The 57,416-nt window shown below is 72.1% G+C and carries 37 protein-coding genes and 2 pseudogenes (1 of these 39 only partly in view); 13 read left to right on the top strand and 26 right to left on the bottom strand.

Annotated features, from left to right (window positions below; genetic code table 11):
- The 9 genes from LQ51_RS16235 to LQ51_RS16195 form a co-directional block, all read right to left on the bottom strand.
- On the bottom strand, positions 1-1,072 hold a 1,072-nt coding region (locus tag LQ51_RS16235), incomplete at its 3' end, for a hypothetical protein (RefSeq protein ID WP_046566637.1).
- Positions 1,073-1,288: 216 nt separating this feature from the next.
- Positions 1,289-2,095 (bottom strand): T4 family baseplate hub assembly chaperone, encoded by an 807-nt coding sequence (locus LQ51_RS16230; protein ID WP_156313109.1) that lies wholly within the window; start codon positions 2,093-2,095, stop codon positions 1,289-1,291.
- Positions 2,092-2,553: a phage tail protein gene (locus LQ51_RS16225; protein ID WP_046566633.1), complete on the bottom strand. Its 462-nt coding sequence runs from the start codon at positions 2,551-2,553 to the stop codon at positions 2,092-2,094. The genes LQ51_RS16230 and LQ51_RS16225 overlap by 4 nt, the downstream gene beginning before the upstream one ends.
- 28 nt (positions 2,554-2,581) lie before the next feature.
- On the bottom strand, positions 2,582-4,963 hold the full coding sequence (locus tag LQ51_RS16220; RefSeq protein WP_046566631.1) for a phage tail sheath family protein: 2,382 nt from the start codon (positions 4,961-4,963) through the stop codon (positions 2,582-2,584).
- Positions 4,964-4,972: 9 nt separating this feature from the next.
- Entirely contained in the window at positions 4,973-6,790 is a 1,818-nt protein-coding gene (locus tag LQ51_RS16215) for a phage tail sheath family protein (protein ID WP_082159461.1), read from the bottom strand.
- 2 nt (positions 6,791-6,792) lie between these two features.
- Positions 6,793-7,665 carry a hypothetical protein gene (locus LQ51_RS16210; protein WP_046566627.1) on the bottom strand — a complete coding sequence of 291 codons (873 nt, stop codon included), beginning with the start codon at positions 7,663-7,665 and terminating at the stop codon, positions 6,793-6,795.
- Entirely contained in the window at positions 7,662-8,951 is a 1,290-nt protein-coding gene (locus LQ51_RS16205; protein ID WP_046566625.1) for a hypothetical protein, read from the bottom strand. The genes LQ51_RS16210 and LQ51_RS16205 overlap by 4 nt, the downstream gene beginning before the upstream one ends.
- 32 nt (positions 8,952-8,983) lie before the next feature.
- The gene (locus LQ51_RS16200; RefSeq protein WP_156313108.1) at positions 8,984-9,343 is read right to left on the bottom strand and encodes a hypothetical protein; all 360 of its coding nucleotides are present in this window, start codon (positions 9,341-9,343) and stop codon (positions 8,984-8,986) included.
- Positions 9,344-9,654: 311 nt separating this feature from the next.
- Positions 9,655-10,293 carry a LuxR C-terminal-related transcriptional regulator gene (locus LQ51_RS16195; RefSeq protein ID WP_197087775.1) on the bottom strand — a complete coding sequence of 213 codons (639 nt, stop codon included), beginning with the start codon at positions 10,291-10,293 and terminating at the stop codon, positions 9,655-9,657.
- A gap of 341 nt (positions 10,294-10,634) precedes the next feature.
- Between LQ51_RS16195 and LQ51_RS32790 the strand changes: the two genes are divergently transcribed.
- Together LQ51_RS32790 and LQ51_RS31300 are read left to right on the top strand one after the other, a co-directional pair.
- A complete protein-coding gene (locus LQ51_RS32790) occupies positions 10,635-10,931 on the top strand; it encodes a hypothetical protein (RefSeq protein WP_156313106.1) in 297 nt (98 codons plus the stop codon).
- Positions 10,928-11,194: a hypothetical protein gene (locus LQ51_RS31300; RefSeq protein WP_052744903.1), complete on the top strand. Its 267-nt coding sequence runs from the start codon at positions 10,928-10,930 to the stop codon at positions 11,192-11,194. The genes LQ51_RS32790 and LQ51_RS31300 overlap by 4 nt, the downstream gene beginning before the upstream one ends.
- Positions 11,195-11,318: 124 nt before the next feature.
- On the opposite strand, the gene LQ51_RS16185 is transcribed toward LQ51_RS31300, so the two are convergent.
- The 3 genes from LQ51_RS16185 to LQ51_RS16180 form a co-directional block, all read right to left on the bottom strand.
- Positions 11,319-11,684 carry a hypothetical protein gene (locus LQ51_RS16185; protein WP_156313105.1) on the bottom strand — a complete coding sequence of 122 codons (366 nt, stop codon included), beginning with the start codon at positions 11,682-11,684 and terminating at the stop codon, positions 11,319-11,321.
- Positions 11,685-11,940: 256 nt separating this feature from the next.
- Positions 11,941-12,153, bottom strand: coding sequence for a hypothetical protein (locus LQ51_RS32785; protein ID WP_156313104.1), 213 nt, complete (start codon positions 12,151-12,153; stop codon positions 11,941-11,943).
- Positions 12,154-12,658: 505 nt separating this feature from the next.
- Positions 12,659-13,609 carry an NAD(P)H-binding protein gene (locus LQ51_RS16180; protein WP_082159459.1) on the bottom strand — a complete coding sequence of 317 codons (951 nt, stop codon included), beginning with the start codon at positions 13,607-13,609 and terminating at the stop codon, positions 12,659-12,661.
- A 107-nt stretch (positions 13,610-13,716) separates the two neighbouring features.
- Between LQ51_RS16180 and LQ51_RS16175 the strand changes: the two genes are divergently transcribed.
- Positions 13,717-14,130: a winged helix-turn-helix transcriptional regulator gene (locus tag LQ51_RS16175; RefSeq protein WP_046566617.1), complete on the top strand. Its 414-nt coding sequence runs from the start codon at positions 13,717-13,719 to the stop codon at positions 14,128-14,130.
- A gap of 482 nt (positions 14,131-14,612) precedes the next feature.
- Positions 14,613-14,828: pseudogene (locus LQ51_RS32780) on the top strand (IS5/IS1182 family transposase); the annotation flags it as partial.
- Between the two features lie 39 nt (positions 14,829-14,867).
- Here LQ51_RS32780 and LQ51_RS16170 read toward each other — a convergent pair.
- From LQ51_RS16170 to LQ51_RS16135, 7 genes are all read right to left on the bottom strand, one after another.
- Positions 14,868-15,503 carry a hypothetical protein gene (locus LQ51_RS16170; protein WP_046566616.1) on the bottom strand — a complete coding sequence of 212 codons (636 nt, stop codon included), beginning with the start codon at positions 15,501-15,503 and terminating at the stop codon, positions 14,868-14,870.
- A gap of 139 nt (positions 15,504-15,642) precedes the next feature.
- Positions 15,643-19,020 carry a hypothetical protein gene (locus LQ51_RS16165; protein ID WP_046566614.1) on the bottom strand — a complete coding sequence of 1,126 codons (3,378 nt, stop codon included), beginning with the start codon at positions 19,018-19,020 and terminating at the stop codon, positions 15,643-15,645.
- Positions 19,017-19,997, bottom strand: coding sequence for a hypothetical protein (locus LQ51_RS16160; protein WP_046566613.1), 981 nt, complete (start codon positions 19,995-19,997; stop codon positions 19,017-19,019). Before LQ51_RS16160 ends, LQ51_RS16165 begins: the two co-directional genes overlap by 4 nt.
- Positions 19,994-21,142, bottom strand: coding sequence for a hypothetical protein (locus LQ51_RS31295; RefSeq protein WP_052744902.1), 1,149 nt, complete (start codon positions 21,140-21,142; stop codon positions 19,994-19,996). The genes LQ51_RS16160 and LQ51_RS31295 overlap by 4 nt, the downstream gene beginning before the upstream one ends.
- The gene (locus LQ51_RS16145) at positions 21,139-30,345 is read right to left on the bottom strand and encodes a DUF6603 domain-containing protein (protein ID WP_156313103.1); all 9,207 of its coding nucleotides are present in this window, start codon (positions 30,343-30,345) and stop codon (positions 21,139-21,141) included. The genes LQ51_RS31295 and LQ51_RS16145 overlap by 4 nt, the downstream gene beginning before the upstream one ends.
- 18 nt (positions 30,346-30,363) lie before the next feature.
- The gene (locus LQ51_RS16140; RefSeq protein WP_046566605.1) at positions 30,364-32,676 is read right to left on the bottom strand and encodes a hypothetical protein; all 2,313 of its coding nucleotides are present in this window, start codon (positions 32,674-32,676) and stop codon (positions 30,364-30,366) included.
- A gap of 190 nt (positions 32,677-32,866) precedes the next feature.
- Positions 32,867-33,247, bottom strand: a complete 381-nt coding sequence (locus LQ51_RS16135) for a YccF domain-containing protein (protein WP_156313111.1) — start codon at positions 33,245-33,247, stop codon at positions 32,867-32,869.
- Positions 33,248-33,681: 434 nt separating this feature from the next.
- On the opposite strand from LQ51_RS16135, the gene LQ51_RS16130 reads away from it, so the two are divergent.
- Together LQ51_RS16130 and LQ51_RS16125 are read left to right on the top strand one after the other, a co-directional pair.
- On the top strand, positions 33,682-34,209 hold the full coding sequence (locus tag LQ51_RS16130) for a hypothetical protein (protein WP_046566604.1): 528 nt from the start codon (positions 33,682-33,684) through the stop codon (positions 34,207-34,209).
- Positions 34,206-37,103, top strand: a complete 2,898-nt coding sequence (locus LQ51_RS16125; RefSeq protein WP_046566603.1) for a M48 family metalloprotease — start codon at positions 34,206-34,208, stop codon at positions 37,101-37,103. Before LQ51_RS16130 ends, LQ51_RS16125 begins: the two co-directional genes overlap by 4 nt.
- A gap of 42 nt (positions 37,104-37,145) precedes the next feature.
- Here the strand turns inward: LQ51_RS16125 and LQ51_RS16120 are convergent, their stop codons facing one another.
- On the bottom strand, positions 37,146-38,090 hold the full coding sequence (locus LQ51_RS16120) for an acyl-coenzyme A--6-aminopenicillanic acid acyl-transferase (protein ID WP_046566601.1): 945 nt from the start codon (positions 38,088-38,090) through the stop codon (positions 37,146-37,148).
- A 222-nt stretch (positions 38,091-38,312) separates the two neighbouring features.
- On the opposite strand from LQ51_RS16120, the pseudogene LQ51_RS33970 reads away from it, so the two are divergent.
- Together LQ51_RS33970 and LQ51_RS16110 are read left to right on the top strand one after the other, a co-directional pair.
- Positions 38,313-38,843, top strand: a pseudogene (locus LQ51_RS33970) (SigE family RNA polymerase sigma factor); the annotation flags it as partial.
- A gap of 1,248 nt (positions 38,844-40,091) precedes the next feature.
- The gene (locus LQ51_RS16110) at positions 40,092-41,036 is read left to right on the top strand and encodes a hypothetical protein (protein ID WP_156313101.1); all 945 of its coding nucleotides are present in this window, start codon (positions 40,092-40,094) and stop codon (positions 41,034-41,036) included.
- 84 nt (positions 41,037-41,120) lie between these two features.
- Here the strand turns inward: LQ51_RS16110 and LQ51_RS16105 are convergent, their stop codons facing one another.
- A complete protein-coding gene (locus tag LQ51_RS16105) occupies positions 41,121-42,860 on the bottom strand; it encodes a PQQ-dependent sugar dehydrogenase (RefSeq protein WP_231605763.1) in 1,740 nt (579 codons plus the stop codon).
- 26 nt (positions 42,861-42,886) lie between these two features.
- On the bottom strand, positions 42,887-43,840 hold the full coding sequence (locus tag LQ51_RS16100) for an SMP-30/gluconolactonase/LRE family protein (protein ID WP_082159457.1): 954 nt from the start codon (positions 43,838-43,840) through the stop codon (positions 42,887-42,889).
- Between the two features lie 507 nt (positions 43,841-44,347).
- Here LQ51_RS16100 and LQ51_RS16095 point away from each other — a divergent pair.
- From LQ51_RS16095 to LQ51_RS16085, 3 genes are all read left to right on the top strand, one after another.
- On the top strand, positions 44,348-44,551 hold the full coding sequence (locus LQ51_RS16095) for a hypothetical protein (RefSeq protein WP_046566594.1): 204 nt from the start codon (positions 44,348-44,350) through the stop codon (positions 44,549-44,551).
- A 155-nt stretch (positions 44,552-44,706) separates the two neighbouring features.
- Positions 44,707-45,351, top strand: a complete 645-nt coding sequence (locus LQ51_RS16090; RefSeq protein ID WP_046566593.1) for a hypothetical protein — start codon at positions 44,707-44,709, stop codon at positions 45,349-45,351.
- A 413-nt stretch (positions 45,352-45,764) separates the two neighbouring features.
- The gene (locus tag LQ51_RS16085; protein ID WP_369799865.1) at positions 45,765-48,041 is read left to right on the top strand and encodes a beta-L-arabinofuranosidase domain-containing protein; all 2,277 of its coding nucleotides are present in this window, start codon (positions 45,765-45,767) and stop codon (positions 48,039-48,041) included.
- Positions 48,042-48,128: 87 nt separating this feature from the next.
- Here LQ51_RS16085 and LQ51_RS16080 read toward each other — a convergent pair whose 3' ends face one another.
- Positions 48,129-50,120: an acyl-CoA dehydrogenase family protein gene (locus LQ51_RS16080; protein WP_046566667.1), complete on the bottom strand. Its 1,992-nt coding sequence runs from the start codon at positions 50,118-50,120 to the stop codon at positions 48,129-48,131.
- A 557-nt stretch (positions 50,121-50,677) separates the two neighbouring features.
- Here LQ51_RS16080 and LQ51_RS16075 point away from each other — a divergent pair.
- Complete coding sequence (locus LQ51_RS16075; RefSeq protein ID WP_046566587.1) at positions 50,678-52,660, top strand: alpha-L-fucosidase; 1,983 nt, start codon at positions 50,678-50,680, stop codon at positions 52,658-52,660.
- Between the two features lie 160 nt (positions 52,661-52,820).
- Positions 52,821-55,256, top strand: a complete 2,436-nt coding sequence (locus tag LQ51_RS16070) for an RICIN domain-containing protein (protein WP_197087773.1) — start codon at positions 52,821-52,823, stop codon at positions 55,254-55,256.
- 58 nt (positions 55,257-55,314) lie between these two features.
- On the opposite strand, the gene LQ51_RS16065 is transcribed toward LQ51_RS16070, so the two are convergent.
- The 3 genes in view from LQ51_RS16065 to LQ51_RS16055 are tightly spaced (at most 22 nt apart) and all read right to left on the bottom strand, a layout consistent with a single transcriptional unit that may run on beyond the window.
- Positions 55,315-56,367 (bottom strand): aldo/keto reductase, encoded by a 1,053-nt coding sequence (locus LQ51_RS16065; RefSeq protein ID WP_231605762.1) that lies wholly within the window; start codon positions 56,365-56,367, stop codon positions 55,315-55,317.
- Between the two features lie 22 nt (positions 56,368-56,389).
- The gene (locus LQ51_RS16060) at positions 56,390-57,151 is read right to left on the bottom strand and encodes an SDR family oxidoreductase (RefSeq protein WP_046566583.1); all 762 of its coding nucleotides are present in this window, start codon (positions 57,149-57,151) and stop codon (positions 56,390-56,392) included.
- Positions 57,148-57,416 carry the final stretch of a (R,R)-butanediol dehydrogenase gene (locus LQ51_RS16055; protein WP_046566582.1) on the bottom strand. The gene runs 760 nt beyond the window's last position, so the window shows 269 of its 1,029 coding nt (coding positions 761-1,029); its start codon lies off the right edge, out of view; the stop codon is at positions 57,148-57,150. The genes LQ51_RS16060 and LQ51_RS16055 overlap by 4 nt, the downstream gene beginning before the upstream one ends.

The raw sequence follows: 57,416 nt of genomic DNA, 5'->3' as shown, positions 1-57,416 counted from the left end.
CGCCGACGTCGAACTTCGACAGGGTGGTCATGAGTTTGGCGATGGAGTCGAAGAAGGTGTTGAGGTGCGGGATCACCTTCTCCAGGTCGGTGGTGAACTGCTGGAAGGCCTTGCCGAGCAGGGCGACGAAGCCGGCGATGGCGGCGAACCCGGCGGCGATGGTGATCATTTCGCCGACGTCGAACTTCGACAGCGTGCCCATCAGCTTCGCGATCGCCTCGAAGAACGAGTTGAGCTGCGGGACCACCTTCTCCAGATCCGTGGTGAACTGCTGGAACGCCTTGCCCAGCGCGGCCACGAAGAGCGCGATGGCCGCGAAACCCGCCGCGATCATCAGCATCTCGCCGAGGCTGAACTTGGCCAGCGCGTTGATCAACGGGATCAGCCCGGCCGCCAGCAGCACCACCGCGGCGGCCGCCTTCAGTGCCCCCGCGCCGAAGGTGGCCAGCGCCGCGCTCACCCCGAACAGGAACGCCACGATGACCGCCAGGCCCAGCGCCAGCAGGCCGATCAGCCCCAGCAGCTTCAACAGGTCGATGTTCGCCAGCGGATCGGCGCCGGTCACGACGATCTGGATCGTCCCGGTCAGCCCGATGCCCTGGTTGAGCTTGTCCAGGATCGCCTGGAGCAGCCCGATGATCACCGAACCGATCCCGCTGACCTCGGTGGCGAAGGCCGCCACCAGGCTCTCGATCCGGGCCAGCCCTTCGATGATCTGGTGCAGGTGCAGGTGCGAGCGCCCGTCCAGCCAGCGCATGTAGGCGATGTGGTCGAGCAGTTCGAGGAACTTGTTGTAACTGAGGTAGGCCACCGCCCACCGGGTGGCCTCGATGTGGTCGAGCAGCGCCTCGTTCATGATCTGGACCTTGAGCCGCCGGTCGGCGACGCCGTTGAACACGTCGACCACGTCGATGCTCAACATCCGCAGCCCGTCCTGCAGCGCCAGCAGGGCCGTCTCGATCCGGTCCAGCGGCGGGCGGACCACGTCGACCAGGCCGCTGCGCACGTACGCGCCGATCAGGCGGGCACTGTTGTCGCTCAGCGACAGCGAGATGGGCAGCACCCCGTCCACCGCGGTTCACCGTCCTTTCCTGGTCTGCGTCGCCCCGTCAGTGCCGCGACTGGGCCTTCGCCCGGTCCATCTCGGCCTTCTGCTCGGCGAGCACGTCGGCCAGCAGCCGCACGTACGCCCGCCGCTCGTCGATCTCCAGTCCCATCGCCTCCGACCAGCTCCAGTGCAGGTGGTAGCCGAGCGCGAAGACCTCCTGCCGGAGCCGGTCGGCGTCGGTCAGCTCGGGGTAAAAAAACTGGTCAGGTCCAACGAGGTGCGCATCGGCCGGCCGCAGGTGCCGCAGTCGAACTCGCGGCTGAGGTCGACGCCGGGCATCTCGTCGCGGAACGCCCGCTCGATCCGGCCCCGGTCGCTCATCGTCAGGTCGGACAGGATCTTCGTGCCGAGCGCCTCGCGGCGGTTGTCGGGCATCTCCTCCCCGTCGCCGCTGACGCTGACCAGGCAGCGGGCCAGCAGCGCGTTGGTGCCCTTGGCCGCGTTGTCCCGGGCGACCAGCGACACCCGCTCCTCGTCGGCACCGACCGGCAGGCGGAAGCGCAGCACGTCGTACCAGGCGTCCTTGGCCCGGTCCTCGAAGCCGTCCTCCAGCTCCACCACGATCTCCGGGATCCCCAGCCCGTCGCTGTGGCGCACCGGGAAGGTGTCCAGGTCCTCCACCACCACGGTGGTCTCCCGGCACGACGGGCAGGTGTAGTGCGCCTCCAGCTCGGTGCCGAAGGTGAGCTTGCGCAGCTCCAGCAGCAGGAAGTTGCGGTCCGGTGAGGTCAGCGCGCCGATCACCGAGCGGTTCACCTGGCTGATCTCGCCGATGCCGCGCACACAGCCGTTGAGCAGCTCGGTGACCATCTTGCCGCCGTTGGCGCGCAGCTTGCGGTCGGCGAGCAGCGCCTCCTCGTGCCCGGTCATCTTGCGCAGCAGGGCGGTACGGTGCAGCCGCCCGTCCAGGTCGAGGTGGCCGACGGGCAGCCGTACCTCGTGCTCGCGGGGCCGGCGGGGCCGGACCTCGATCTCGGTCATCGTCACGAGACACGCTCCAGGCCCTCGTGCTCCAGCTCCAGGGTCTGCTTGAACAGCCCGGAGCTGCCCGCCTCCAGATCGGACAGCTTGGAGGACTTCACCCAGGCGCCGTAGAAGGCGAACCGGAGCACCTCCTGGCCGTTCTCCAGCTTGATCACCGCGCCGTTGCGCCGCACCGACGAGGTGTTGGTGTTCCCGTTGAGCTGGAACATCTCGGCGAACCAGTCCTTGAAGAAGCCGTCGAACCGGCTGCCGTCCATGTTGCGCTCGATGACCAGCGTGTCGAACTTGATGATGCCGCTGGAGATCTTGTGCACCGTGGGGGAGCCGCCGTCGGGCTGCTCGATCGTCTCGGTCATGCCCTCGTTCAACCCGGTGACCTTGGTGACGGGGCACTGGGTGCCCTCGATCTCCACCAGGAAGCCGTGCGTTCGGTACGACTCCTGGAACGTCAGCTCTGCCATCTGTCTCGCCTTTCCCGTGTGCCGCTGATCAGCCGTCGGTCGCGGTCGCGCCGCTGTCCTGCTGGCCGACGACGATGAGGATCGCCTCGGCCGGTTTGGCCGGATAGAAATAGACCTCGAGGGTGAAGACCCCGTTCGCCACGTCCGCCGGCGCGTTGTTCTCGGCGTCGCACTTGACCGTGAAGACCTGCTCGGCCGGGTCGGAGCCGAATGCGCCCTGCCGCCACAGGCCCAGCAGGAACGGGGTGACCACGTTGAACCGCACCATCCGGCGCAGCGCCTCGTCGTGCGGCTCCTGCGCCACCCAGGTGAGGCCGTCGCGCAGCGAGGACTTGACGAAGTTGAACAAGCGGCGGACGTTGACGAACAGCCAGCGGGTGTCGGTGGAGAGCGTCCGGGACGCGTCGACGACGATGCCCGCGCCGGGCAGCGCCCGGATGCCGTTGACCCCGCCGTTGCGGACCAGGTCGGTGTGGTCGGCGTCGGTCATGTCGTACTCCACGCCGAGGGCGTCGGACAGGCGCGCCTCGTCCCCGGCGGGCGCCTTCCACACGCCCCGGGCGTCGGCGATGCGCGCGTACGTGCCGAGCACCTGCCCGACCGGCGGGATCCACACCAGCGGCTGCGCCGCCGCCGTGGCCACGTCGGGGTTGACCACCTGGATCCATGGCCCGTACAGCGCGCCGAACACCTTCCGGCCGCGCAGCCCCGCCGCGTACGCCTTGGCGCCCTCGCGGTCGAAGCCGTACGGCACCGCGCCGACGAACATCGCGTCGCCGCGCCGCTCGCAGTAGCCGATCGCCCCGGCGGCCACCCCGATCGAGGTGGACTCCGGGCAGGCCAGCAGCTGGATCGCCACCTCGTTGAACGCCTCCAGGCCGGTGCGCTGGGCCGGGTCGCCCAGGTAGGCGGTGTCCGCCGGGTCGGCCCCGTCGTCGCCCCCGGTGAGCGGGTACACGCCCGGGGCGGGGGCGTCCAGGCCGACGCCGGAGGCGCTGTCCAGGTCGGTGACGACCAGGTACGCCGAGCCGCCCCGGGGGTCGTTGACCACCGCCTCCACGTACGAGTCGTGGTTGTCGACCATGCTGACCGGGCCGAAGCGTTCCACCTCGGCGCCGTCGCGGCGCACCACCAGGTCGAACTCGACGGTCGAGACCCGCACCGCGGCGGCCGGCAGCGCCGGGAACGCCGGGCTCGACCCCCACCCGATCAGCCGGTACGTCTCGGACGCGGCGGTGAGCTGCCGGAACGTCTGCGAACCGGCGACCGGGGTGGCGGCGGCCAGCCCCAGCGCGGTGCGCGCGTCGGTGCCGCCGCCCGGCGCGGCCAGCGCGATCGTGGAGCCCGCCCCGTCCCGGTTCGACAGCAGCGCCAGCCGGTTGTTGTGGGTCACCTCGGCGCTGAACGCGACGGCCTGCCGGTTGATCGCCGCGACGACCTCGGCCACGGTGACCGCCGCCGGGTTGGCGAAGTCGGCGTTGTGGAAGACGATCGTCTCCCCGGGCCCGCCGTCGGTGGTGACCAGCAGGCCCGCGCCGTCGGCGACCGTGGCGGCCACCGCGGCGGTGCCGATCGCGTGCCCGCGTACCGCGAAGCGCACCGCCGAGCCGATCCGGAAGCCGCTCGCCGACGACAGCGCCGCCACCGTCCGACCCGCCGCCAGGGAGCCGTCGCTGTTGGCGTTGCCGCCGGTGAAGCCGAGCGCGGCCGGTGCGGCCACCGCGAGCCGGGCCCAGACCCGGGGGTCGGTGGTGACCGCGGCGACCGCGACGGTGCCGTCCGGGGTGACCGCGGCCCGGACCGCCGTGGTCTGCCGGTTGATCGCCGCGGCCACCTCCTGCGCCGACGCCGCGCCGATGGTGGCGAAGTCGGCGGCGTGGAAGGTGACGGTGCCGACCTGGTCCACGCCCCGGGTGGTGACCGTGAACTGGGCGGTGGCCCCGTCGGTCAGCGCGAACGGCTCGGCGGTGCCGCCGACCACCTGGGCGGGCACCGAGGCGACACCGAGCGGGTGCGGCTCGACGGCCACGCTCAGCGCGTCGCCCCAGCCGCCCGGCTCGGCAACGCCCCGCGCGCCGGCCCGCAGCCGCAACGTCGGCACCGGGGTGCCGGCCTGGTCGTTCACCACCACCGTGGACGACGCGGCGCCCGCGCCGACGACCCGCACCACGTACGCGTCCGCGCCGCCGTTGTCGAAGAAGCCCCGGACCGCGTACGCGCCGAACGCGTCGGCGGTGTAGCCGCCGAAGGTGGACACGAAGTCGCCGAAGCCGCGGACCCGGACCGCCCGGTCGGGCGCGCCGCGGGCGCTGCGGACGAGGAACCCTGCGGTCGAGGTGGGCGCGGAGACGATCGCGGGGGACGACTTGCCGTCGACCTCCACGACGGTCACGCCGAGGTTGATGGTCATCAGCTACTCCTAGGCTTCGGCGGCGGTGCCGCCGCCGGGCTGCTGGCCGACGATGAGGTGCACGGTCTCGGCCGGGCGGACCGGGTAGAAATAGACCTCCACCCGGAACAGCCCGAGGTCCACGTCGGCGGGCGGGTTGTTCTCCGCGTCGCACTTGACGGTGAAGACCTGCTCGGCCGGGTCGGAGCCGAAGGCGCCCTGCTGCCACAGGCCCAGCAGGAACGGGGTGATCACGTTGAACCGGACCATCCGGCGCAGCGCCTCGGTGTGCGGCTCCTGCCGCACGAAGCGCAGCCCGTCGCGCAGCGAGGACTTGACGAAGTTGAACAGCAGCCGGACGTTGACGTACTGCCAGCGGGTGTCGGTGGAAAGCGTCCGGGAGCCGGCCACCACCGGCGTCCGGCCGCCGGGTGACAGCAGCCCGTTGGTACGCCCGTTGCGGACCAGGTCGTCGTGCTCCCCGGCGCTGAACGCGGCGGCCAGCGACAGCGCGCCGCGTACGGCGGCGGCGTCCCCGGCCGGTGCCTTGTGGATGCCGCGCTCCTGCTCGGTGCGGGCGTAGACACCCATCACGTGCCCCTCGGGCGGGACGAACCGCACCGGCGCCGGCCCCACCCCGGCGGGATCGGCGACCTGGACCCACGGCGCGTACAGCGCCCCGTAGACCTTCGCGCCCTGGAACTGGGCCGCGTACTCCTTGACCGCCTGGGTGTAGTGCGCGACGGTCTCGGTGTAGTCCGCGGCGGAGCGGGGGACCGTGCCGGCCGGGTGGCCCCGGTCCGGGGCCGAGCCGACGTACACGCAGTCGCCGCGCCCGGCGACGTAGTCCAGCGCGCCCCGCACCACCAGCGCCTCGCCCACCGCCGGGAGCAGGTGCGCGTCGGGTACCGCCAGCAGTTGGACGGCGGCGGTGTCCAGCGCGTGCAGGCCGGTGTGCGCGGCGGCGTCGCCGACCAGGTCGCCGGCCCCGGCGGCGGTCTCGCTGCCGCCGGTGAGCGCGACGCCGCTGACCACGGCGGGCAGGTCGACGCCGGGCGCGGCGCTGCTCAGGTCCGCGACCGTGACGTAGCGGGAGCCGGTGACCGGGTGGTTGAGCCGGTCCGACACGTAGTCGGCGGAGCCGGCCTGCATGGACAGGTTCGACCAGGTCTCGACGACCGGGAACGCGCCGGTGGCGGGATCCTGCTGCCGGACGACGAGGCGGAACTCGGCGCTGCTGACGGCCACTCCGGCGGCCACCGCCTCACCGGTGGCGGCGCCCAGGGTGACCGTACGGGTGGCCCGGTCGACGGCCGTGACCACTCGCAGCAGCGTGGTGGTGGAGGCGATCCGCAGCACCGTGCCGACCTCGACGCCGGCCAGCGAGGCGAGCTGCACGGTGGTGGCGGCGGCGGTCGCGGCGGCCCCGACGGTGGTGACGGCCCGGGGATCGTCGCGGACGTCGAGCCGCAGCGCGTGCGCCCAGACGCCCGGGTCGGCCACGCCCCGGTAGCCGGCGCTGACCCGCAGGCTGGCGGCCGGGGTGCCCTGCCGGTCGTTGAGGGTGGCCCGGGCGGCCTGGCTGCCGGCGCCGGCGACCCGCACCACGTACGCCTCGCGGCCGCCGTTGAGGAAGAACCCGGTGACCGCGTGCGGCAGGTACCCGTCGGCGTGGTGGCCGCCGAAGCGGGCGGTGAACTGGTCCAGGCTGCTGACCCGGACGGCCTGGTCGGGCACGCCCCGGCGGGTACGCCCGACGAACGCGCCGACGGAGGTGGGCGCGGCCGCCAGCGCGGGGCTGGCCCGTCCGTCGACCTCGGTGACGTTCACCCCTACCTGAAGTGCCATCGCTACGAGTTCCTTTCTGGCGACATCCGGACCGTCCCTTGCGCGACGAGGCGGCGGAGCAGGCCGTCGGCGGCGGTGCCGGAGGCGACGACGAGACGTCCGCGGGCCGGCAGCACCTGCCGGCCGGTGGGCAGCTGTAGTTCGACGGGGGCCGAGGTGAGGTTCTCCAGGACCGTGGTGCCGGCGGCCGGCCGGCAGACCAGCCGCGCCGGAGCGGTGGGGTACGGGTCGCTGAGCGCGGTGTCGCCGGTGAAGCCGAGGACGGCGGCGGCGTCCGGCGCGTCCGCCGCCGGTGGGGTCACCGCGAGCCGGGACCCGACGCCCTGGGTGGGGGAGGTGAGGCGGACGTGCGCGTCGCCGGTGGGCCGGGCCACCGCGCGGCGCAGCTGCCGGTTGATCCGCGCCGCGACGTCCTCGGCGCTCCACTGGCCGTCCTGGTCGTCGAAGGTGACCTTGCGCCGCGACCGGTCGTCCACCTGCACGCTCATCGCGGCTCCCGGCGGCAGCGCGTACGGCCCGGCGGCGGCGCCGGTGAGCACGGCCGAGCCGGGTCCGTGGCCGGACACCGTGACCGGGCCGCCCGCGCCCAGCCCGAGGGCGGCGGCCGCGGTGGAGGCGGTGGGGTCCACCTCCAGCACGGTGCTCTCGCCGGTGCCCTCGGTGGCGAGCACCAGCGCGCCGTCGGGGTCCACGTCGGCGGTGACCCCGTCGACGCCGTCAACCGCCGCGGCGAGCTGCTCGCCCGTCGCGTGCAGCTCGCCGTCCTCGGCGGTGGCGTCCGGCACGGTGTCCTGGTCGAAGGTCAGGGTCTGCCACGGTCCGTCGTCGACCCGCAGCACGAGGGTGGCTCCCTCGCGGAGCCGGTAGCTGGTCATATCCGGAGCACGATTCCTTCCTGGTCCTCGGGCCCGGGCGTCGGCGGCGGCGCGGACCCGCTCGGGTCCCAGGGGGTGTCCAGCGGGCCGGAGCGCAGCTGCGCCTGGCGCACCCACGGCGCCTCGGTCCGCGCCCCCTGCTCGACGCGGGTGCCGACGTGCAGGTAGACGGGGGCCGGCACCGCGCGGGCGCGGATGTCCAGCGGTGGGGGCAGCAGCGTCTGCACCGGCAGCACGGTGCCGTTGACGCGCAGCCCGGTGTCGACGCCGACCCGCCGCAGGATCTCGGTGCGCAGCGCCAGCGAGTGCGACCGGTGCCGGGCGGCGGGCAGCAGCTGGTACTCGGCGAGGACGGGTCGCGGGGGCGGGCGCAGGCTGCACACGGTCAGCCCGCCCCGGACCCGGAACGAGTCGCGCTGCGGGATGTTCCAGCCCCGCTCGGGCTCCTCGCGCTGGTCGGTCAGGGTGACCAGCACCACCGGGTCGGGCAGCCCGTCGACGGCGGTCACGTCGGTGAACGGGGGCTCCTCGACGACCACCGGGGCGGTGACGCTCAGGCCCGCCCCGGGGCCGGTGGCGGAGGCCAGGGCGGGGGTGACGGTCAGCGTCGTGGTGCCGGCCACCTCGTCGTGCGCCGCCGCGGTCACCGCGTACCGCCCCGCCGTGCCGTCCAGGGTGATCCGGTTGCCCGGGTGCAGCGCCCGGTTGAGGCCGACGACGAGGGTGGTCGCGCCGGCCGCGGCGGGCTGCACCGGCAGTGCGGTCACGCCGGGCAGCGACAGCCCGGTGAGCAGGTCCACCAGCGCCGTCTCCACGTCGAGCAGCGCCTCGTCGCGTACCGCCAGCAGCTCGTCGAGGTGGATCTCGAAGGGCACGCCGGTCAGCACCCGGAGGGTGAAGCCGGTGACCTGGCCGCGCCGGTCGCCGACGATGCCGAACCGGTGCTGCTCCCAGGTGCGCCGCCGGTTGACCGGGATCAGCCAGCGGTGCTCCTCGCCGGGTGCGTCGGCCGCGTCCGAGTAGGAGAGCTCCAGCAGGAAGGGCGCGGCCGCGGTGCCGTCGCCGGCGCGCGAGGCGTACGTCCAGAGTCGCAGCTCGTCGTAGCCGCTCAGGTCCAGCGGGGCCGGTGGGGTGAGCTGCGCGGTGACGCCGGTAGCGCCGGCGTGCGCGGTGAGCCGCAGCGCGCCGGTGCCCTGCACCCGGAACGCGGTGACGGCGCTGTCGAGCAGGGCGGGGTTCGCCGAGGTCCAGGGCTGCTCGAAGCCGTGCACCAGTTCGCTGGCCATGTCGTTCCCCCCTCACCCTCGTCCGGTCCTGCTCACCGGTCCGCCTCGTCGTCCGCCCGGATGGCCGCGGCCAGCTCGGCCGGGGTCGCCCAGGCGACCTCGACGAGCTGCGGGCGCAACCGGTAGCTCACCGCCGTCCCCGCTCCGGTGACCGCCAGGACCCGGATGCCCGGGTACTGGTCCAGCAGGTGCGTGGCGACCCCGGGCAGCCCGCCGGCCGGAGCCGGCACCACGACCACGTCCGCCGCCAGCGCGCCGGCGGCCTGCAACAGCTCCCAGGGGTCGGCGGCGACCCCGACCACCTCCAGGTCCACCTGTTCCTTGACGGCCCGCAGAACCGCGTCCCGCACCGTCGTCGCCACGCCGCCGAGAAGTATGCGAATTGCTGGCACCATCGGCCTCCTCCGTGCGGCACCTATCACGGTACGAATGGGGGCGGCGGTCGAGAATGGAGCCTTGTGCCCAATTAGGGACCAGGGTGCGGACTGGTCCTTTGGTACCAGGACCGGTGGTACCCCATTGATCTGCCCGGCCGTCGGTATGCATTTCCTGTCCGCTGTGCGACACCAATTCGATCGATCAGCAGAATGAGGTAGGCCGTTCGGCCGAAACGGGCGGACGATCGGTTTCCGGGCCGGACCTGAACGTGGTCCGCCCGGCGTCGCCGGCCTCTTTCCCGGGGGCGGCGATCACCCGATCGACGTCACCAGCCGGGCGCCCGGGCGGGCCCGCGGGCGCCGCGCACCAGGGCCGCCGCCTCGCCGCGACGGCTCACCTCGAGCTTCTCCAGCAGATTGTGTACGTGGTTCTTGACGGTCCGGATCTCGATGTTGAGCTTGCGGGCGATCTCCTTGTTGGACAGGCCCTCGTCGATGAGGCCCAGGACCTCGCGCTCCCGGGTGGTCAGCCGGCTCTCCCCGGCGGGACCGCCCGGGCCCCGCCCGCGCTGCCCCATCCGGCGCATCAGCGCCGCCGCCACCGGCGGTGGGCAGGTCACCTCGCCCCGTCCGGCGGCGGCGACGACCCGCAGCAGCCCGTCGCTCGTCTCGTCGCGCAGCAGGTAGCCGCTCACCCCTGCCTCGGCGCAGGCCACCACCTCGTCGTCGCTGCCGGAGACGCCCAGCGCGATTACCCGGGTGTCGGCCGCGGCGGCGACCAGCTGCCGGCAGATGGCGAGGCTGTCCCGCGTCGCCAGGCTCACCAGCACCACCGCGAAGCCGTAATCGGCGACCGCGCGCAGGGCCTCGTCGGCGTCGGCCGCCCCGGCCGCCCGTTCCACGAACGGTTGTGCGCCGAGGACATCGAGCACGTGATCGCGGAAGAGCCGTATGTCGTCAACCACGAGGACACGCACCGATGTCCCCTCGAATTCATTCATCACTGTGCGTCTCCCGGCCCGGACGCAGCATGACCGCCGCCCCGTACACAGGAGATAACTCGGCGGCCCGCGCGCACAAGTCCTGTGACACCTAGTCGACATGGTCGTGCCGTGCGGGTCATCCCCGGTGGCTTTATCATCCGCCGACTTTGTCGCGGTGGTGGACAATGTGTCATTTCGTCGAACCGTTGGCCGAATCGTCCATTCCTGAATTGCAGTGCATGCCGGGCGGCAAACATCGACCGGGAACGACCGACGACCGTGTTGCGGGCGCGCACCGACGCCGAGCAGGTCCAGGCCCCCCGGTGCTGGCCCGCGCCCAGCAGGACTTCGTCTGGGACCGCACCCCCCTGCTGCTGCGGCTGCGTAGCCCGCTACGCGAGTACTACCCGGCGATGTTGGCCGCGGCCGCCGGCTTCGAGGACGGACTCGCCTCGCCGACAGTCCGCGCGCTGCTCCCGATCCCACCACCGCCGCCGGCCTGGCGGTCGAGCAACTCCGCGACCTGCTCCTCCAAGCCGGCCGCCGTCGTTACATCACCGCGGCCACGACCCGGCTGCACGCCATCTTCCAGGGCAGCCACCTCCGCCAGCCGCCAGTGATCGAATCCGCCTTCGGCCGGCAGGCCCTCGGCTTGCTACGCCAGCTGAACAGCGCCATCAGCAACGCCGAGGACATGGCCACAGCCACCATCGAGGCCTTCGCCCAGCATCCCGACGCGCCTGTGATCACCAGCTTCCCCGGCCTCGGCCCGCTGCAAGGCGCCCGCATCCGCGGCGACAGCGGCGACGACCGCCACCAGTTCCCCACCGCCCGCGCCCTCAAGGCCTACCCAGCGCACAGTCCGCTTGACAACCGCCGTTGAGACTCGTCCGGTAGGGCGCTCCACCTTGTCCCCGTCCGGGGAGGCTGGACGGTCTGGCGACTGCCCGACGAGGAGATCCGCCTCGGCGCAGTGCAGGTGGGTCAGAGTCAGCTCTGTGTGGTTGTTACGGGTCGATCTGTTGCATGTCGTACCCGCATGTAGCGGCCGCTATGGAATAGCCAACGCTGACTGCGGCCAGAATGAGGCCGACGACGAGGCCAACACCTGCCGCGCCTTTGGCGGACATCGCTGGTCGCCAAACGAGCGCGGCCGCAATCAGAGTGGCCACGGGCAGCGAGAAGGCGAGGGAGAGCCATACAGCATCACGGAAAACCCATACCAACCAGGCCGGATCTTCGGTGATCTTCTCGCAGGACACCGGGTATGAGGGCATCGGCGCCGCCGCCAAGGGCGCGGTGGCCAGACCCGCTACCGCGTATCCCGAAAGTGTCCAGCACAGGGCAGCACGAATCCTCAGCCAGTGGATCACAACCGCGTACTGTGCCAGAGACAGCGTAAAGCCGCTACGGCCGCCTGCACCGGCCATAGTCATACGATCTACGTGCTTCTGGAGAACCGTTATCGCTGAGACAAGCCGACCTCAGCCGGGCCATCCTTGAGCCAGTAACCGGTTGCCCCCTGCGGGCGTCAGCGGGCACGAGCGGCCACCACCGGGCGGTCATCCCCGAACAGGCCCACCGGGCATCGCATCCGCTTGAGCACGCTCTTCCAAACTGACGGTGCGGTCAGAGGCGGTTCTCGGGCCGTCGCTCCGGATGCGGTTGAATCGCGCCGGGCGGACAGCCCCCAGCCTCGCACTCTTCGTCAGGATCAACCGGGTCGTGTTCGAACTCGTAGTGGAAGCAGACGTAGTGCATCCGCTCGAAGACCTCGTAGCGCGCGGTCTCGACCACGACCGGACGGCCGCAACGAACGCAGGGCCTCACCTCATCCACCACGGCTCATCACCGTAGAGGTAGCCCTGCGGCGTGCCCTTGCGTGCCCGATACGGCGGCTAGCGGCGGGCAACCACGGTCAACGATGACGATGGCGACCAGGGCGTGACCTGAAAGGCGAGCAGGTAGGCGGACCGCCGCCGGCCGCCGATCGACAATTCCTATCCGTGTGCCAGCTCAGGCACCGCTCGGACCAGCCGGAGGCGAGCGGTCCGCGTCTGGTCCGCAAGAGATCACGGATGGCAGGAAAGTGGCGAGAAATGCCGAGAGGCGCTTCCGCTGCTAAGAGCCCATCCAGGCAGCTCGCTGGGTCGCCCATCTTGATCTCATAACTCGTCGGTCGCCGCGCCGGCCCTTGACGACTGCCATTGAGACTCGGCTGGTGAGACGCGCCACCTTGTCCCGGGCGGGGAGGCTGGACGGTCTGACGACTGCCCGACGAGAGATCCGCTTCAGGTGAGAAGTTCCGCGTAGCCGCTGATCGGGGTGGGTGCTGGCGTGATCTGCGTTATCGGGGCTGCCCCTGCCTGCCGGTTCGGCCCGTGCTGTCGATCGGTTGCGGTGCGGGCCGCGCTTCGCCTTGGAGCGCTGCCGCGATGAGTGGAAGCGCGGGGCGTGACGCGGTGCCGAGGAGGTCCGTCAGGACGCTGTCGGTGCTGGACAGGAAGCCGGCAGCGATTGCCGCGTAGATGGAGATGACGTGGTCGATCCGCCAGTGCGGCATGCCGGCGCTGGTGAGCGCGGCGCGGCGGTTGGCAAGGGTGCCGGGCCGATAGGCGATCGGGTTGCCGGCGATGTCGGAGGCGATGGTGGTCAGATCCGCGCTGCCGATTGCGGTGTCGCCTACGAGCTCGTAGGTCTTGTTGGCATGCCGTCCGGGTTGTGTGGCACGTAGGTCGGTCGCGGCCTCGGCTAGCACCCGGGCCGCCGCATCGGCCAGATCCTCCCGAGCGACGGCGGCGACCCGGCCAGCCCCGAGTGGAGCGGTCAGCACACCCCCTGCGACCGCGTGGGCGGTGTCGGCGACGAGCAGTTCGGCGTACAGGCCGTTGCGCAGCACAGTCCACGTCGTCGTGCCGTGTGCGAGACGGCGCTCGGTCCAGCGATGCGGTAAGGCCATGGCCAATTGGTCGCCGGCACCGGTGAGGCTGGTGTAGACAAGGTGGCGCACCCCAGCTTTCTCCGCAGCCTCAACAGCAGCACCATGCCGGTCGATCACGACGTCGTGCTCGGCTTGACCGGCAGAGACAAGCAACACGACATCGGCCCCGGTGAAGCCTTCGGCCAGGCTCGGCGGATCGTCAAAGTCGATGCGACGCACAGATACGCTGGCAGGCAGGCCGGGCTTGAGCTTGTCAGGATTGCGGGTTCCCGCCACCACAGGCATCTGGTAGTCCAAGACCAGTCGGTTGAGGACAAGGCGACCCAAGCCGCCCGCAGCACCAGTCACCACAATCATTGGACGTCAGGTTCCTTCCTCAAGCAGCCGGTAAGGCACCGGCTGGTTATCTCCCGTAACCTGCCCATCGTCGGTAACCACTCGCAGGCGAGGAAGGAGGCACTTCAATGTCAGCGACGCACACCGGCATAACCACTCGCGATGACTCCTGCCGACACGAAGACGAGCCGCAGTGCGGTGTACGGGAGGTGCTTGACCGCATCGGGGACAAGTGGTCGGTGCTGGTCGTGGTGGAGTTGGCCGCGGGGACGCGCCGGTTCCGACAGCTGCAGCGCGCGGTGCCCGGGATCTCCCAGCGGATGCTGACCTTGACCGTCCGCCGACTCGAGCGTGACGGCCTTCTGACCCGAACGGTCTTCCCAACCGTGCCGCCGAAGGTGGAGTACGAGTTGACCGAGACGGGCTACAGCCTTCACGCCCAGGTCCGCGGCTTGGCAGACTGGGCCGAGACACACCGAAAAGCGGTGGCCGAGTCCCGCCGGCGCTGGGACGCCGAGCACCCAGACAACGAGATCCACTGAGTCGTTCTCCGCGAGCGGGCGACAGAACCTCACTCGCGCTGCCGAGCGACTTCCGCCCGTGACCACACTTCCTAAACCGTGCGCTGCGGTCGTCGAGCGTACCGACCTGCCCTGCACGCATCGATGTCACCATGCCCCCACTCGATGCCGGGGCAACCGGCGCTGGCGCACTGCGTTGCGTCGTCCTCGTGAAGGATCACGGTACCGACGCATCGAACCGCCACCATCGCCAGCGAGCGATGTCAGAAGGTGGATCCGCAGCTCAACCATTACTTGCCCAGGTAGGCCGGGTGGGCAGCCTGGCCTCGCAATGCGCCGGTCATACCACCCGTAGGTCGAGCCCTGTCTCTGGCTGTAGGAACGTTGCCGAGAACGTCATCGACCGTTCCGTTGTGGCGGCGGATCGTCAAAGTCGATGCGACGTAGAGACACGCTGGCAGGCAGGTCTGGCCTCTTCGTGACAGGGCGACAGAACGTGAATCCCGATCAAGAAGGCCACCGCCGGTGGGCTCACCGACGACCAGAAGGCCACCAACCGCCTCCACCCGCACCTGCGATCCCAGGCCGAACGGGCCAACTCATGGCTCAAGACCCCGTCCAAAGCTCTGCGGCGGGTCAGCCTCTGCCCCTGGCGCAGCGGAGCCCTCGTTGCCGCCGCCCTCGTTCTGCTCCACCACGAACACGGCCACACCACATGACCGGCCACAGAAAGCCATCATCCGTCCACATTGATGGGCTCACTGGCTCTCGCTCGGCCAAACCAGACCCAGCGCGTCGCGCCATTGGGCGCACGGACCACCGACAACACCGATCTCCCTGTGGGCGAACGCGTCTGCCATCGCGGCCCGATCGACCGCCGCCACCGGCACGCCGTACCGCGCGGCGACGGTGGCCCGCGCGAGGGATCCGTCGACCTTTACACCAGGATCGCCGCCTGCCACCGGCTCCTCGATACCCGGCACCCGGCTCACCGAGCCCGGCCCGCCCTCCGTGTAGTACGCGCCGGTGTCCTCGTCCCGCGGATAGGCGACGTAGTGGTAGGCCCGCCGCACGGTGCCGTCGTACCCGTCGATGACGATGTGCTCCGCGCCGTACTCGTCGTGGTCGAGCGCGACGAAGGCATGCGAGACCAGACCGGTACCCTCGGCGTACTGCACCACGAGGTCGGCGAGTCGACCATAGTCGCCGGCCGACCACGACTCGATCCGGCATCGGCCGTCCGAAAGCTCGACAGTCACCGCGCCCGCCTGGAGCGCGAGCCCCTTCGGCCGCTGCGGAAGCAACGGTATCCCTGCGCGGAAGGCGGCCAGCGCCGCTTCGGGGTCCGCGCCCGGTACCAGGTCGATCCAGGCCAGCCCCATGAAGGTCGACATGGCGGGGAGTCTATGTCTGCCGGGCGCCAAGGGGCCTGCCCGTGCGACCCGCCCAGTTGCAGCTCACCGTCAATGACAATCATGGTTGTCAGGCCGCCGTCGGGGCCTCCGACACGAACTCCCAACGGCAGGACGCGCCCTAGCCGTCCCGGCACTCCGGCAGGGCGAGCAGGGCGTCCACGCCGTCCTGCACCGCCCGCAGCGATCGGGAGCCGTCGGCCCGCCGGATCACCCGCACCGGCACCGGCGGCCCGGACGGACGCCGGGCCCGGAGCCCGAGCCGGCGAACCTCCAACAGTCCGGCCGCCTGGGCGACCGGCACCCGTACGTGGCTGCCGTCCGCATTGTTCACGCCGACGGCGACCACCGTCCGGACGCCGTCAATCAGAGTGGTCCGGACACACGTGACGTCCAGCGGGAGTGCCGGGTAGTCGGGATCCGGTCCGCGGTTCAGCCGCAACCAGCCGTCGCTGGCTTCCAGCGGCCCGGTCGGCGGCAACGCCTCGGCGGTCGCCGGCACCACCTCGTCGCTGATCCACGTCCACGGATCGGCTCGCCGGTGCCAGGACCACGACCCGCGGACCCGGCCGGGAACCGGCAGCCGCGTCACGGCCGGATCGCGGAGGACGGGGCCACGCCGGACGGTCGGTGAGATCCGGGCCAGGGCGGGGGCGGTCCAGGACCGTTCCAGCGCGACCGCCTTGCGGGGCAGCAGTCCGGTCGTCACGTGCACCCGCGAGCCGGGCACCATCAGCAGGGTCAGCATCACCGGCGATCCCGGCTGCACCGTGAACGTGGCGGAGGGGTTCACGTAGGCGGGTAGCGTGGCGCCGTCCCCGGCCAGGTCGGCCACCGCCGGGTCGACCACCAGCAGGCGTCCGTGCTCGTCGGCGACGAAGGCACCGAGCAGGCCGTCCTGCAGGTGACCGAGGACGCCGAGCCGGACGGGAAGCGCCGTGACGGCCAGTGCGGGAGGCCGGCGCGGATCCTCCACCTCCACGGCGAGCCGGGCCCGGACCACCGCGACCGGATGCCCGAGGAGCAGCCCGAGGTGTTCGGTGCCGGCCGCGCCCACCTCGTCCACGGTCATCCGAGTGACGTCGAGAACGCGTCGCAGCGCTTCCAGAGCGGGGAGCGTACGCAGGTGGGCCGGCAACGCACGCAGCCCCCGGTCGGCGGCCAGCACCCGATCGGCCACGGCGGCCAGCACCGTGTTCGGCACGTCACGGTCCGGCCCACCACCCACCTGGGCCGCGGTGCCCGGCTCCGCCTCCCAGACCGTCCCGGCGACCGGGTCGGGCCGCAGCCTGCCGAGGCCACCGCCGTCCGCGTCGAACAGCTCGACGCTGCCGTCCAGCGGACTGGCCAGCAGGTAACCCGCGATCGGAGTCGTGCCGTCGACCGCCTCGGCCGTCCCACCGGCACCGTCGGTGAACCGCATCGATACCCGGGCCGGCGCGGTGAACCGGGGCGGAAACGCCAGCAGGTCGGGCGGGCCGGGAGACTGGACACCGGGGCTGGGCACGACCGGGGCCGGGCCGGGGACCAGGTCGACGAAACGCCCCCAGCCGTCCACCACCCGCAGCCGCAGCAGCCGCAGGGCGCCGGCCCGCACCGCGACGAAGTCCTCCGGGGCGGCCGGCGCCGGCGGGTCGGCCACCGGGCTTCCCCGCTCGCGGACGACCGGATCCAGCGGGTCGCCGCGCAGGCGGGCGGCCAGGTCCGCCAGGGAACCGGACAGCAGATCCAGCGGCGTGTCCTGCTCGGCCATCGTGGCGGCGTGCGCGGTCAGGACCGTCGACCCGGTGAGCAGATGGGTCGGCTTGGCGGCTGGCGCCGCACCGGCCGGCACGAAGTCGAGGTCATCGAGCCTCCAGTCGTGCACTCCGGCCGGTGAGGGGAGGTACCCGAGCGACCAGTCGAGCCGGAACGGCGCCCACGGGCGGCCGGGCGGGGTCAGCGCCAGGGGCGACGGCAGCGCGCCCACCACCGTCACACCGGTCAGGCCGCCGCTCGGCAGCGCGTCGGGGTCGCGGAGCAGCCACAGCCGGGCCCTGGCCGCGGCCAGCGGGCTCGGTCGGCCCGGTGGCGCCGACGCGAGGTCCGGGGCCGAGCCAGGGTCGGTCGCCGCCAGCTCGACGAGCAGGTTGGCGCAGTCCGGCGCCGGCACCGGCAGGCCGGCCAGCGGGTCGTCCGGGAGCGCCTCGGCGCCGAGGCCAAGCTTCGGCGGGATGCCGACGCCGAGCACCGTGACGGTGGTCCGGCAGACCAGGTGCCCGGTCGGGGTGAATCGGCCGTCGCCACCGTGCCGGAATCCCCGGCCCGCCCCCTGCAGCACGACCACGGGATCCTTGGCGTGCCAGGTACGCGGTCCGGGCCGGCGGACCTCGACCAGCCGTCCGTGCGGCGCCGGGATCGGCACCGGCCCGGGAAAGCCGGGGCCGTCCGGACCAGGGCCGCCGACCACGGGGGCGGAGGGCGGCGACGGCTGCCACACCACCTCCGTCACCGGGCGCCCCGGGCGGTGACCGAACCGGGCCCGGTGCAGCGCCGCGTCCAGTCGGGCCGGCCAGTCCGGGAGATCGAGGCGGTCGGGGGTGCCGAGCAGGGCACTCTCGGTCAGCCGGTGTACCAGCGGGCCGCCCGCAACGCCGGACGCCTCGTCCCGGTCACGGCGCCCGCCCGCCGTACCGTCCTCGGCGGTCAGCGCCAGCGTCGCCACCGCCGCGGCCGTCGTGTCGCCCACCGCGACCACGACCTCCGCCGGCGCCGGCCGGGCTTCGGCCTCGGCCCCGAGGTCACCGCCGCCCGGCCAGCGCGGCAGCGGCCAGCCGATGGCGACCGCCGAACCGTGGAACAGACAGGATGTCGGCACCGGATCGGCACCGGAGGACCGCCGATCGAGGCTCCACCCGAACTCCTCCAGCAACGTCCAGAAGCGGGCCTCGTCCACCCCGGTCAACGGGTCGGCGCCGGCCCGGCCGTACCAGCCGCAGACCAGGTAGGCGATCGACTGCGCGGCGCGGCCGACGTCGAGCAGGTCGTCGTAGAGCGCGAACCGCCCGAGCACGTTGTCGTACGCGGCCGTCCAGGCCGGGTCGCCCGGACCGAGTGCGGTCAGCGGCGGCGTCAGGTCCGGCAGCTCGATGTCGGGCAGTCCCGGCCCGGGCAGGCCGGGTCCGCTCCCCGGCGGTAGCAGCCAGGTTCGCACCGTACGGGTCGGCGCGGTGGCGGGGCCGCTGAGCCGGACCACCAGCCACCGGTCCGGCAATACCGGGAACACCGGTTCGACGGCGTCCCGGCCGGCCCGGGTCAGCGCGTCGGGCACGGCCCAGTGCAGGTGGGCGCCGGGCGGCCGGCCGTCGGCGAGCTCGGTGAACGGCTCCGGGGCGAGCCGTTGCCGGCGCGGTCCTCCGGCGCCGGCGACCGGCTGCGTCATCGCCGTGGCCGCCCAGCGTTCGCGCTCGTCGCGGACCACCAGCACGTCGAGCTGCACGGGGACCAGCAGGCGGCTCATCTGGCACCCCCGGCGAAGCGCTGCCGGGCGGGTGGCTGCAGCAGCGCCAGGCTCATCCCGGCGCCCCCGCGGGGCGCCGGGAGCGGTCGGGCGGCGTCGAGCGCCGCAGCCAGCTTCTGGACATCCACCACACCGGGCCGCGCGCCGGCCCGCATCGGCACCGACACCACCTGGCCGGTCGGCCGGCCCTGCTCGTCGCGCACCGCGACGCTGTGCGGTCGCTGGATCTCCCGGCCGGCCCCGGTCCGCGACCCGGCCGGGAGGTGCGGAACCGCGGCGGCCACGTCGACGCCGAGCTGGACGCCGTGATGGGGTTCCTCCAGCCAGACCAGCCGGGGTACGCCGCCGAACAGCGCGATCAGCACACCGGGCGACAGCCGCTCCAGGCGCAGGATCGGCACCACCCTCTCGGGGTGCTCGGCCGCGTGCTCGGCCGGGTCGGCGCCGGACGGCACCGCGGCCGTGGTCCAGGCCCGGACCTGCAGCCCAGGCCACCGCGAAACCAGGGCCGACCGCAGCAGGAACCCGGTGACCGGCGGGTCCTCGACGGGTTCGTCCCGTGGCCCGGCCGGCGGTGGCCACGGCAGGTCGCTCGGGCCGTCGCCGACCACGATCCGTCCACGGCGCACGTCCCGCACCAGGCGCATCGACCCGAGCACGGACCGGCGGGTGGCCGGCAGGACCCGCGGTGCCCGCGTCTGCCAGGTCGGCGGATCGGCGCCCAGCCCCAGCGCGGCCTCGGTGAGCGCGTCGAGCCAGGCCGGGTCGACGTGGAAGAAACGGATCGACTCGGCCGGCAGCATCGTGTCGTCCGGGACCAGATACGCGTACGGGATGTCGTGCAGCAGCCGCCAGGCCGCGACGCGGGACGACACATAATCCGTCGGTGCGCCCACCACGGTCGTCGGCACCAATCCGGTCTGGTGCGCGGTGGCCAGCGTGTCGAGCAGCTGCCCGCCGGTGACCAGCGCCTTCATCGCGGTTCCCGGACGCCGTCGGGGATCCGGGCCGGATCGGCGCGGCGCGGGCGCAGGAGCTCGTGCACCCGGGCCGGGCCGGTCGGTGGCTGAGCGTCCACGCCGGCCCGGTTGACCGCCGCGATCTCGGCTCGGTCGATGTCGCGGTGCCAGCCGACCACCTCCTGCAGGAACCGGCCGTCCGCCCCGCCGAGCAACCGGCCCAGCTCGGCGGCCGCGGCCCGTCCCACGTCGTCGGTGCGGGGTGGCCGCGCCGGGTCGACCGGCCCGGCGCGCAACGGACCGCGGTAGGTGGCGGTGTGCGGGTGCCCGTCGTGGTCCACCCGCCGGATCGGTACGGGTGGGTCGGCGCCGCCGGGCAGTGCCAGCGCGTCGACGTCGAGCCCGCGCGCGATCACCTCGAACAGCCCCCCGGCGCCCACCTCGAACTCCCACGAGTGCAGCACGACGAACGGGGTCGGCGTGGCGGCCGAGGCCGACAGCAGTTCCTCCCGGCCCTCCAGCGAGATCAGGCAGGCGGTGTACGGACCGGGCTCGGTCGGCAGCCGGTTCGCCACGACGACCGCGAACCAGCCGTCGTCGTCGCCCATCGCCAGCTCGGTGTCGGCCACGTTCACCTGCCGGACGTGGCTGAGCAGGCCGACATCGGCCTTCACCGGCAGGAGCCCGGCCTGGGTGATCGGATCGGTGGCGAGCAGGACGGCGACGTCCGGCCCGTCGCCGTCGATGTCGCCAGCCGCCGCGAGGGTGGCGAAGTGCTGCTCCCCGACGGCCTCGCGCAGGGGGCGCGGGGCCAGCACGGTGGCCTCGTCGGGGCGGACCACGAGCAGGACCAGCCACGGTGTGCCGTCGGTGAACCGGCGTTCCCATGGCAGTGTGCGGCGGGTCAGCGCGATGTGCGGCAGCCGCTGGCCGTATGCGCCGATCGAGCCGGGCGCCGGGTGGACGGCCGCCACATCGGACGGTGACAGGGCGAACCGCGGGCCGGCCACCTCCATGAAGGCGTCGTGCACCGGCGGGGCAGCCAGCGCGTCATCGGCTGATGCGACGGCCAGCGACGAGCGCACCCGGTAGACACCGGCCGTGATGTCGGGCACCACGCTGTCGTACAGGCGGATGCTCCCGATCGGGAGGGTCTCGGTCATGTCGGTCTCCCTTGCGGGATGCGGGAACGCAGCTTGACGCGGACGGCACTGCCGTCGGTACCACCCGGACGGGGCAGCCCGGGCCGGTCGGTCAACCGGTCGACCCAGGCCGGCGCTCCACCGTCGACAACCAGCACGGCGGCCGTCCCCGCGCCGGACACCCGAACGCGCAGCGGCCCGGCGGCACGGCGGACCGGGACCACCAGCAGGGCGCCGTCGGCGGCCGGGACACGCCGGAGCCGGCCGGCCTCGCCACCGCGGACGTCGACCACCGGGTCGGTGCCGACGGAACACTTGACGACCAGCACGTCGCCGGGGCCGTGGACGACCGTGGTGGTGGCCGGCTGACCGGCCAGCACCGAGACGGCCGGCACCGTGGCGACCGCACCGGGGTAACGGCCGGCGGGCGGCACCGGGGTCGCGGTGAGCACCACGGCGTCACCGGCCAGGAAGGTGCCCGGCCCGACCCGGATCAACTCGTCGCGCAACCGCCAGCCGGCCGCCCGGTCCTGCTCCGGATCGGCCTCGCCGGCCGGCAACAGGGCGACCCGGGCGGTGCGGGGCGGCAGCAGCGCGGCCAGGTCGGCGTCGGCGGGCACGGCGCGGTCGTCGAGTGGACGGCCACCGGCGGTCAGCGCGATCAGGCGCAGCCCGCCACCCTCGCGATCCAGGGCGAGGTCGGCGAACCGGAGGTCACGGACGTCCCAGACGGCGGCCGTGCCGGGATCGAGCCGCACCGCCGTGGTGTCCCCGTCACGCCGTGGGTCGTCGCGGGGGTCACCACGACCGGACCACGGCGTCCCCGCCGCGCGTCGTCGTCCCACCCCGAGCAGCCGCGGCTGGGTCGTCCGGCGCCGCCCCGGGACCGGCTTCGGCACGGGCGGCTCGATCCGGCCCGGCCAGGTCGGCCCGCGGGCCGGCCCGAGCGGCAGCGGTAACGTCGGCTGCTCCTCGACCAGCGTCGACAGGGGAACCGTCGCGTGGTCGCCGAAGGCCCCGGTGTGCTCGGTGACGGTCAACCCGGCGACGAGCTGGGCCCCGCCGAGCGCCGCCAGCATCGCCGCGGCCGGCTCGTCGGCTCGACCCTGCTCCCACAACGCCGCCGGGAAGTGACCTTGCCTCCCGGTGACCTCGAGGCTGTCGACCACGTCGGTGGTGGCCGGCTCCCAGTCGCCGACCGTGCGTTTGGAGATCGCGACGGACAGCACCGCCGTGACCGTGTCCAGGTAGGGTCCGGCCGGTACGACGTCCACATCGGCTGGCGTCACCACACCGGCTGGGCGGTGCTCGCCGACAGCGGAGTCTTCGATCTTCAGCCCGGTGCACGGCATGGCGCTGTCCACGACCAGGGTGAAGGTCGTACCGACCAGCCAGGGCTCGGCTTCCGACCCGTCCGGCGCGGTCGCCGCCGTACTCTCCAGCCGGCCGGCGGTGACGCTGGTGACCGTGGCGGGTTGATCATCGCGGCCACCGCCGAGATAGGTGCGGCTGACCTCCGCCCAGCTCAGCCACGGCTGCGGCACCTCGTCGCCGAACGCGACGGTGATCGAGGTGACGCCGAGGTCGACGCCGGCCACCGCCCGCAGCGGCGGCCCGGCGATGTGCAGGTCGGCGCCGACGTCGACGCTCATCCGTACCCGCACGCAGACCAGGACGCAGGCCTGGACGGTCAGCGAGGCGCCGACGCCGATGTGCAGGTCGGCCCGGTAGGTGAACGGATCCCAGGTGGCCATGACGTCGACGGAGGTCTCGAACCAGGCCCGGACCGTGCCGCGGTCGTAGGACGCCTCCAGGCTGCCGCCGAGCATCGTGGCGCTGTGGGTCAGGGCGAAATAGGCCTCTCCCTTGACGCTGACGCCGGATCCGGGAGTCCACTCGAAGCCGACCGGGTCCACCTGCGGGTAGCGGTCGGGGACGGCGAATCGCGGGTGGTAGCCGCCGATGCTCAGCAGCACCTCCGGCGTGGCCAGCCAGGCCATGAAGGCGAAGCCGCCGGTCAGCCGGCAGTCCTTGCCGAACACCCAGGAGCCGGCGGTCAGTGCGGCGCGCACCGAGATGATCCGGTCGATGGTGCTGTAGCTGGCGGCCAGGCCGAGTTCGACCGACAGCACGGTGCCGGCCCCGACGGACGGCAGCGCGAGCTGGAGCAGGCCGAGTAGCCCGATCTCGACGCCCGTGTCCAGGCTGACGTAGGCCAGCGCCGTGCCCTGGATGAGGCCGAAGGTCGTGAACCGGACCCCTGCCGCGCCCCAGTAGGCGCCCCGGGCCGGTGACAGGTCGGCGCCGATCGCCCGCAGCCCGGCCACCGGGTCGTCGCCGAGGCCGAGGTCCCCGGAGACGGCGGCGACCAGCGGGAACGCCGGCACCTCGGCGGGGTCGTCCGGGACCAGCAGGCGCCGGTTGTAGCCGACACCGGCGGCCAGCCCGAGGACGAAGAAGAAGGGCGGCCCGCCGAGCGGGATCGGCACGCTGAGGAACACGAACAGCGACGTGTACTCGCCCAACTCGTCGTGCGGCTGGGAATAGCTGCCGACCGCGGTCAGGTTGCGCCCGGCCAGCGTCACCGACAGGGCCCCGAGGTACTCGACGTCGCCGCCGGGCAACGGCAGCTTCTTCAGCCCGCCGGAGACCCCGATCACGTCCGAGGCCAGCGCGACGGCGAGTCCGGCCAGGTCGACCAGCCAGCTCGCCGGGTCGCCGGCGGTGGCCAGCGGAACCCGTACGGTGAGGTCGTCCAGCCCGATGATCAGGGGGCCGACGGACACGTCGCCGGACACGCCGACGCCGATCCGGTGCGCCGCCGACTCGTACGACAGCGCGACCTCGTCCAGGTACAGCGGGCCGAATCCCTGCTGCACCGGCAGGCGCAGGGCTGGCTCGCCGGCGAACCGGACGGTCCAGCCGTCGTCGCCGCTGGCCAGGGTGAGGTCGACCGGCGGGCTGGCCGGGGTCGGGTCGCCGCCGGTGGCGGCGAGCAGTGACGCGGCGACCGGGTTGTCGCCGCCCTCGGACGGGAGCAGCGGGAGACCGAGGGCGAGCAGTTGCAGCGCCCCGTGCACCGGGCCGGCCGGCCGGACCCGGCCGTCGAGGTCCACGTCGACCAGCCCGAACAGGCCCGCGGTGCCGATCGTCACCAGCGGCGTGTCGACCAGCGCGCCGTGCTCGCCGGTGACCGTGAAGCCGGCGCCGGCCAGCCGCAGCAGCGGCGCCAGCGTGGGAGTGCCGCCGGTCGGTACGTCGACCAGCAGGACGGCCACGCCGGCGTCGGCGCCGTCCCAGGCGGTCGGCACCTCGGCCGGCATGCCCAGGTGCAGCGTCACCGGCGGCCCGCCGGCGGTCAGGGCCAGCGTGCCGCGCAGCGACGGGCCGTACCGGGTGCCGTCGCGGGTCAGGGCCAGCTCCAGTCCCTCGGCGATCGGCACGGAAGCGCCGGCGACCAGCCGCAGCGGCCCGCCGAGCACGGTTGCCAGGTCGGGGGTGGCGGCGACGGTGAGGATGCCGCCTCGCCGGCGGGCCAGACCGGCGGCCACCAGGAGGTCACCGGCGTTCGGCCCGCCACTCCACAGCGGATCCTCCAGGTGGGCCGTGTCGAAGAGGGCCCGGACGGCCAGCGGGACCGCCAGGTGGGTGGCCAGCCGGCGCTGCTGCGCGGCGGTCGGCGGCACCGGGTGCGGGGCCAGCGGGAGCACCACCGTGGCGTCGCCGAGAAGATCCAGCGTCACCGTGCCGGCCTGGTGCGAGGGCAGCGACTCGGCCGTCAGCAGCGGTCGGAGCACCAGGCCCCGGCCGAGGTCCAGAGCGCCGGCCAGGCTCAGGCTGCTACCGGCGGCGGACACGTCGAGATCCAGGCTCGCCGCACCGGCGGTCGCGCCGGCCAGCCCGGCCCGCACCGTCGCCGGCCCGGTTGCCAGGTCGGTCCCGATCGTCAACCGGCCGCCGCCGTCGAGGGTGGCAGTGAGCTGCGCGACTCCGTCCACACTGCTCGCCGTGGCGGCCGGGGCCAGCAGCCGGGCCACCGCGGCCAGCGCGTCGGCCCGGCGACGGGCGGTGGGCAGGTCGGGCGGTGCGCCGGTGAGGTCGGCGCCGAGGCCGGCCAGTCGGGCGCTGTCGAACCGGCCGGTCACCGGGTCGTACAGCCCGAACGCCGCGGCGACGCCGAGCGCGGCCGTCCTCGCCGGCGAGTCCGGCAGCCGGTCGGCCAATTCGTCCAGCACCGCGGTGAGCAGCAGCCGGGCGCCGCCGCCGAGGAGGGCGTCCAGCCCGGACACGGCGGGCAGCAGGCCGATGGTGGCACCGAGCGCGTCCGGCGTGACCGCGAGTGTCGCCCCGTCCGGCCCCGTGCCGAGGAGCACGTCGACGGCCCCCCACGGACCGTCCGGCAACGGCAGGTGCAGCCGCAGGGTGCCGCCCGGGGTGGCGGTCCGGGTGGCATCGACGTCGAGCCACAGATCGGCGTCCAGCGTCGTGGCGGCGGCGCCCTGCCCGGCCAGCTCGAGCGGACCGTCGCCGGCCAGGCCGATCCGCAGCGTTCCACCTGGCCCGGGCCGGGCGTACAGGGCCAGCCCACCGGGCAGCGTCAACGGTCCGCCGCCGACCAGCCCGCCCAGCTCGGTCAGCAGCGCGCCCACCATCCCGGCGTCGGGCGGGCCGGCGCCGTCGCCGCCGAGCCGCCGGGACAGTTCGGCGCCCGGATCGCGCAGGAAGCCGCCGAGCCAGGGCATGGGGCCACCGCCGCGGACCAAGCCGAGGCCGGCGCCGAGCGCCGCCGCGGCGAAGGTGACGGCAGCCGGTCCGGCCAGTCGGTCGAGCAAATCCGGGTCGGGCGGAAGCAGCGTCGCGGCGGGTTCCAGCCCGGGGCCGCGCAGCCGGACGGCGCCGCCGTCGGCCTCCTTGGTCAGTACGGTGTCGCCGGCGGTCAGCTCCCAGCCGATCCGGCCGGTCGGCTCCGGGAGGGTGACTCGCGCGGTGCCCGTCAGCAGGCCGTCCTGACCGGCGGGCAGCCCGGGTCCGGTGGTCGTGAGGGTGACATCGGCCGGCGTGACCACGAGTTCGACCGGCAGCGCCGGGTGGTGGTAGCGCCATGGCCCGCGGCCGTCCGGCGAGCTGGTGTCGCGCCGCAGCCCGGCCGCGCCGCCGGGACGATCCAGCACTGCCGCCAGCACGCCACCGAAGGCTCGGTCGTCCTGGAGCATCGCGATGCCGTCGGGCAGCAGGGCCAGCTCCGCGCCCGCGCCGGCGACCAGATCCAGCGCGGTCAGCAGCTCGACCAGCACACCGGCCCGCCCACCCCGCTCGGCCTGCACTCCCAGCTCGGTCAGCACGGCGGCGGCCAGCGCGGGACCGGTCGGGTCGGCCAGGCCCACGACGGGTGCGGTCACCCCCGCCTGGGCGGTGTCGTACATCAGCAGATCGAGGCGGGTGCCGGTGCCGTCGCGCCGGGCCACGAACTCCGCCCACCGGACCCGCTCCGGCCCGCCGAGCGGCCCGCCGACCAGCCACCCCGCCGGATCACCGAGCTCGGCCCGGACCTCGACGGCCGCGCCGTCGCTGGTGGTGTCCAGCCGCACGGTGAGCGCGACGGAGGCCTCGTCGGCGGCGGCCGGCCCGAGGTCGAGCTCGACCCGTACCCCTTGCCGGATCGGCCCTGGAGCGCGGCCGGCGGGCCCGAGCCGCCACAGCGCGCGGCCCAGGTCGCGGCGGACGTCACCGGGGAGGGCGCCGCGGATGGCCAGCGCCGGCACCTCGGGCGGCGTGGCCCGGTCCTCACCCGCCCGGGCCAGCATCGGCGTCAGCGGTTCCCGGGGCACCGGCGGCTCTCCCGGCGCGCCGGTCCGCCAGCCGGTGACGGTGCCGGCCAGCCGGCGCAGGACGTACCCGTGCGGGCCGAGGACGGACGGGCCGGCGAACAGCGCCCGGAGGGCGTGCACGGTGCCGGCCAGGTCCGGGTCGACCAGCGCGCCGGCCGGCCCGGGGGCGCCTGCGGTGTCGTCGTCGACGGTGGGGTCGCGGAACGGGGTGCCGAGGGTGACCAGGCCGAGCACCCCGGCCGGCGCCGTCCGCACCCAGTCGCACGCCACCAGGCCGGCCCAGGAGTGCGCGGCGAGGATCACGTCGTCGACGCCGCGGGCGGCTCGGATGCCGTCCACCGCGTGCGCCAGGCGGGCGGCCAGCTCGGACGAGGTGGCGGTGGCCGCGTCGCCGAGGTCGACCACGTACGCCGGGGACGGCGTCAACCCACCGAGATCGACCAGCGTCGGCTCCACGCCAGGCACCCGCAGGGTGACCGGCAGCGGCGGGCCCAGCCCCAGCGCCTCCGCCAGCGGGTTCCAGTCGCCCGGGTCGGTCAGTGCGGCGTCGACCGCGATCAGCGTCCAGCCGGCGGGATCGACGCCGTCCACCGCAGACGGCAGGTGCGCGGCAGCGACGGAGACGGCGTCCGGGTGCGCGACCAGGTCCCAGTGCGAGGCCGGCACGGGCGTGGCGGTGGTCCAGCCCGGCGGCGGCGCGGCGGCACCGGCGTGCAGGACGCCGTCGGCGTCGGACAGTACGCTCGCGAGCCGGTCGATCGACCCGCCGTTCAGCCCGGCCAGGCGGCGCGGATCGATGCCGCCGGCGGCAGACAGGGCCCGCGCCGCCGTGACGATGTCCGAGCCGTCCGGAATCAGGTCGCTCGGCCCGTACGCCCACAGGTCCTCAAGCTCGACCGGCTCGTCGCCGGTCTCGACCGTGCCCGCCGCGTCATAGGTCGTCGGCTGCACCGGGAACAGCACGGCCGACGCCGACGGGCCCCACGTCGTCGGCGGCCCGTCACCGGAGATCCACGTCAGCAGCTCGACGGCCGGCTGGTCCGCCTCGTGCAGCGGGGTGCACCACGGGGTGTCCGCCGTCCCCGAGCCGCCGGTGTCGTCCGCCGCCGGGTCGACCGCCCGGCCGGGCGCGCCGGTCAGCCGCCGGGTGAGCAACGCCCGCAGCCATGCCAGCAGGCCGAGCAGGTGGGGGCGACCCGCCGCGCTCACGCCGTCCTCGTCCACGGCCATCCCGGCCAGCCAGCCGCCGACGAGCCCGGCTGGATCGCCCACGGCGGACCGCACGTCGTCCGGGTCCGGCAGGTCCACCGGCAGCGGCCCGTCCGGTGCGCCGGCGAGCACGGTGGCCAGCCGGCCGGCACCACCGATCGCCGAGGTGGCGGCCCCGACCAACGTCCGGGCGACCGTCCACAATGCTGCCGCGTTCCCGTCGGCCAGGCCCAGATCCGGCTCGCCGGGCGACGGCACGGGCCCGGGGAACTCGATCGCGTCGAGCCTGGCATCGCCGGCCGTGACGCCGCCCACCGTGCTCCGGACGGTCAGCGGTGACCCGGCCGTCCAGTCGACGGCGACCTCCATCGGCCCCACCGTCAGCACGGTGTCACCGACCGGCGGAAGCGCCCCGGGCGCGGCGCGCACGGTGGCGTGCACCGACGACAGCAGCCGCGGCGCCGCGGCGCCGGCCGGTGCGACGTCCACACCGAGCAGCTCGACCAGCAGATCGGCTTCGACCGCCGGCGCACCGGGCGCCACGGTGACGCTGGCGGCGACCCGGAGACCGGCGCACAGCCGGGGCGGCCCTCCGGCCTCGCCGCCGTCCCACACACACCACGCCATCGGCTCGGCGAAGGAACCGGCCGGAAGGTGGTCCAGCGGCACCCGCCACGGGTCGGCCGGGGTGCCTGCCCCGCTCACCACGACCGCATCCAGGTCGTCGCCGGGCGGCGCGCCGCCGAGCAGCGCCCAGCCGCACGCCGCGACCGGCGCCCAGCCGGCCGCAGATTCCCGCAGCGCCGCGTACCAGTCGGTCAGCGCCTGCCCCGGCTGGGTGGCCAGCAGACCGGCGTCGACGGGCGGCACCCCCGGCGGCGGCGCCAGCCCGAGCAGCCGGAGCAGAGCGGTCGCCGGCACCGAGCGGCCCAGCCCGCCCGCGACCACGTCGGCGATGGCTCCGGTCACCGACTCGACCAGGTTAGCGCTGGTCAGATCGAGGTGGTCCACGGCGACGGCGCCGGACCCGGGCAGCGCCAGGTGCACGTCGTCGAGGGCCAGCACCGGGACCACACCGCCCGGCCCGTGTGCCAGCCCGGCCACCAGCGTGCCCACCCGCAGCTCCGTGTCGTGTCCGCCGGCCGGCGGCCACAGCCGGCCCGGCGTCGTCACCGTGACCGAGCAGGAACCGCCGACGGTGGCCGGCGCCGTCCCGGCCAGCGGAATGCCGGCCAGGGCCGCCTCGGCGGTGAGCGTGCCGGCCGGGCCGTCGAACCAGGTACGCACCGCGGCGGTGGCCCGCGGACCGTCCTCCACCCCGATCCGCAGCCCCAACCCGGGGGCGCCGCCGCCCGGCCGCCGCACCGTCAGGTCGAGCGGTTCACCCGGAGCCGGTGCGCTGGAACCAGCCGGCAGGGGTCGTCCGCCGAGCAGCGCCAGCAGGTCTGCCGACCACTGCAGCACCGGCGGCTCGGGCCCGGTGAGCAGGTCCGACAGCCAGCCTCGCCAGGCCGAGGAGGCATCGGTCGAGGGCGCCAGCGGCAACGGCGGCACCCCGCCGGTCAGACCCAGCACGCCGGCCAGCGGCGGACCGGCCAGCGGCGCGATCAGCGCCCGGATGGCCTCGGCGGGCGCGGTGCCGGCCGCCGGGTCGAGCGTCACGGGATCGCCACCGGCCGGGCTGACGATCACGGTGACGGTGCTGTCCGCCCCCAGGTCCGGACCGGCCAGTCCGGCGCGGACCGCCAGCCCGGTCCCGTCGGCGGCGTGGCTGCTGAGCGTCACGGTGACGGGGTGCTCGCCGGTGCCGGCCACGGCGGTGACCCGCGATCCGGACCCGGACAGCAGCGGGACCGCCAGCTCGAGCGTCCCGCTTTCGGCCCCCAGGACGAGGGCCAAGCCCACCACCACCGACCCGCCCGTGTTCACCGTGGTGATGGAGACCGTGACCCCGCCGCTGTCGACGAGCCGATGATGGGCCACGCCGTCGATGTCCTCCGGCGGCACCAGCAACGCCAACGCGCGTACGGTGGCGGCCCGCTGCTCGGGATCGGCCAGCATCCGGCCGATCCGGTCGCCGGGAGCGGCGAAGAAGCCGGCGTCGAGTTCCAGCCCCGAGGCGGCCGGCCGCAGCACACCGATCGCGGTGCCGAGCGCCTCGGCCACCGGACCCAGATCACCCGTCACGGTCAGCTCCGTCATGGGTCAGGCCCAGCCGGTGAACGTGCCGCTCAGCGGCGACAGGTGCAGGTCGTGCTCGAACCCGAGCGCGAAGCTGCGGTCGGGAAAGACCACGGTCCGGCTACCCGACTCGGTGTACCCGCGCAGGCTCGCGTAGCTGACCGCGAACCGCCGCAAGAACGGCTCGCTGAGCTGCTCGGTCGCCCCCACGTGGATCAGCGTGCCGGCCCGCGCCAGCGCCTGGTCGGCGGTGGGCGCCTGGCCGGTCTCGGCGGTCAGCTGCGCCGTGGCCTCGGCCAGGAAGGCGTCCACGGTCCGCTGCCAGGCACGCATGATCGCGGCCTTCTGGTGGTTCGGCGCGTTGATGTGCGCGTCCAGGAGCAGCGCGGCGCCGTACTCGGACGGGAACAGCTGGCTCACCGTGTGGCCGGCCGCCGGGCAGCCCTCGGCGACCCGGAGGCCGATCCGTCCCGCCCGGGGCGCTCCGCCGAGACCGGACACCGGCGGCTTGAACGGCTTGCGGTCCTTGACCGTCGGCGTCCCGGTGGTCCAGTCTGCCGCCCAGATCCGCTCGTCGTCGAGGACCCGGGTGAACCGGAAGGCGGCGACCGCCAGCTCACTTTCCTGCAACGCCTGCGACGACTGGAGGGCGATGGTGCAGCGAGCGGCCCACAGCGGTGACCCGATGCCCTTGGATCCCGACCGGGCCCACCCGAAGAAGTCGAACCGGGGTGTGTCCCGGCGGTCCTTGCCGGTCGGCGCATCCAGCACCAGCGGGTCACCGTCCGGCCGGGCCTGGACCATCGTGACGAACGTCGGGTAGTAGTCCCGCGCGGCGTTCGCGGCGCCGGCGGTGAACGCGTGCGGGTTCGCGGCCCGCACCGCGTCGGCCGGCACCTTCCGATCCGGCTGGGACGCCACGGCGGGCTCGTCCGCGCTGATCCGGCCGGTCGCGTCGCAGACCGCCAGACCGAGGTCGTACATGCCGAAGAACACGTCGTAGTGGTCGGGGGCCCGCCGGCGGAAGTGCTCGAGCAGGACGGTCCCCTCGTTGTCGACGTGGAACGACCACTGCTGGGTGCCGATCGACAACAGCGCGGTGTCGGCCAGCCGGACGGCGTCGATCTGCCCCTCGATCGGCCCGATCGTCGCGACCACGTGGCGCCGCGCGGCGATCAGGTCAGGGCGGGCACCGGTCGGCCACGGGACGCCGGCTCCGTGCGCCGTGTCGAACACCCGCACGGCGACCACGCCGGAGGCGAAGGGCCCGGGCCAGAAAACCTCGGTCCAGCCGTACGTCTGCCGCCGGCCGAGGGCGACGCCGCCGACCACGTGGCCCTTGACGGTGGTCTGATCCTTGGTCAGCGGCGGCTCGATCGGCACGACGCCGGGCCGGCGCTGCTGAGGTGGGAAGTACTCCCGCCGGGTGGTGCCCTGCGCCGGCGTGCGGACCACCAGCCCCAGCGCCTGCGACGCCGGCTCGAACATCGGGTCGGCCGAGGTGAGCCGCGCCCAGCACCGGCGCAGCACCGCGTTGCCCCCGGTCGTGGCGGCCAGCGCCGACAGCTGCGGCGGTAGCATCGCGGCGACCATCGCGGCGGCGAACTTCTTGCCGTCGGCGGCCGCGCGGGCCTCCAGCTGGATCAGCGCCTCAACCACCCGCAGGCAGGTCGCGTACGGGTTGTCCAGCAGATCGTGGGCCAGCGCGGTGGCGACCTGCTCCGGGGTCTTGCCGCCGATCAGCGCGGTCACCTGGGCGGTCAGCGCCGAGGGCGGCTCCGGCTGGGCCTCCCGCTCCGGGTCCGGCACCACCGTGATCGGGGTCGGGCCGACGAGGTCGCGGGCCGGCACCGTGGTCGGGTCGGGCACCAGCAGGTTGCCGGCCGGCGCCTGCTGGATCTTGTCGAGAAAAACCAGCCAGCCGGTGGCCGACCGTTGCATCGGGAGCGGGAAGAGTGTGCCGGTCCGCCATTCCAGCACGTACCTCTCCTGCGCGCTGACGGTCGTCGCGCACACCTGCGCCAGCGCCCTCGCCAGGCTGGAGCGGTCCGGTACGGCCTTGAACGGGCTGTCGGCGGGCAGCGTGGCGGTCAGCGGAACGATCACGGTCTCGAGGAACCGCTCGGCCAGCCCGGTCATCGTCGCTTCTGGGCCGACCAGCGCGTAGGCCCGGGTCTCCGCGGCGGCGCCGAACGGCAGCCCGGATCCCTGCCGTGGATTCGGCGTGGCCGGCGGCAGGCCGAGAACCAGCCCCGGCTCGTTCAACTCGACCGGCCAGAACCGCACGTTGCGTTCGGCTTCGCTCAGCTTCGCCACCCGCTCCGCCTCCGCTCGCATAGCGGTGTCCAGCGTTCGCCTTGTGACAGAGCGTAGACGCGCGGCCGCTGCGGAGATAGGTCGCCGCAACCCCTGTCGGACACCCGACCTGGCGCTGGCGCTGGCGATGGTTGGTCATCGACGCGGCAAGCCGCGACGCTGTCTTCCCTCGGTTGCTGCTGGTGTCTGTCGCGGTGGCATCGGCAACGGGCTATGGGGCGTCGACGACCTCCCGTCCGAGCGGCCAGAACGCGGCGGGGACGAGCTTGAAGTTCGCGATGCCAAACGGAATGCCGATGATCGTGACGCAGAGGGTGACACCGGCGACGATGTGGGACAGGGCCAGCCACCAGCCAGCCAGCACGACCCACAGGACGTTCGCCGACCCGGAAGCAAGGCCTGCGCCGGGCTTGGCCGTCAGGGTGCGCCCGAAGGGCCACAGAGAGTAGACGGCCAGGCGCAGTGAGGCGACACCGAACGGGATCGTGATGATCAGGGCGAAGCAGATCAGCGCGGCGATGCCGTAGCCGGCGGCGAGGACGAGGCCGCCACCGAAGATGAGCCAGAGCACGTTCAGCACGAAGCGAATCACGACTTCATCATGAACAACGCTCGCCACCGGCCGCCGTAGTGGTCGTCGCCCGGACGCGTCACCCGACGCCGACCACGGCTCGACGGATGCGGGCTCGTGCTCCTCCAGCCCGGCGAACAGCGCGGTGACGAGGTGCTCGGGCGCCGGGCTGCGCGTCGTGTTGGCCAGCACGACGCTGTCTCCGGTGTCGCGGGCGACGCACAGCCCGGTGACGAAGCCCGGCATCGACCCGCGGCCGCCCCTCATCGGCCCTTGCCACCACATCGAGACAAGTCATTCGGCTGTCCGGTTTCGGTCACGGTCGGTCAGCCTCGGTTGGCGTGCGGGATCTCTACAATTGCGCCGGTCAGCACCAGCGCGGCGATAGGGGACGATGCGGCATGGGCGGGACTTCCTCAGTAGACGAGCAGGCCGCCGTAGAGCTGGCGAGGCTGATGTTCGACCGCATCGTGGAGGTGGAGCCCGAGCAGTCCCCGGCCCGGCTGATCTTCGCCCAGCAGGCACGGTCCTACCTTGACCATCCGACCCGGGCGCTGGCCGGGCAGGACGCCAAGGGTCGGCCGCTGCAGTTCGGGCTGACGGGGCTGGAGCTGCTGCTGGTGCCGGTGCTGATGGAGGCGTCCGTCGAGATCCTGGCCTACCTGGGCGGGCAGGCGGTGCTGCGCGGCGGGGCCGCCTCGACGGCTGCGCTGCGCAGACTGTTCGCCAAGAAGCAGTCCCCGACCGGCCCGGCAGTCACCGCCGGCCCTGCCGGGCAGGACACGGGCGCTCACGCTGCCGGCCCGCCGCCGATCGAGCCGGAGGGCGCCGATGAGCTGGCACTCTCCGCCGCGCAGTGGGCCGAGGTCGCCAGGATCGTCGAGTCAGTGCTGGTCCGGCACGCCGCGATGGAACCCGAGCGAGCCGACCGGCTCGCCGTGGCCGTAGTCGGCGAGGGCGTCCTGCGAGGGCGCGGCCGGTGACGGCTCCGGCCGGTGACCGCGCCCTGGCCGGTGACCACGCCCCGGCCGGTGACCGCGCGCTGGCCGGTGACCGCGCCCCGGCCGGTACCTCGACCCGGTTCCTGCTGCTGGTGGCAGCGGTCCTGGCCTCCAGCGTGTCGGTGTACAGCTGGGTGTATCTGGCGGTACCGGCCAAGGCCCGCCTGTTCCAGACGGTCATGACCGCCTGTTTCGGCGCCGAAGAGTCCAGGCTCGACCGGCCCGTCGTCACGACCGCGGACTTCACCGACCGGCTGGTCCCGGCCGCCGGCCGGTTGATGCGCTGCACGCATCCGCTGTACCTGGACCAGGCGGCGTGGATCGGCGTCGGCGTCGGGCTGGTGTTCCTGCTCGCCGCCCTGCTGTACCTGCTGCACCCGTGGTGGATCGCACGCAGCCGCGGCCTGCTGCCGCTGGACGGCCCCGACAGCGTGCAGCTCATCGCCGACCTGGACCGGCTGCCCGCGCAGGTCGGCCTGGCCCGCCCGCCGCGCTGGCTGCTGGACCCGCGCGCCGCGACCGCGGGCGGCCAGGCGTTCGGCCTGCCCTGGCGGCCCGCGGTCGTGCTCGACGCCGGGCTGATCATGCGTTACGGGACGGATCCGGACGCGGTGCGCGCCGTGGTGCGGCACGAGCTGGCCCACCTCGGCAACCGTGACGTCGCCCGCACCTACTTCAGCATCGCCCTGTGGCGCGCGTTCGTGCTCGTCGGGCTGCTGCCGTTCACGGCGCTGCTCATCCACCCGGCACTGTTCTACACACCGCTGCACTGGTCGGCCGACCGGTTCGCCGGACACGGCCTCGAGATCGCCTACCAGGTGAGCGCGGTGGCCGCCCTGACCGTCGTCGTCTACCTGACCCGCAACGCGATCCTGCGCATCCGTGAACTGCACGCCGACGCGCGCGCCGGCACCGTCGCGTCCGGCGCGGCGCTACGGACCGTGATCGCCGCCATGCCCGAACCAGCCGGGGCATGGCGGCGGCTGACATCCCGGGTCGGCACCCACCCGTCGCCGGCGGCGCGTCTGGCCGCGATCGACTCCCCGGACCGGCTGCTGCGCACGGGCGTATGGGAGATGATCGGCGTCGGGTTCACCACCGCGCTCGCCGCGCTCAACGCCAGCCTGCTCGCCGCGAGCGTCACGCCGAACGCGGTACTCGGCCTGACGCTCAGCGGCCTTCCCGCAGGGGTCCTTGCCGCCGGGGTGCTGGCCGCCGCGATGTGGCGGACTGCTGTCGCAGACCCCGACCGCCCGCCCCGGACAGCTGCCTGGCTCATCCCACCGGTCGCACTGGCCGTCGGATACGCCGCCGCGCTGCCGCTGACCCTGCTGTCGGCCACGACCAGCGGCTCGGCCCTGGACCGCCCCGGCCTGCTGATCGGCCTGGCACTACTGATCATCGGTGGTGCGGCGTTGGCGGCCTGGACGCAGTCGGCCGCCCGGCGCGGTCTGCGTACGACACGGCGCGGCCGAGCGCAGGCGGTCGTGGTGACCGCTTCGGTCGCCCTCGGCGCGCCGCTGTTCGCGCTGTGGCACTCTTTCCTGCAGGGCGGCCTGATCGTAGCCGTACTGCCCGGCGGCATTCCCGAACCTGGCGGTGACATCGGCTGGTTCGCCACACTGTCGCAGATCACCGGCACCCAGTACCTGCCGCTGCTGTACGTGATCGAAAACCCGCTGGTCAGCGTCGCGGTCATCGGCCTGTGGGCGGTTCCCGCGCTGCTGCGCCCGCACCGGGCGGCACAGCCCGGCGACCTGCGCGGTGCCGACACCGCGACCACAGGCGCCACGGTCGGCGGCAGCGCGACCGGAGCCGGACCGGCCGCCGACGAGCCGGCATTCGGCACCGCCCTGCGCGTCGGCGCGGCGGCCGGACTGGCCGTCGTCATCTTCGGCATCGCCGCCGCGTTCACGGCCAAAGCCATCCTGCCCGCACCCGTGCGGGCCACGCCGCCGATCACCGCGGACATGCCGCCGTTCTTCGGGCTCGTCTTCCTCAACACATACTGGGCCGTCGCCGTAGCGGCCGCCGCGATCGCCGCCACCGTCGTGGCCGCCCGCAGCCACGCCGCCCGGCCCGCGCTGGGCGCGCTGGCCACCACCGTCGTGGCCGTCATGGCCAGCATCGGCCTGATCGCCACCTACACGGTGACCCGGTGCATTCAACTGGCCGGCGGCACCGGTCGCTGCACCCCGCCCGTCTTCTCCGCCGCCGAGCTCGCCGGCTTCGTACACACCCAGCTCGCCAGAGGACTCGCCGTGGCGATCCCGGCGGTACTGCTGGGCGCGTTGATCGGCCGCCGGCTGCGCCGCCCCCGCCCGGCGCGGGCCGCATCCCGGCCGGTACTGGTTACGATCGCGCTGCTCACCGCCGTACTGCTCGCCGCGGCGGTCGTCGTCGTGCCGCACAACATCGAGTACTGGGACCCGGTGGACAGCGAGCAGACCGCGATGACCGCCCAGTCATGTCTGGTCGGCGACTGGACCGAGACCAGCGACGTCCTCGACCTCGACATGGCCGACTTCGGCAAGGTTCGGTTCACCGGTAGCGGCACTCGGCAGACCTTCCACGCCGACGGCACGATCACGATCGACTACGCCCAAGCCACACCACTACGCGCGACGTCGGCCGGTCACCTGCTGGAGATCACGGTGCAGGGCGGCGCGACCGGCTCCTACCAGGTGAACGAATCGACGATCACCTACCACGACTGGACCCCGCGCGGCACCGTGGTCCTGCGCGTGGACGGCACGGTCCGGCGCACCACCGACCTCGCGTCCGCCGACACCCCGGAAAAGTACCGCTGCACCGCGGACACCCTGCTGCTGCACGGCACTGACTACCAGGTCGAACTGGCCCGTGCCCGCAGGTGACAGGGATCGTCATCAGGGTGAGGAAGGGGTCCGGAAAGCGTCTCAGGTGGTCCGGCCCAAGGTCACGGTGCGGGATCCAGGTGCGAAGTCGCCGAAGGACTGTTGCCAGGATTCGCCGGGCCAGTAGTACGTCACACGGCCCTCGATGGGCTGGTAGCGGGCTGTGTAGAGAGTTCTCGACCCCTGCTCGTCGACGGATCGATAAAGCGGTGACTTCAGCATCGCCGCCACGTCCGCGCCCGCGGCGCGGATGGCGCCCAGCCGCTCCTGGGTCCGCATGGTCCGTTCCTGCTCGTCGGTCACCGGCAGGTGCTGGTGATTGGCGGCGCAGGCATCCGGTGCCACCGTCGGTGACATATCCGGACCCACGAACACCGTCACCGCCCTGGTGGGATCGACAAGGGTGAGGTTCTGGGGGACGGCGACTGGTAGAAATCGCAGCCGGTCGACCGCCTCATCGACGGTGTCGCACGTTTCCAGCAGGTAGCGCACGAGGATGAGAATGGCGAAGCCGCGTCCGTAGACGGAACGTCCGCCCCAGGTGAGCGAGATCGCGAGACCGGCGTCGTTCATCCCGTCCAGCAAGCCCCACAGCATGTCCTGCATCCCGATCACCGGGCGCAGGAAGCAGGAGGAGACGATGGTTCCTTCGCACTGATCGGGCCGTAGGTCATAGTTGCGCAGCAGGGTGCCGTGCCGGCCGATCTGGGTGCACGCCTGGGAGAACGGCCGCAGTGCCGCGTGGGTGAGGAAGACGTCCGCCTCGGGTCGGTCGAGTTGGCCGGCCAGGCTGTCCAGAACCGGGACCAGTTCCGGCATGCGCGCACGGAACAGCGCCCGAACACGATCCGCGCCCTCCGGAGTCCGGCCCTCCTCGGTCAGCAGGCCCTCCATCTCCTGCCACAGGCCCCGGGCGTGGGCGGCCCACCGCCCGTCGCCGCCGTCGCCGACCTCGATCGCCTGAAAGGTCTTCTGCTCTTGCCGCACGGCTGCCACTCCCCGGGTGAGAATCGGCCACGGTGAGGGCAACCTAGTCAATTGCGGGGTGAATCACCAGGTGGCCGCCATCGGTGACGGCCACGTCTCCTATCGACGCAACACGCCCACCAAGGGCAGGTCGTACACCACCCCCTGGACGCAACCGCAGAATTTCTTCGAGAGGTCCCAACCTTTCCCGTCTGACGGTCGTCTTGGCTGGTAGGTCACCCAATGTTCAGTCGAGATGAGGTGGACGTGGACGCTCCGGCTCCTGACTTTGACGCGTTCGTGCGCGCCAGGACGCCGGCGCTGCTTCGTTTGGCGTACCGGCTGACCGGCGACCAGCACCTGGCCGAGGATCTCGTGCAGTCCGCGCTCGGACTCACGCATCGTGCGTGGCGGAATCTGCACGCAACAGGCAACGCCGAGGCGTATACCCGCAAGACGATGTATCACCTGCAGGTGTCGCACTGGCGGCGGCGCCGCATCGTTGAGTCGTTCCCCGGTGTCGTGCCTGACCGGCCCGCAATCCAGACCGACCATGCCGAGCAGACGGCGCTGCGACTGTCGTTGCACAGCGCCTTGTCCCGTCTTACCGCCAAGCAGCGCGCAGTCCTCGTCCTTCGGTTTTTCGACGACCTGACCGAGGCGCAGGCGGCCGAAACCCTGGGTGTCAGCGTCGGCACCATCAAAAGCCAGACCGCGAAGGCACTCGAGCGGCTGCGGGTGCTCGCGCCGGAGCTCGCCGGCGTCACCGTGAGCGGAGAGATGCGCCGCGGGCTGAGCGAGATCGCCGCTGAGGTCGAAGCCGTTGACCTGCGTGAGCGGGCCTTGGCCACGTCCCGCCAGATCCGGGTCCGCCGCACCGTCACCGCCGCCATGGCCGGACTCGCTGCGGCGTCGCTGAGCGTCGCCGTCGCCGTCTGGCCTGACCACCCGCCGCGGCCGCCGGCCGTAGAGCCCGCACCATCGCCGACTGTCCTGCCGACCGAGCAGCAGAGCGGCGGGCCGGACCTGGGCCCGTTGAAGTCGGCCACCATCACGGTACCCAGTTGGGGCGCCGCCGCGGACGCCACGTGCCCCACGGGCCGCGTCACCCTCAGGGATGGCCAGTACCAGCGCGATGCCGCGCACCGCCCGGTGAACGTCCTGTCGTACGTCACGGTTGACGTCGACCACGACGGTGCCGAGGACTACGTGGCCCACTTGACGTGCGGGGAAGGGCCAGAGGCGGGCGGCCGACAAATCGTCGCGTTCCGCCGCAGCGGCCAGGAACTGGAGCTGATCGGCCGGGTCGTCGGCACGCAGGACGGGTTGGCGATGATGGACTATCTCGAGGCTCGCGACGGCGGCCGTATCGCGGTGTTGGTCTCCAAGGAGTACAGCGACGGCGGGCAGAACACGGTGCCGAACCAATGGCGCGTGTACGCCTGGCAGGACGGACGGTTCCGGCAGGTGGACGGCCCAACCGCGTTCCCGCCGCGCCCACCCACCGCGCTGCTGTCCGTCGCACCGCCGAGCTTGTCGTTCCGGCCACAGGACAACGGCTTCACGGGCCAGATGACCGTCACGGTGCGCAATGACGGCATCGTTGACGTCGCTCAGCTGGAGATCCTGCTCGTCCTGCCCAAGCAGGTCCAGCCCGCGGGCGAGGACTGGGACGGCTGCACCGTTCGGGCAGGCTCAGATCAAACGACACTCGTCTGCGGCGTACCCGGCCCTCGGGCGCAGTCGCACACTTCGAGGCGGTTCACCTTCGTGGCCGCCGACAAACCGGTGTTGGTCGACGATCCGGTCAACCTCGGCAACCACTACGTGTCCGTCTCGCAAGCGCCCCCGTTCAACGGGCGGGTCACTATCAACGACCCCGAGGCCGTCATCCCGATCACCGTGCCCTGAGTCGTCCATGCGCTGGCCCGACGGCGGGAGACGGGGATCCGGCCCGGCGCGGCACAGCTGCTTCGTCGGCGGCCGACGGTGCCCTTGCACCGTCCTTGTCAAATGGGTGGTGTGGCTGACGACATCGAACAGCGGCTGACCTCGGCCGCCGAGGCGCTCCGTGAGCACGAGGTGACCACCCGGCGCAGCGCGGACCTGCACCGCCGTACAGGTGAGCTGAGCACGCAGCTCGCCGCGCTGCGCGCACGGCACGCCCGCGAGCAGGAGGACGTCGAGCGGTTGGAGGGCCTCTCCCTGACCCGGGTGCTGGCCTCGTTACGCGGCGCCCGGGATGACGCGCTGGCGCGTGAACGTGCGGAGGCCGACGCCGCGCGCTACCGGGTAGCCGAGGCCGAGAGCCGGCTTGAGGCGCTACGACGGGAGCACCGCGCAGCACAGGCGCGGCTGGGTCAGCTCGCCGCGGCGCCGAGCAACTATGCCGCCGTACTCGATGCCAAGGAGCGACACCTGAACGAGTCCGGCGACCCGCGCCGGGCGCGGCTGCTGGCGTTGGCCGACGAGCGGGGACGGCTCACCGCCGAACTGCACGAGCTGACCGAGGCCAAGCAGGCCGCACGCACCGCGTGGCAGGCCCTGACTGAGGTACGGAACATGCTTGACAACGCGTCCGGCTGGTCGACCTACGACACGTTCTTCGGCGGCGGCGCGATCAGCAGCGCGATCAAACACTCCCGGCTGGACGAGGCGGCACAGGCCGCAGCCCGCGCCGACCGTTGCCTCGCGGTGCTGCGAACCGAACTCGCCGACGTCCCGGGGATGGCGCTGACCGCCCCGCAGCTGTCGGTCGACGGCCTGACCCGGTTCGTCGACGTCTGGTTCGACAACATCTTCACCGACCTCGCGGTACGAGACCGGATCAAGCAGGCCCAGCGGAACGTCGCCCGGTCCATGCAACTGGTGCGGGACGTGCAGGCCCGGCTGGAGCAACGGGCCGCCCACGTGCACGCCCGGCTCGCCACGATCGACGCCGATCGTCGCGATCTCCTCACCCGATAGTTCCCTGGCCCGGACCGCTCGGAGGGTGCCCGCGCGACGCGGACACCCTCCGAGGGCTGGCGGTGCCGGATTCCCGGCTCGTCCTCAGCTCGTGGGGCCGGACGCCGCCCCACCGAGGGTCACCTTGAGGATCTTCTCGTTGCTGTTGTTCGGGGTGCTGTCCTTGTCCCCGCCGGTGCTCGTGGTGAGCCACAGGTTGCCGTCGAGGGTCGGTTCGACGGTACGCAGCCGGAAATACGTCCCGACGAAGTACTGCTGGACGTTGGTGAGCGTGTTGCCGCTGATCTCCGCACGGTACATCCGGTTGCCCCGCAGGCAGGCGATGTAGAGCACGTCCCGGACGATCGCGATGCCGCTGCACGAGGCCTCGGCCACCGGGTACGTCCGGATCGGGGCCCTGAAGTTCGGGTTGGCGCAGTCGCCGGAGGTGCCCTCGCAGGCGGGCCAGCCGTAGTTGCCGCCCTTGACGATGATGTTGGTCTCGTCCATGACGTTGTTGCCGAACTCCTGCTCGAAGAGCCGGCCCTGGGAGTCGAAGGCGAGACCCTGCGGGTTGCGGTGGCCGTAGCTCCACACGTAGTTGCCGAACGGGTTGTCCGCCGGCACGGTGCCGTCGGGGTTGAGCCGCAGCACCTTGCCGCCCAGGTTGTTGGTGTCCTGGGCCACGTCCGGGTCCTGTCCGTCGCCGGCGGCGGCGTAGAGCTTGCCGTCGGGGCCGAAGCGCAGCCGGCCGCCGTTGTGGTACTTGTTGCGCGGGATTCCCGTGACGAGCACCTGCTCGGTGTTGGCCTGCAGCGTGCCGTCGTAGCGGATGCGCACGATCCGGTTGTCGGTCGTGGTGGTGTGGTAGATGTACAGCCAGCGGTCGGTGGTGAAGGTGGTCGAGACGGCCAGCCCGAGCACGCCGCCCTCGCCGTTGGTGCCGGCCACGTTCGGCACGGTGCCGATGCTGTGCTTGTCGGTGCCGTCCGGGTTCATGGCGACGATGTCGAACAGGTCGCGCCGGCCGTAGAGGACCGTGCCGTCGGGCAGTTGCACCAGGCCCCAGGGCAGGTCCTTCTCGGTGGTGATCACCGTGGCGCCGCAGACCGGGCTCGTGCAGCCCGAGCCGGTGTGCGCGGTGACCGCGGCGCTCGCGGCCGAGACATTGCCCTGGGCGTCCCGGGCGGTCACCGTGTACCGGTAGTCGGTGTCGGGCGTCAGCCCGGCGTCGGTGAACGTGGTCGCCGGCGGGTTGCTGGCGGTGCCGGTGGTGGAGCCGACCGCCGTACCGTTGCGCAGGATGGTGTAGCCGGTGACCGCGACGTTGTCGGTGGCGGCCGACCAGGTGAGGGTCACGTCCGTGCCGTTGACCGTCGCGGCCAGGTTGGTCGGCGTGCTGGGCGCAGACGTGTCCTGCTGGCAGAACGGCGGGGTGACCGAGAGCGTGGAGCTGGCCTGCGAGACGTTGCCGGCGGCGTCGCGGGCATTGACGTACCAGCCCCAGGTGACACCCTGCACGACGTTGAGCGTGGCGGTCAGCGTCCGTCCCGGGACCGAGGTGACGAGCTGGCCGTCGTGGTAGATGTCGTAGAAGGCGACGCCGACGTTGTCCCAGGAGGGGTACCAGGAGAGCGTGACGGACTGGCAGGTCAGCCGGGTGCTGCGCAGGCCGGAAGGCCGGCTGGGCGGGCTGGTGTCGGCGGCGAGCTGGGCCGCTGGCCGGCTGTCGGCCGCCGGTGCGGTCGGCGCGGCGTTGGCGGGTACGCCGGTCAGGACGGTGCCGACGCAGACCAGCAGGGCGAGCGGGACGCGGTGTCGGAGCTGGTGGGGACTAATCCGCACGGTGCTTTCCTTCCCGGGGTTCATGGTCAGTACGGGTAGCCGGGGACGTTGAGTCGCACGCTGTACAGGCCGGAGTCGTTCGTTCGGCCGGAGGTGATGTAGAGGGTCTGCCGGTCGGCCCCGCCGAACGCCACGTTGGTGGTGCCGGTGCCGCCGGAGCGGATCGTGCCGAGCTGCGCGCCGGCGCTCGAGTAGACGTGGATCAGCCCGTCCCAGCCGGAGGCCCAGTACACGTTGCCGGCGCAGTCGATGGTGACCCCGTCGGGACCGCCGAGGTAGTTCACGAAGACGCTGTGGGCGCCGGTGCTGCCGTCGGGCTGGACGGCGTACTTGTAGATCTTGTTCTCGGAGTAGGCGCCCACGTAGAGCGTGCTGCCGTCCGGGGAGAGCGCAATGCCGTTGGGCTGTCGCAGCCGGTCGTCCACCAGCGACACCTGGCCGCCAGAGACGCGGAAGACGCTGGTACGTCCGCTCATCTGGTCGGGTCGGTTGCCGCGCTGGAAGTTGGGGTCGGTGAAGTAGACGACGCCGTCGGAACGGACCGTGACGTCGTTGGGCGAGTTGAACGCCCGGCCCTGGTAGTCGGCGGCGACGATGCTGCGGGCCTGGTCGCTCAGCCGGTATGCGGAGACGTTCCGCTGGTCGTGGGTGGCGGCGATGATCTGCTGGGCGTCGGGGCTGAGTGCCAGGCCGTTGCTGCCGGCGTTGGCGACGAAGGTGTCGAAGGTCGCCGGCGGGGTGAACCGGCGGATCGTGGAGGGCTGCACGTTGTTCGGCCCGGTGCCCGCGGCCATGTCCGACATCAGCAGGTAGCCGCCGTCGGCGATCCAGACCGGTCCTTCGAGGAAGGAGAACCCGCTCTGGATCTTCGTCGCGGACACGGAGCTGGCCGGCAGGGGCGGACCGTACGCGGTGCCGTCGGGGCAGACGCCGGCGGGCGCGCCGGGTGGGTCGGCGAGCGGGTTGGTGTTAGCGTTCACATGAGCGGCGTGCCGAGGTGCCGGGGGTGCGGGTGCGGCCCCGGCGGGGCCTGGTGCGGTGGTGAGTGCGAGGCACAGGCCGGTGAGTGCGGCGGTGGTTGGACGCCAGATCATCGGGTACTCCAATCGGGATCGATGAATGCGAGGCCCGTGGTTGCCGGTGCACTGGCTACGGCCACCAACACCTCTTATCGATCACCATCGATGTCTACGTGACGCAGCTTAGGCCAGGAAGCAGCGCCCCGCATCAGTTCCCCACGATTCGGCACACGCCCCGCAGGCCCCGCCCGGTGACCTGGCCGAATGGGCTGTCCTCCTCGCCACACCCGCCATCGCCGGCCTCATGCGTGCCGCGTCCGGCATGCCTGACCTGCTGGACGAGATGGCGGTTTCCCGCCCCAGTTTGACGAACGCCGCGGTAGGGAAGTGTCGCGGACACCTCGATGAAGGAGGGTGTATGGAGACGTCCGCTAGCGTCGGGCGCAGGTATCGACAGCCGACACGACCATGCGTGGCAGCGCCAACCGCGAGGGGGCGAGCCTGATGGCTCGCGTCGGTCGCTACGGGATCCCAGGGTTCGTGTGGTTCCTGATCTGGCTCGTCGTCTGCATCTTGATCGTCATCCTGTTGGCCCTGCTCGTTCACCACTTCGGAGGCGCCTCTCTGTCGCTCAAACTCGGCCACTTCTACCTGAACGTCGGCGTCACCTGACCTGCCACCTCGTCGACACTCCGGCGTCGGCGCCGCACAGGCCGTGTCAGCCATCACCGAAGGTGAGGGCTGACACGGCCCACGGGCGCGACGGCTCGCCGACAGCACTGCGAGCACGCCGAAGCCGAAGGGCTGCGGCATGAGAAAGTCGAGCGATGGAAGGCGAGCTCGCAGCGGCGATCGTGGGTGTTCGGGAGGCGTTCGCCGGCTATCCGCGTCGCAAGGTGCTTGAAGGCTGCCCGCATTGCCGGGGTTCGGTGCTGGTCGACGACCACGACCTCTTCTCGCTGACCATCAGCCTGGGCAACACGGTCGGTAACCGGGGGGACGTGAAGAGCCTGTTGCCGGTGCTGTTCGAGCGGATGGTGAGGTCGGATGAACTCGACCCGAGCATCGTTCTGGGCATGCTCCTGCGCGAGGAGTGGCGCACCTGGCCGGGTGTCGAGCAGGATGCCATCGACCGGTACCTGGAGGCGGTGTGGCGGTGCCTGCTGGCGGACTACGCGTCGCGGCTCGGGTCCTTTCTCGACGCGGCGACCTTCCTCGATGCGGCCAGCAGCGCCGGGGAGGGAGCCGATCGTTTCCTGGCTATCTGGGATGCCACGCTCGGCTCATCGGCGGACCGTCACCTTGCCGATGCGGTGAACGGGTGCAATTTCGCATCCCGCAGGCCGAGTGACCTTGGTGACTGGCTGCGACGCGAGATGGTCCGAGACCGCCTGCGTCGGGCGTTCGAGCGGGATCACGACGCGGTCTGGGCGGACGATCTCGCCCGGGCTTACGACCTCGTCCGCCCCTGACGAAGCAGCGTTGCCGTGTGGACGTCGCTGCTTCGTCCCAGGTGCCGCCTGCTCACAGGAAGCGGCGCCGGCTCGGTGGTCCTCGGTGGAGAGTCGGCGGGTTTGTTGTTGGCCGGCATTCACGGCGCGGAAAGTGTTACAACGAGCTTGATCCGGTGGTCGCGCGACCTCGCTATTGTCGTCTGCCGATACGCATAACCCGGCAACCACCCCTGAGCTGGCAAATCACCCTCTTGGACCGCTGTTCGGCCGCCGGCTCTTGAATGTCAAGAAACAATCTGGCAACCTTTGCGGCGACGCAATGTGAGCGCTAACAATCCCCGTCGCGCCCGGTGTCGCTCGTCCTCCAGGAGGTTCCCGTGTCTTCGATACCCGTGAGTCGCCGTCGGCTGTTGCAGGCGGCCGGCGCCGGCATGGTGGCCGGCGTCGCCGCGACAGCCGGTGTCGTGGATGTCCGTAGCGCGGAGGCGGCGGAGTCGCCGGTCCGGGCCGACATCGGCGTGTCGGCGTACGCGTTCGACCTGGGGCAGGTGCGGTTGACGGCCAGCCGGTGGCTGGACAACCAGAACCGGACGCTGTCGTACCTGCGGTTCGTCGACGTGGACCGGCTGCTGTACAACTTCCGGGCCAACCACCGGCTGTCGACGAACGGCGCTGCCGCCAACGGTGGCTGGGACGCCCCGAACTTCCCCTTCCGCACCCACATGCAGGGCCACTTCCTGACCGCCTGGGCGCAGGCCTACGCCGTGCTCGGTGACACGGTGTGCCGTGACAAGGCGAACTACATGGTCGCCGAACTGGCGAAGTGCCAGGCCAACAACGCTGCCGCCGGGTTCAATGCCGGCTACCTGTCCGGTTTCCCGGAGTCCGACCTCAACGCGCTGGAGGCCGGCACGCCGGTCGCCGTGTCGTACTACTGCATCCACAAGACGCTGGCCGGGCTGTTGGACGTCTGGCGGTACATCGGCAACACGCAGGCCCGGGACGTGCTGCTGCGCTTCGCCGGTTGGGTCGACTGGCGTACCGGCCGGCTCAGCTACAGCCAGATGCAGACGGTCCTGAACACCGAGTTCGGCGGTATGAACGCCGTGCTGACCGACGTTTACCAGCAGACCGGCGAGGCTCGCTGGCTGGCGGCCGCCCAGCGGTTCGACCACGCGGCGGCGTTCAACCCGCTCGCGTCCAACCAGGACCAGCTCAACGGCCAGCACGCCAACACGAACATTCCCAAGTGGGTGGGCGCGGCCCGTGAGTACAAGGCCACCGGTACGACCCGCTACCGCGACATCGCCGCCAACGCGTGGAACTTCACCGTCAACGCCCACACGTACGCCATCGGCGGCAACAGCCAGGCCGAGCACTTCCACGCACCCAACGCGATCGCCGGCTACCTCGCCAACGACACGTGCGAGCACTGCAACTCCTACAACATGCTCAAGCTGACCCGAGAGTTGTGGCTGCTCAACCCCGACAACGCCGGATACTTCGATTTCTACGAACGGGCGCTGCTCAACCACATCATCGGCGCGCAGAACCCCGCCGACCCCCACGGGCACATCACCTACTTCACGCCGCTACGACCCGGCGGCCGGCGCGGTGTGGGCCCCGCGTGGGGCGGCGGCACCTGGAGTACGGACTACAACAGCTTCTGGTGCTGTCAGGGCACGGGCATCGAGATCAACACGAAGCTGATGGACTCGATCTACTTCTACAACGGCACCACGCTGACGGTGAACCTGTTCATGCCCTCGGTGCTGAACTGGAGCCAACGCGGGATCACGGTCACCCAGACCACCTCGTATCCGGTGAGCGACACCAGCACCCTGCAGATCACCGGTGCCGTGAGTGGCTCGTGGTCGATCCGCATCCGCATCCCTTCCTGGGCCAACGGCGCCACGATCAGCGTCAACGGCGTCGTCCAGAGCGTCACCGCAACGCCCGGCGGCTACGCCACCATCACCCGGTCGTGGGCATCCGGCGACACGGTGACGGTCCGCCTGCCCATGCAGGTGGCGCTCAAGGCCGCCAATGACAATCCGAACGTCGTCGCGGTCACCTACGGTCCGGTGGTCCTGTCCGGCAACTACGGCAACAACACGCTCTCGTCACTCCCGTCGCTGACCACGTCATCGGTGACCCGTACCTCCAGCAGCGCGCTCGCCTTCACCGCCACGGCGAACGGCTCGTCGGTCAACCTCGGCCCGTTCTATGACGCGCAAGGGTTCAACTACACCGTCTACTGGGCCGTCGGCGGCCAGGGGCCCGGCGGGGGCACCTACCGCCTCGTCAACGTCGCCAGCGGCCTCGTGCTGGGCGTGCAGAACATGTCCACCGCCGACGGCGGCCTGGCGCTGCAGTGGGTCGACAACGGCACCGCCGACCACAACTGGGAAATGATCACCGATGGCGGCGCGGTCCGGTTCCGCAACGTCAACAGCGGCAAGGTGCTCGGCGTGCAGAACATGTCCACCGTCGACAACGCCGCCATCCTGCAGTGGGCCGACAACGGCACCGCCGACCACCGGTGGACACTGCTCGACCAGGGCGACGGGACCTACAAGATCCGCAACGTCAACAGCGGCAAGCTGCTCGGCATCCAGAACAACTCCACCGCCAACGGGGCCTTCGCCGTCCAGGACTCGGACAACGGGACCACCGACAACCGGTGGCGGCTCGTCCGCAACAGCTGAACACCGCCGCCCTGGCGTACCGCCGTGCTGGCACGGCGGTACGCCAGGGCGACCGTCGCGGCGTCGGCTGATCGGGTCGCGTACCCGCTACGCGGGCACGGCCTGTGGATCACCGGCGCCGTCGTGCACGGCCATGGTCTCCTGCCGGCGCGGCTCCTCCCGCAGGATGGCGCAGTGCAACCACGAATCCGGGATCGCGAAACCGTCCACCAGCGTGCGCATGTGCGTGCGCAGCTCCTTGAGCAGGCCGTTGACCACGCCGGTGATCGCCTTGGCGCGGGCGGGGGTCAGCCGGCCGTGCTCCAGGAACCATCCCTTGTTGGCCTCGATGACGCTGAGCGCGTACAGGTCACAGACCCGGGAGAGCAGCGCCCGGACCGCCGGGTCCCCGGCGTCCTCGATGCCGGCGACGAACGCCTCCAGGGTGACCCGGTCGACGTGCGCGGCGGCGACGGCGAGGACGTGGTCCTGGACGTCGTTGAAGATGTCGAAGGGACGGTCCTTCTTCGTGGCCGCGCCGTTGCGGAGACGACGGACCGCGCCGTCGAGGAGGTGCCGCTCGCGGTCCTCGAAGACCTTGAGCTGCCAGCCGCGGTCGGTGACGGCGACCTCCTCGTCGCGGCCGGGCACCGCGCCGATCAGCCGCTCGATGAGCGACCGCGCGGCGGTGCGCTCGAGCACCATCTCGCGGACCTGTTCGGCGACGAAGGAGGCACGCCCCCAGCCGTCCAACGAGCCGAACTCGTCCCGGTAGCCGGTGAGCAGCCCCTTGGCCACCAGTTGCAGCAGCACCGTGTTGTCGCCCTCGAAGGTGGTGAAGACGTCGGTGTCGGCCTTCAAGCTCGGTAGCCGGTTCTCGGCCAGGTAGCCCGCGCCGCCGCACGCCTCGCGGCACATCTGGATGGTGCGGGTCGCGTGCCAGGTCTGTGCGGCCTTGAGACCGGCGGCGCGGGACTCCAACTCCCGTTGCCGGTGCTCGTCCACCGGCGCGTCGCCGCCCTGCACCGCGTTGAGCGCGGTGACCAGTTCGGCCTGCGCGAAGTGCAGGGCGTACGTGGTGGCCAGGGCGGGCAGCAGCTTGCGCTGGTGGGCCAGGTAATCGTTGAGCAGCACCTCCCGGTCGGCGCCGGGCGTGCCGAACTGGCGGCGGATGTCGCCGTAGCGCACCGCGATGGTCAGCGCCGACTTGGTGGCCGCCGAGGCGGCGCCGCCCACGCTGACCCGGCCGCGGACCAGCGTGCCGAGCATGGTGAAGAACCGTCGGGAGTCGTTCTCGATCGGGCTGGTGTACGTGCCGTCCACCGCCACCTGGCCGTACCGGTCCAGCAGCATGTCCCGCGGCACCCGGACGTGGTCGAAGCTGAGCCGCCCGTTGTCGACGCCGAGCAGGCCGGCCTTGGGCCCGGCGTCGCCGATGGTCACGCCCGGCATCGGGTTGCCCGCCGCGTCGCGGATCGGCACCAGCCACGCGTGTACGCCGTGCCGGCGCCCGTTGGTGATCAGCTGCGCGAAGACCACCGCCATCCGCCCGTCCCGGGCCGCGTTGCCGATGTAGTCCTTGCGTGCCGCCTCGTGCGGGGTGTGCAGGTCGAAGGTCTGCGTCTGCGGATCGTAGGTGCAGGTGGTGCGCAGTTGCTGGACGTCGGAGCCGTGGCCGGTCTCGGTCATGGCGAAGCAGCCGAAGATCGTGCCCGAGATGATGTCCCGGAGGTAGGCGTCGTGGTGTCGACGGGTGCCGAGCGCGCCGACCGCGCCGCCGAACAGACCCCACTGGACGCCCGCCTTGACCATCAGCGACAGGTCGACCTGCGCGAGCATCTCGATGGCGACGATCGAGCCGCCGAGGTCGGACCTGCCGCCGTACTCGGTCGGGAAGCCCGATGCGATACCCAGTTCGACGGGAAGCTCGGTGAGCAGCCGGGTGATCCGCTGACGGGCCTGGTCGCCGGTTTCGCCGTACACGGGGAGGAAGCGCTCGTCGAGGTGCTTCCGGTGCGCGTTGCGAACCTCGGCCCACGGTCCGTCGAGTACGTCCCGCAGGCGTGCGAGGTCGATGCGGCCGGACTCGTGATCAGGCATGGTCACCTCTTCGGATTGAGGACATATGCGCACACTTCGCGCCTGATCATCAAGGGTACCGGCCCGGCCTGCCGAGCACCCGCCGGTGCTCGGCCCGGCGCCCCGGTGCGGGTGCCGCACGGGGCGTAGGCCGCGCGGTGTCGCGAGCGATCTGCGTCGGGAGGGGAGCCCAAGGTGCCGGCGCCGAATGACGGCTACGGGCGTCCGTCGACGTCCCCCGGGACGCCTCCGGACCTCGGTGCCCAGCGTCCTGGCCGTCCCGTGGGGCGGAGAATTGAAGTCGGGAAAATGGAGGTTCGAAAACTGTTATGAACGGCTTGCCCGGCGGGTCAGAACCGATCCGCACGAAAGGTTCTCCGATGCGGGCGAACGAATAGGGAACGACCCTCTTGAATGGTCGCGAGCGTTCTGGCAGTCTTCTCAGGCAGCGGACGTCCCACCCCACCACCCCACCAGGCGATCGGCGCCGCCGGCGGCACGTTGTTAGCGCTAACAACGTCGAGACGTGGCCTGACCAGCCGTTCCACTGAGCGAACTCCATCGCGAGAGGACCTGTCATGCGCTCATCCGTCCCAGGGATCAGCCGCCGACGGCTGCTCACGGCAGCCGGAATCACCGGAGCGGTCGCGGCCAGCGGCGTGCTGCGGGCCGCCGTGGCCGAGGCCACCGTCGGCCCGAGCAGCTACACCGCCACCTGGTCATCCGTCAACCAGCACCCGCCGGCCGCGGAATGGTTCCAGGATGCCAAGTTCGGCATCTACTACCACTGGGGCGCCTTCAGCGTTCCCGCGTTCGGCAACGAGTGGTACCCGCGGAACATGTACAACAACGGCTCGGCCGAGAACAACCACCACAAGAGCGTGTACGGCGATCCGTCGGCGTGGCCGTACCACAACTTCATCAACGGCGCCCGGGACCGGGCGGGCAACTGGGTGCAGTTCGCCCCGAAGCTCCGGTCGGCCGGCGGCAACTTCGACCCCGACGAGTGGGCGCAGCTGTTCGCCGACGCGGGCGCCAGGTTCGCCGGTCCGGTGGCCGAACACCACGACGGATTCTCCATGTGGAACAGCAGCGTCAACGAGTACAACTCGGTGGCCCGGGGGCCCCGGCTCGACCTGCTGCGCCTGCACGCCGACGCCATCCGGGCCAAGGGCCTCCGGCTGGTCGTCGCGATGCACCACGCGTACAACTTCACCGGCTTCTACCAGTGGGCGCCGCAGCAGTCCGACGCCGGCCTGCGCAAGCTCTACGGCCAGCTCGGCACCCCGGCGGAGTACCAGCTGTGGTACGACAAGCTCCGCGAGATCATCGACGGCTACCAGCCCGACATGATCTGGCAGGACTTCAACCTCAGCGCTATCCCCGAGTCGTACCGGCTGGACTTCCTGGCCTACTACTACAACCGCGCGGTCGCCTGGAACAAGGACGTCGTCGCCACCTACAAGGACGGGTTCAACACCAGCGGCGAGGTGGTCGACTACGAACGGGGCGGCCCGGCCGGCCTGCAGACGCCGTACTGGCTCACCGACGACAGCATCTCGAGCTCCAGTTGGTGCTACACGGTGGGCATCGGCTACTACTCGCTCAACCAGATGCTGCACTCGCTCATCGACCGGGTGAGCAAGAACGGCAACATGCTGCTCAACATCGCGCCGATGGCCGACGGCACGATTCCCGGCGGTCAGCGCAGCATCCTGCTCGGCATCGGTGACTACCTGAAGCGCTTCGGCGAATCCATCTACGCCACCCGCGCCTGGTCGGCCTTCGGCGAAGGGCCGACGCAGATGGGCGGCGGCTCGTTCAGCACGCCGCGCGCCGGCACCGCGCAGGACATCCGGTTCACCCGCAGCAAGGACAACCGCGTGCTGTACGCGACCGTGCTGGGCTGGCCGGGCGCGACGCTGAACATCACCACCCTGAACGCGAACCGGATCAACCTGAGCTCGCTGACCTCGGTGCAGCTGCTCGGCTCGACCGCCGGCACCTACCTCGACCTGCCCAACCGTACCCAGGACGGCAGCGGCCTGCGGGTCACCCTGCCCTCCGGCGCCCCGTTCAGCGCCCCCGCGTACGTGCTGAAGCTGACCTTCGCCGGGACCATCCCGACCCTGGGCGCCGGCAGCATCACGGGCTACGTGCGGATCGCGAACGTGACCACCGGCCTGGTGCTCGACAGCGGTGGCAACGTGGCGTCCGGCTCGGTGCTCAAGCAGTGGAACTGGGACGGCAGCACGAACCTGCAGTGGCAACTGGTCGACGTGGGCGGCGGCTACTACCGCATCGTCAACCGGACCAACGGGATGGTGGTCGACAGCTGGGGCAACACCGCCAACGGCGCCAACGCCCGGCAGGCGGCGTGGAACGGCGGCAACAACCAGCAGTGGCGGCTCGCCGACCTGGGCAACGGCCGCTACCAGCTCGTCAACCGGGGCACGAACACGGCCCTGGACGGCATGGGCAACGGCACGTCCGGCTCGACCGTGTGCATGTGGGCGCCCAACAACAGCACCAACAACCAGTGGACGATCACGGCGGTCTGACCCGTCGCCGGCACCTACCCCTCGAAGGCCGGTCGTGGGCGGCCAGTCGGGCTGCTGTCCCGACGTGCCGAACGCCTCGACGGCCGACAACACCCAGCGCAGTTGTGGGACTGCACCGGCCAGACCAACCAGCAGTGAACCCTGAGGTAAGGACGGACACATGAGTTCTCATCGTGGCGGCGCCCTGCGCCGTCTCGTCAACGCCCAACTGACCCGCGGCCGAACGGTCGCCTTGGCGCTGGCCATGGTGGTCGTCGCCGCCACCACCGGGACGTTCCTGGCGGCGTCGCCGGCCGCCGCCGCCACGGCGATCACCATCAACGGCTCGTCGGGGGGCCGGGTGTTCGACGGTGTCGGCGCGATCAGCGGCGGCGGCGGCAACAGCCGCCTGCTCATCGACTATCCGGAACCGCAGCGCACCCAGCTCCTGGACTACCTGTTCAAGCCCGGCTACGGCGCGACGGTGCAGCTGCTCAAGCTGGAGATCGGCGGGGACACCAACACCACGTCCGGCGCCGAGCCGAGCCACGAACACACGCGGGGCGTGGTGAACTGCGACCGTGGCTACCAGTGGTGGCTCGCCGAACAGGCCCGGGTCCGCAACCCCGGCGTCAAGCTGGTGGGTCTGACCTGGGGTGCACCCGGCTGGATCGGCAGCGACTTCTGGACCACCGATTCGATCAACTACCTGCTGCACTGGCTCGGCTGCGCCACCTCCCACGGGCTGACCGTCGACTACCTCGGCGGGTGGAACGAGAAGGGCTTCAACGCCACCTGGTACAAGAACCTGCGGGCCGCGCTCGACGCCGGCGGGTACTCGGCCGTGAAGATCGTCGCCTCGGACGACTTCGGCTGGGGCGCCGCCGACGAGGCCCTCCGCGATCCGGCCTTCGGCCGGGCCGTGGCGGTCTACGGCTCGCACTACGTGTGCGGGTACCGCAGCGCCCAGACCAGCTGCCCGAGCTCCAGCAACGCCGTGAACAGCGGCAAGCCGCTGTGGGCCAGCGAGAACGGGTCCGACGACTACAACGCCGGCGCGAACGCGCTCGCCCGGGGCATCAACCGCGGCTACATCGACGGGAAGATGACCGCGTACATCAACTGGCCGATCATCGCGGCCATCACGCCGAACATCCCGTGGCCCACCATGGGCGTCGCGGTCGCCCCGCAGCCGTGGTCGGGCTACTACTCGATCGGTAAGAACGCCTGGGTGATGGCGCAGACCACGCAGTTCGCCACCCCGGGCTGGCGCTATCTCGACTCCTCCAGCGGCTACCTGGGCGGCAACCGCAACAACGGCAGCTACGTGTCCCTGCGCTCGCCCACCGGAAGCGACTACAGCACCATCATCGAGACGATGGACGCCACCAGCGCGCAGACCCTCAACCTCACCGTCACCGGGGGACTGTCCCAGGGCACCGTGCATGTCTGGTCCACCAACGTACGGTCCAACAACCCGGCGGACCACTTCGTGCGCGGCGCCGACCTCACGCCGTCCGGCGGCACCATGTCGCTGACCGTCCAGCCCGGCTACGTCTACAGCATCACCACCACGACCGGGCAGGGGAAGGGCACCGCGACCAGCCCGGCGCAGGGGACGCTGCCGCTGCCCTACAGCGACACCTTCGACAGCTACCCGGTCGCCAGTGAGGCCAGGTACCTGATGGACGCCCAGGGCTCGTTCGAGATCGTGGCGTGTGGCGGCGGCCGGTCCGGACGGTGCGTACGACAGATGTCGGAGCAGGCGCCGATCAAATGGACCTCGCAGCTGGCCGAGCCGTACACGCTGCTGGGTGACCTGAGCTGGACCAACTACACCGTCTCGTCCGACGTGATGCTGGAGAAGACCGGCTACGCCCAGCTCATCGGCCGGGCCGCCGCGTACCAGTTCCAGTCGCCGGCCAACCTCAACGGTTACTACCTGCGGGCCAACAGCAGCGGGTCGTGGTCGATCCTGAGCAACAACACCAGCGGACAGGTGCGCACGTTGGCCAGCGGCACCGTCGCGGCGCTGGGCACCGGGCGCTGGCACACCCTGGCGCTGACCTTCAGCGGCGCGACCATCACGGCCAGCATCGACGGCGCCACCGTCGGCACCGTCACCGACTACACGTCGGGGGCCGGGCAGGTCGGCTACGCCACCGGGCAGGGCGTCACCGCCCAGTTCGACAACCTGACCGTCACGCCGGGCAGCGGCGGCACCGGCGGGTCCAGCGGCGTGCTGCGGGGGGTCGGCTCCGGCCGGTGCCTGGACGTGCCGAACGCCACCCAGACCGACGGCACCCTGCTGAACATCTGGGACTGCAACGGTGGCAGCAACCAGCAGTGGACGGCCACGGCCAGCAACCAGCTGATCGTGTACGGCAACAAGTGCCTGGACGTGCCGGGACACGCGACGTCCGCCGGCACCAGGGTGCAGATCTGGACCTGCAACGGCGGAACCAACCAGCAGTGGCGGCTCAACGCCGACGGCACCGTCGTCGGGGTGGAGTCGGGGCTGTGCCTGGACGTGAGTAACGCCGCGACCAGCAACGGCAGCCCCGTCGCGATCTGGACCTGCAACGGCGGCACCAACCAGCGTTGGACCCGCAGCTGAGCCGACGCCAGCCGGGTGCCTGACCCGCGGGAAGCGGGTCAGGCACCAGCGTCGGCGCTCAGGGGAGCGGGCCGGTTGGCGGTGGGGTCAGCGGCAGCCAGCTGACCAGGCCGGCTTCGTGCAGGGCGGGCCAGAGCGCGGCGGGTATCGCGGCAGCTGCCCGCTGGACGGTCTCGTGCACCTGGCGGGCGCTGCCCAACCCGATCGTCGTCGACACGACGGCTGGGTGTGAGCCGGCGTACGCGAGCGCCGCCGCGGGAAGCGTCGTGCCGTGGTCCTCGCAGATCCGGGCGATCCGGTTGGCTCGGTCGAGAAGGTCCGCAGGGGCCGGCTGGTAGTTGTAGCTGGCGTTGGCCGGCGGGCGTTCCCGGGCCAACAGGCCGGAGTTGTAGACGCCGGCGATGACGACCGCGACGTCGTGTCGCCGGGCGGCGGGCAGCAGGTCGGTCAGGGCGCCCTGTTCGAGCAGGGTGAACCTGCCGGCGCACATCACCACGTCGATGTCCGTCTGCTCGACGAAGCGGGTCAGCATCCGGGACTGGTTCATGCCCGCGCCGATCGCCCCGATGACCTTCTGCTCGCGCAGTTCGATGAGGGCGGGTATCGCTTCGGTGATGGCCTGCTCGGCGTGGTCGTCGGGATCGTGGAGGTAGACGATGTCGATCCGGTCCAGGCCGGTGCGGGTGAGGCTCTCCTCCAGGCTGCGACGTACGCCGTCGCGGCTGAAGTCCCACACCCGGCGGCGATCGGCCGGGACGTCGAAGCCTTCCGTGTCACGGAGGTGCGCGGTGTGCGGGGACGGGATCAGCAGCCGTCCGACCTTGGTCGACACGACATACTCGTCCCGGGGCCGGCGGCGCAGGGCGGCACCGAGCCGGCGTTCCGACAGACCGAGCCCGTAGTGCGGTGCGGTGTCGAAGTAGCGCATACCCGCGTCCCAGGCGGCGTCGATCGCGGCGGCGATGTCTTCCTCGCTTCTGGCGCTGTACAGGTTGCCGGCCTGCGCGGCGCCGAAGCTCAGCGTGCTCACCGCTACCGCGGGCCGGCGGGGCAGCGCCACCTGCCTGATCACCGGCGCCCCGCCGGGGGTGTGGTGCTGATCCTGGATCACCGACATCACCTCCGGTTTTCGGTCAGCGTCCGAGCCAGCCACCGTCGACCGGGATGGCGGCGCCGTGCACGTAGTCGGATGCGGCGCTGGCCAGGAAGACGGCGGTGCCGGCCAGGTCGTCGGGGCGTCCCCAGCGGCCGGCCGGGATGCGGGCAACGATCGCGGCGTTGCGGTCCTGGTCCGCGCGCAGCGCCTCGGTGTTGTCGGTGGCGATGTAGCCGGGGACGATCGCGTTGACGTTGACGCCGTGGCCCGCCCATTCGTTCGCGAGCGCCCGGGTGAGGCCGATCAGCCCGGACTTGGCCGCGGTGTAGCCGGGCACGTTGATGCCGCCCTGGAAGCTGAGCAGCGAGGCGGTGAAAATGATCTTCCCCCGGCCACGGGCCAGCATGCTGTTTCCGACCTGGCGGGTCAGGACGAACTGGGCGGACAGGTTCACCGCCAGGACTTCGTCCCACATGGCGTCGTCGTGCTGGGCGGCCGGGGCGCGTCTGATGGTGCCGGCGTTGTTGACCAGGATGTCGACCGGCCGGTCGCCGTGCTGGAGCCGGCCGGCCAGGTCGGTGACGGCGGCGCGATCGGTGAAGTCCACCCGGTGTCCGGTGAAGGCCCGGCCGTGGCCGCGGACCCGCTTCTCGACCTCGCTGCCGGTGGCTTCGAGGTGGGCGCTGACGGCGACGATGTCGGCGCCGGCGGCAGCGAGGGCGTCGGCGATGGCCAGGCCGATGCCGCGCCGGGCACCGGTGACGACGGCCAGCCGGCCGGACAGGTCAAACGGATTCATGCGGTGACCTCCCGGCAGTCGATCAGGACCTTCATGACGCTGCCGCCGCCGTCGAGGGCGGCAAAGGCGGCGGCGGCGTTGGCGAGCGGCTCGACGTGGGTGATGAGCGTCCGGGCCGGGATGGTGCCGTCGGTGAGCAGGTCGATCGCCGTCTCGTAGTCGGCGCGCTCGTACACCCGGGCGCCGAGCAGGGACAGCTCGCGCCAGAAGAACCGGAACACGTCCAGCTCGCGTGGCTGGTTGTGGATGCCCACCACGACCAGCC

Origin of the sequence: Micromonospora sp. HK10 (assembly GCF_000982955.1) — a bacterium.
GTDB lineage: Bacteria > Actinomycetota > Actinomycetes > Mycobacteriales > Micromonosporaceae > Micromonospora.
The sequence above is the reverse complement of the archived record's forward strand: the minus strand, read 5'-3'. Positions and strand labels throughout refer to the sequence as shown.

Bases quoted from the DNA above. Each gene is read 5' to 3' on its own strand.
- LQ51_RS16180 (WP_082159459.1), bottom strand. From the start codon at position 13,609: ATGATTGTGGTGACTGGTGCTGCGGGCGGCTTGGGTCGCCTTGTCCTC.
- LQ51_RS16140 (WP_046566605.1), bottom strand. From the start codon at position 32,676: ATGCGAGCGGAGGCGGAGCGGGTGGCGAAGCTGAGCGAAGCCGAACGC.
- LQ51_RS16085 (WP_369799865.1), top strand. From the start codon at position 45,765: ATGGTGGCCGGCGTCGCCGCGACAGCCGGTGTCGTGGATGTCCGTAGC.
- LQ51_RS16220 (WP_046566631.1), bottom strand. From the start codon at position 4,963: ATGACCATCAACCTCGGCGTGACCGTCGTGGAGGTCGACGGCAAGTCG.
- LQ51_RS16210 (WP_046566627.1), bottom strand. From the start codon at position 7,665: ATGACCAGCTACCGGCTCCGCGAGGGAGCCACCCTCGTGCTGCGGGTC.
- LQ51_RS16215 (WP_082159461.1), bottom strand. From the start codon at position 6,790: ATGGCACTTCAGGTAGGGGTGAACGTCACCGAGGTCGACGGACGGGCC.
- LQ51_RS16060 (WP_046566583.1), bottom strand. From the start codon at position 57,151: ATGAATCCGTTTGACCTGTCCGGCCGGCTGGCCGTCGTCACCGGTGCC.
- LQ51_RS16075 (WP_046566587.1), top strand. From the start codon at position 50,678: ATGCGCTCATCCGTCCCAGGGATCAGCCGCCGACGGCTGCTCACGGCA.
- LQ51_RS16160 (WP_046566613.1), bottom strand. From the start codon at position 19,997: ATGAAGGCGCTGGTCACCGGCGGGCAGCTGCTCGACACGCTGGCCACC.
- LQ51_RS31295 (WP_052744902.1), bottom strand. From the start codon at position 21,142: ATGACCGAGACCCTCCCGATCGGGAGCATCCGCCTGTACGACAGCGTG.
- LQ51_RS16165 (WP_046566614.1), bottom strand. From the start codon at position 19,020: ATGAGCCGCCTGCTGGTCCCCGTGCAGCTCGACGTGCTGGTGGTCCGC.
- LQ51_RS16095 (WP_046566594.1), top strand. From the start codon at position 44,348: ATGCGTGGCAGCGCCAACCGCGAGGGGGCGAGCCTGATGGCTCGCGTC.
- LQ51_RS16225 (WP_046566633.1), bottom strand. From the start codon at position 2,553: ATGGCAGAGCTGACGTTCCAGGAGTCGTACCGAACGCACGGCTTCCTG.
- LQ51_RS16170 (WP_046566616.1), bottom strand. From the start codon at position 15,503: ATGTCGACCTTCATGGGGCTGGCCTGGATCGACCTGGTACCGGGCGCG.
- LQ51_RS16080 (WP_046566667.1), bottom strand. From the start codon at position 50,120: ATGCCTGATCACGAGTCCGGCCGCATCGACCTCGCACGCCTGCGGGAC.
- LQ51_RS16130 (WP_046566604.1), top strand. From the start codon at position 33,682: ATGTTCGACCGCATCGTGGAGGTGGAGCCCGAGCAGTCCCCGGCCCGG.
- LQ51_RS16090 (WP_046566593.1), top strand. From the start codon at position 44,707: ATGGAAGGCGAGCTCGCAGCGGCGATCGTGGGTGTTCGGGAGGCGTTC.
- LQ51_RS16070 (WP_197087773.1), top strand. From the start codon at position 52,821: ATGAGTTCTCATCGTGGCGGCGCCCTGCGCCGTCTCGTCAACGCCCAA.
- LQ51_RS16205 (WP_046566625.1), bottom strand. From the start codon at position 8,951: ATGGCCAGCGAACTGGTGCACGGCTTCGAGCAGCCCTGGACCTCGGCG.
- LQ51_RS16175 (WP_046566617.1), top strand. From the start codon at position 13,717: ATGTCAGCGACGCACACCGGCATAACCACTCGCGATGACTCCTGCCGA.